We start from the raw sequence: 57,671 nt of genomic DNA on the forward strand, positions 1-57,671 counted from the left end.
CGTGGGCTGACTTGACTCCCAGGCTTCCAGCCGCCAACGTCCTCCCCATCGCCACAGCCCAAAGCGCCTCACCATGTCCTTGCCCACCTCGTTGTCCCAGCACATTGTCCGTCGCCCGCAGCGCATCGCGTTGCTGCAACATATTGCCGAACAGGGCTCGATCACCCGCGCCGCGAAAAGCGCGGGACTGAGTTACAAGGCGGCGTGGGACGCTATCGATGAGCTAAACAACCTAGCGCAAAAACCGCTCGTGGAGCGCAGCGTCGGCGGCAAGGGCGGTGGTGGCGCCAAGCTTTCAAGTGAAGGCCAGCGAGTGCTGCGCCTTTATCAAAAACTGCAAGCCTTGCAGGCTCAGGTGTTGGAAGCCGCCGAAGATGCCAGCGACCTGGACCTGCTCGGTCGGCTGATGCTCAGAACCAGCGCGCGCAATCAATTGCACGGCAAGGTCGTGGCGATCGACAACCAGGGGCACAACGATCGGGTCCGTCTTGAACTGGCCGAAGGCTTGACCCTCGATGCGCAGATCACGCACGACAGCACCTTGCGCCTGGAGCTGGAGACCGGCACCGAAGTCGTGGCCCTGATCAAGGCCGGTTGGCTGGAGTTACTGGGCATCGATCAACAAGCGACACCGGGTAGCAACTTTCTGAATGGCATCATCGAAGAAATACTCGACGCCCCAGACGGCCCCAGCGAAGTGCGCATCGGCCTGCCCAATGGCCAGACACTCTGCGCGCTGGCCGAGCCGCAGCACCTGAGGAGCCAGGGGCTTGCCACCGACAAACCGGTGCGGGTGCAGTTCGCGCCGTCCAACGTCTTGCTCGGCACACCGCTCTGAAACAAAAGTTTCATCATTGCTCTTTAAGGTGGCTGCAAAACCAGCAGGGAGCCTGATGTGAGCCTATTAGAAGAAAACCAGTCCACCGACCTCGAGAAAATGGTCGGCCTCAGCCGTCGCGGTTTCATCAGCGCCGGCGCCCTCTGCGGTGCGGCCATGTTCCTCGGTGGCAACCTGCTGAGCCGCAGCGTATTGGCCGCGAGTGTCAGCGCAGGCTCCAGCAAACTGTTGGGTTTTGACAGCATCCCCGCCGCCACCAGCGACGCAATCACCCTGCCGCCGGGCTACAAGTCTTCGGTACTGATCAGCTGGGGCCAGCCATTGCAAAAAAACGGTCCGGCATTTGACCCGAGCGGTAACGGCACCGCCGAGCAACAGGAAGTCCAGTTCGGTGACAACAACGACGGCATGAGCCTGTTCGAATTTCCCGGGGAAAAAGACCGGGCGCTGATGGCAATCAACAACGAATACACCAACTATCGCTACCTCTACCCGCACGGCGGCATGCCGCAATCGGCCGAAGAGGTGCGCAAGGCACTGGCCTGCGAAGGCGTGTCGGTGATCGAAGTGCAACGCAAGAACGGCCAATGGGCGTTCGTCCAGGGCTCGCGCTACAACCGACGCATTCACGGCAACGCACCGATCAGCCTCAGCGGCCCGGCTGCCGGCCACGCACTGGTGAAAACCAGCGCCGACCCGCAGGGCAAGCATGTCCTCGGCACCTTCCAGAACTGCGCCAACGGCATGACGCCGTGGGGCACATACCTGACCTGCGAAGAGAACTTCACCGATTGCTTCGGCAGCAGCAATGCCGAGCAGAAGTTCGATGCCGCGCAGAAGCGTTATGGCGCAGTGGCGGCCAGCAAAGAGATCAACTGGCATCAACACGATGAGCGGTTCGACCTGGCGAAAAATCCGAACGAGCTCAACCGTCACGGCTGGGTCGTGGAAATCGACCCGTTCGATCCGCAATCGACGCCGGTCAAACGAACTGCGCTGGGCCGCTTCAAACATGAAAACGCTGCGCTGGCTGAAACCCATGACGGTCACGCCGTGGTGTACATGGGCGACGACGAACGCGGCGAGTTCATCTACAAGTTCGTCAGCCGCGACAAAATCAACCACAAGAACCCCAAGGCCAACCGCGACCTGCTGGACCACGGCACCTTGTACGTGGCGCGCTTCGATGCGGGCGACAGCAACGCCGATCATCCGAAAGGCCAGGGCGAATGGATCGAACTGACCCACGGTAAAAACGGGATCGACGCCAGCAGCGGTTTTGCCGATCAGGCCGAAGTGCTGATTCACGCGCGCCTCGCGGCCAGCGTGGTGAAGGCCACGCGCATGGACCGTCCGGAATGGATCGTCGTCAGCCCCAAGGATGGCCAGGTCTATTGCACGTTGACCAACAACGCCAAGCGTGGCGAGGACGGCCAACCGGTAGGCGGGCCGAACCCGCGCGAGAAGAACGTCTACGGGCAGATTCTGCGCTGGCGCACTGATCGTGACGATCACGGCTCCAAAAGCTTTGCCTGGGACCTGTTTGTGGTCGCCGGCAACCCGGGCGTCCACGCTGGCACGCCGAAGGGCGGTTCGTCGAACATCACGCCACAGAACATGTTCAACAGCCCGGATGGCCTGGGCTTCGACAAGGCCGGGCGGTTGTGGATTCTCACCGATGGCGATTCGAGTAATGCAGGCGACTTCGCCGGCATGGGCAACAACCAGATGCTGTGTGCCGACCCGGTGACCGGGGAGATTCGTCGGTTCATGGTCGGGCCGGTTGGCTGCGAGGTCACGGGGATCAGCTTCTCGCCGGATCAGAAGACGTTGTTTGTCGGGATCCAGCACCCTGGAGAGAACGGGGGCTCGACGTTCCCGGAGCATCTGCCGAATGGCAAGCCGCGGTCTTCGGTGATGGCTATCACGCGTGAAGATGGCGGGATCGTCGGCGCCTGATCGGGCCCCATCGCTAGCAGGCTAGCTCCCACACGGGATCTGCGACACACCGCAAATCCCCTGTGGGAGCTAGCCTGCTAGCGATGGCAACACCACTCATCTCAAGCCTTAACACTAAAGACGCCCCGTCTGCGCTACCATGCTTGGCCGGACGCGGCAGCCTGCTGCGCGCAGGAGTCAGCATGGCCCACCCGTTTGCAACCCTCACCCCAGACCTCGTGCTCGATGCCGTCGAAAGCATCGGCTTTCTCAGCGACGCACGCATCCTGGCGCTCAACAGCTACGAAAACCGCGTCTATCAGGTCGGCATCGAAGACTCCGAGCCGCTGATCGCCAAGTTCTACCGCCCACAACGCTGGACCAACGAAGCGATTCTCGAAGAACACCAGTTCACTTTCGAACTCGCCGAGTGCGACGTGCCGGTGGTGGCGCCGATGATTCACAACGGCGTCAGCCTGCATGAACACGCCGGGTTTCGTTTCACCCTGTTCCCCCGCCGTGGTGGCCGTGCGCCGGAGCCGGGCAATCTTGATCAGCTGTATCGACTGGGTCAGTTGCTTGGCAGGTTGCACGCCGTCGGCGCCACCAAGCCGTTCGAACACCGTGAAGCGCTGGGCGTGAAGAACTTTGGTCACGATTCGCTGACCACCCTGCTCGAAGGCAATTTCGTCCCCAAGAGCCTGCTGCCGGCCTACGAGTCCGTGGCCCGCGACCTGCTCAAGCGCGTGGAAGAGGTCTACAAGGCCACCCCGCACAAGAACATCCGTATGCACGGCGATTGCCACCCCGGCAACATGATGTGCCGCGACGAAATGTTCCACATCGTCGACCTCGACGACTGTCGCATGGGCCCGGCGGTGCAGGACATCTGGATGATGCTGGCGGGGGATCGCCAGGAATGTCTCGTTCAACTGTCGGAACTGATGGACGGCTACAACGAATTCCACGACTTCGACCCACGGGAACTCGCGCTGATCGAACCGCTGCGCGCCTTGCGCCTGATGCACTACAGCGCCTGGCTCGCCCGCCGCTGGGACGACCCGGCGTTCCCGCACAGCTTTCCGTGGTTTGGCAGTGAACGGTATTGGGGTGATCAGGTGTTGGCGTTGCGCGAGCAATTATCTGCTCTCAACGAAGAACCGTTGAAGCTCTTCTGACAACCAGATCCCCTGTAGGAGCGAGGCTTGCCCGCGAAGAACGATATCGCGGTCTGCCTGAAATACCGCGATATCGTTCTTCGCGGGCAAGCCTCGCTCCTACAAAAAATACAACACATCTATACAATCCCCTCTTTGTTAGCTGCCTAAGCAAGGATTCTGCATGCAAGCTGCCAACCCGCGTCGCGGGTACATCCTGGGCCTGAGTGCCTACATCATCTGGGGCCTGTTCCCGATCTATTTCAAAGCCATCGCCAGCGTGCCGGCCGTGGAGATCATCATTCACCGTGTACTGTGGTCGGCGCTGTTCGGCGGCTTGTTGCTGATGGTCTGGAAACACCCGGGATGGTGGCAGGAACTGCGGGATAACCCGAAACGCCTGGCGGTCCTGGCCCTGAGCGGCACGCTGATTGCGGCCAACTGGCTGACCTACGTCTGGTCGGTGAACAACGGGCGCATGCTTGAGGCCAGTCTCGGTTACTACATCAACCCTCTGGTAAACGTGCTGCTGGGGATGTTGATCCTCGGTGAGCGGCTGCGGCGCATGCAGTGGATCGCGGTGGGGCTTGCGGCCATCGGCGTGGCGCAGCAGGTGTGGCAAGTCGGCAGCTTGCCGTGGGTGTCGCTGGTGTTGGCGCTGACGTTCGGCTTCTACGGTTTGATCCGCAAGCAGGCACCAGTGAAGGCGCTGCCCGGCCTGGTGGTGGAAACCTGGATGCTGGTGCCGATTGCCATTGCCTGGCTGCTGTTCAATCAGACGGCCACAAGCGCTCAGCCCGAGTTCTGGACCACATCCGAAGCCTGGTGGCTGGTGGCGGCCGGGCCAGTGACGCTGGTGCCGCTGGTGTGTTTCAACGCCGCCGCACGGCATCTGCCCTACACGACGCTGGGTTTCCTCCAGTACCTGGCGCCGACGCTGGTGCTGTTGCAAGCCGTGCTGTTGTTTGGCGAGCATTTGTCTTCCAGCACGCTGGTCGCGTTTATCTTTATCTGGGCAGGTCTGGCGGTTTACAGCGTCGATGCGGTGATCAGTCTTCGCCGCCGCAGCTGATCAAAAAACACACAAACCTCTGCGAGCCACGTCCTTCGTGGCCTGCAGTGATCCTTCCCAAGGTTATCCACAGCGTGATCCCCGCCGTTTGTGCGCAACTTGTTGAAACTGATGGTTTTTTGATCAGATCTGGAAGAAGCCCGGCCGGCGTGGGCTGGCGGGCTGTCTCTACAGGTTATCCACAGGCAGGTGCACGTTTAACTTGGATAACCCGGTCAGGGTTCACTGCGCAGCACCAATTCCACCATCAGATCGTCGGCCAGGGTTTCCAAGCGCGACTGCAAGACATCCAGCGATAAGGTCAGCGGCACCGCCAGGATCGCTTCGGCGTGAAACAACGGCTCGCTGCTCATCGGTGCCGGACGCACTTCGGTCACCAGACGCTCCAGGCTCACCCCTTGCTCACTCAGCAGGCGAGTGATGTCACGGACAATCCCCGGGCGGTCATTGCCCACCAACTCCATGGCAATCGGTTTCCAGGTGCAGGATTGCTCAATGCCGCTTTCGGCGATCAGCACGCGAATACCGTGGGCGGACAACGCCTTCAGGGCATCGACCAGCTCATCGTAAGCCTCGGCCGGCACGCCCACCCGAAGAATCCCGGCGAACTGCCCGGCCATGCGCGACATGCGGCTCTCCAGCCAGTTGCCGCCATGCTCGGCAATGCATTGGGCAATGCGCTCGACCTGCCCTGGCTTGTCCGGAGCGAAAACAGTGAGTACGAGGTGGTCCATGGCGCAGCCCTCTTTTGTTATAGAAAAAGAAGTATAGGCAAGGGTTGTTACTGCGTTGAATCGGCGAACGCCTTCGCGGGCAAGCCTCGCTCCTAGAAGGAGCCGCCCCCTGCAGGAGCGAGGCTTGCCCGCGAAAGGAGCGCCGCGAAGAACATCGCGAACAATAAATCGTGTACAAGTTTTTATATTTAACTGGAACAATCCAATAGTTTTTTGAGAACATCCCGTGCCCCGACGTGACTGCAATGCGTCATGGGGTCGCAGAACGACGTAATTAGTCTAATTTTCACAAGCGCAATTCATCATGTAGTATGCCGCAGCGCGCACTACATAACGTTGGATCGATGTCTGCCACAGGCACACTCGCAGCCCTGATAGCCCTGTCAGCAAGGCCTCAAAGCCGTTGATCGGTTCCATCCCAGCCGCCCGAAATGGCATGTACTGGTGGAAGGGGTTTGTGGTTTAAATAGCCAGAGGCTTCATTGTTAATTTGAAGAGCTGAAAAGCGAAATAGCTGAGCAGAGTGAGGCAAGCAATGACTGAACACGTTCAAGTCGGTGGCCTGCAGGTCGCCAAAGTCCTGTTCGACTTCGTGAACAACGAAGCCATTCCCGGTACCGGCCTCACCGCCGATAAGTTCTGGGCCGGTGCCGACAAGGTCATCCATGACCTGGCGCCGAAGAACAAAGCCCTACTCGCCAAACGCGATGATTTCCAGGCTCGTATCGATGGCTGGCACCAATCCCGTGCCGGTCAACCTCACGACGCTGTGGCCTATAAAGCCTTCTTGCAAGACATCGGTTATCTGCTGCCAGAAGCGGCTGATTTCCAGGCAACGACGCAAAACGTCGATGACGAAATCGCCCGCATGGCCGGTCCACAGCTTGTGGTTCCGGTGATGAATGCCCGTTTCGCGCTCAATGCCTCGAACGCCCGTTGGGGTTCGCTGTATGACGCGCTCTACGGCACCGATGCCATCAGCGAAGCTGACGGCGCGGAGAAAGGCAAAGGCTACAACAAGGTTCGCGGCGACAAGGTCATCGCCTTCGCCCGAGCCTTCCTCGACGAAGCCGCGCCCCTGGCGGCCGGCACTCACGTCGATTCCACCGGCTACAAGATCGTTGACGGCAAACTGGTCGTCGCCCTCAAAGGCGGCAGCAACACCGGCCTGCGCAACGATGCACAGCTGATCGGTTTCCACGGCGATACAGCCGCACCGACTGCAATCCTGCTGAAAAACAACGGCCTGCACTTCGAAATCCAGGTCGATGCCAGCACCCCGGTCGGCCAGACCGACGCTGCCGGTATCAAAGACATCCTGATGGAAGCTGCGCTGACCACCATCATGGACTGCGAAGACTCCGTCGCCGCTGTCGATGCCGATGACAAAGTGGTGATCTACCGCAACTGGCTCGGCCTGATGAAGGGCGACCTGTCGGAAGAAGTCTCCAAAAGCGGTCAGACCTTTACCCGCACCATGAACGCTGATCGCACCTACACCGGTGTCGACGGTAAGGAACTGAGCCTGCATGGTCGTTCGCTGTTGTTCGTGCGCAACGTCGGTCACCTGATGACCATCGATGCGATCCTCGACAAAGATGGCAACGAAGTGCCGGAAGGCATTCTCGACGGCTTGATCACCAGTCTGGCAGCGATCCACAGCCTCAACGGCAACAACTCGCGCAAGAACAGCCGCACCGGTTCGGTCTATATCGTGAAGCCGAAAATGCACGGCCCGGAAGAAGCCGCGTTCACCAACGAGCTGTTCGGTCGCATCGAAGAAGTCCTCGGTCTGCCGCGCAACACGCTGAAAGTCGGGATCATGGACGAGGAGCGCCGCACAACGGTCAACCTCAAGGCCTGCATCAAAGCTGCGAGCGAGCGCGTGGTGTTCATCAACACCGGTTTCCTCGACCGTACGGGCGACGAAATCCATACCTCCATGGAAGCCGGCCCGATGGTGCGCAAGGCGGACATGAAGGCCGAGAAGTGGATCGGCGCCTACGAAAACTGGAACGTCGATATCGGTTTGAGCACCGGCCTGCAAGGTCGCGCCCAGATCGGTAAAGGCATGTGGGCGATGCCCGACCTGATGGCGGCGATGCTCGAACAGAAAATCGCTCACCCGCTGGCCGGCGCCAACACCGCCTGGGTTCCATCGCCGACTGCCGCTGCGTTGCACGCGCTGCATTACCACAAGGTCGACGTGTTCGCCCGTCAGGCCGAACTGGCCAAACGTGCCCGCGCGTCGGTTGACGACATCCTGACCATCCCGCTGGCGGTGAACCCGCAGTGGACTGCGGAACAGATCAAGAACGAACTGGACAACAACGCCCAGGGCATTCTCGGTTACGTGGTGCGCTGGATCGATCAGGGCGTGGGTTGCTCGAAGGTGCCGGACATCAACGACATCGGCCTGATGGAAGACCGTGCGACGCTGCGGATTTCCAGCCAGCACATCGCCAACTGGCTGCGTCATGGCATCGTCACACATGACCAGGTCATGGAAAGCCTCAAGCGCATGGCGCCGGTGGTTGACCGCCAGAACGCCAACGACGCGCTGTATCGTCCGCTGGCACCGAACTTCGACAGCAACATCGCCTTCCAGGCGGCGGTCGAACTGGTGGTTGAAGGCACGAAGCAGCCAAACGGCTACACCGAGCCGGTCCTGCACCGTCGTCGCCGCGAGTTCAAGGCTGCCAATGGCCTGTAACTGAGCACTGACGCCGGACAAAAAAAGGCCCTGATCGAAAGATCAGGGCCTTTTTTTATCAAGTCGGTGTTTGCTCATCCATTATTCCCAACTCATGTTTGACCAGCTCCAACAACCTGCCGGTATCGACAGGTTTGAGCAGGAAGTCGACCACGCTCAGATGCATTGCGGCGATTGCGTCTTTCACGTCGGCGTCGCCGGAAACGATGATGAACGGCATCGCCGCCCGGACTGACTCTCGCACCTGGCGGATCAGGTCCAGGCCATCGATGTGCCCCATTCGCAAATCAGTGATCACCAGGCCAATCGTTGGTTTTTCGATCACCATTTTGAGTGCAGTTTCGCCACTGGCGGCGGTCATGCAACGAATACCGTCCAACGCAAGAATCTCCGACAACAGCTCACGCGAGTCTTTATCGTCGTCAACGATCAGCACCCGCTGCGCCGGTAAATCGGGTTCGAGCATGACGGCACTCAGCGCCTCGCGCTCGGCATCACTCAAAATATCGTGGTCGGACATGGCTTTCTCTACGTTTTCAATTCAATCCCCTAGCACTTTCGTCAGACATCGCTAAGTAGACCTTCAATGTGCACTTCGTCGGAAACTTTTCCTATAGCCAATGTAGGAGGTTTTTCCTGCATTTGCGTCAGACATTTCCTAACTTCCGAAGCCTGCACGCCCCGACCTAGACTTACGTCCAATGGGCACCCTGCATGTACGAGCCGACCATGGGGTAGTCATCCGACAACAATTCAAAAAAGACTGCGGTAATGGTTATGAGTAGAGAGGACGCCTTTACACAGGCAGGGAAAACCGCGGTGTTGCAGAACATTCAGGGCACTTTGCAATTCCTTCAGCGATTCCCGCCCTTCAATCAAATGGAACACGCGCACCTGGCGTACCTGGTTGAACAATGTCAGCTGCGTTTTTATGCGCCCGGCGAAAGCATCATCAAACCGGCCGACGGGCCGGTCGAGCATTTCTACATCGTCAAACAAGGACGGGTTGTGGGTGAGCGCCCGCATACGGCCAAGGGCGGCACCGAAACCACCTTCGAAATCACCACCGGCGAGTGTTTCCCCCTCGCCGCGCTGCTGGGCGAACGGGCGACCCGCACCGAACACCTGGCGGCCGAAGACACCTTTTGCCTTCAGCTCAACAAGCTGGCGTTCATCAAGTTGTTCGCCCTTTCCACCACGTTTCGCGACTTCGCCCTGCGCGGTGTCAGCAGCCTGCTGGATCAGGTCAATCAGCAAGTCCAGCAAAAAGCCGTGGAAACCCTCGGTACTCAATATTCGCTGAACACGCGACTGGGCGAATTGGCCATGCGCCATCCGGTGACTTGCAGCCCCGCCACGCCATTGCGTGAAGCCGTGACCCTGATGCATGAGCAACAGGTCGGCAGCATCGTGATTGTCGACGAGCGCAAAGCCCCACTGGGCATTTTTACCCTGCGCGACCTGCGCCATGTGGTGGCCGACGGCACTGACGACTTCAACGAAGCGATCGAACGCCACATGACCCAGGCGCCGTTTTTCCTGTCGCCGGACCACAGCGCCTTCGATGCGGCGATCGCCATGACCGAACGGCACATCGCCCACGTCTGCCTGGTGAAGGACCATCGTCTGTGCGGCGTGGTGTCCGAGCGCGACCTGTTTTCCCTGCAACGGGTGGACCTCGTCCATTTGGCGCGGACTATTCGCAGCGCCCAGAAAGTGGAAAACCTGGTGGCGCTGCGCGGCGAGATCGGCCAACTGGTCGAACGCATGCTGGCGCACGGTGCCTCCTCGACCCAGATCACCCACATCATCACCTTGCTCAACGATCACACCGTGTGCCGGGTGATCGAACTGACCCTCGCCGAAAAAGGCGACCCTGGGATTCCATTCAGCTGGCTGTGCTTCGGCAGCGAAGGCCGCCGCGAACAGACGCTGCACACCGATCAGGACAACGGCATTCTGTTCGAAGCCCGGGACGCGGCGCATGCCGCCGAAATTCGCGGAAAATTGCTGCCGATTGCCCAGCAGATCAACCAGAGCCTGGCACTCTGCGGCTTCACGCTGTGCAAGGGCAACATCATGGCCGGCAACCCTGAACTGTGTTTGTCCCGGGCCGAATGGGCGCGGCGTTTTGCGGCGTTTATTCGTGAGGCGACGCCGGAGAACCTGCTGGGTTCGAGCATCTATTTCGACCTGCGGGTGGTCTGGGGCGACGAACAAGGTTGCGAGCAGCTGCGTCGGGGGATTCTCGATCAGGTGAATGACAACCGGTTGTTCCAGCGGATGATGGCCGAGAACGCCTTGCGCAACCGCCCTCCGGTCGGGCGTTTCCGTGAGTTCGTGCTGGCGCGCAAGAATGGCGAGAAAGCCACGCTGGATCTGAAAGTCCAGGGGCTGACGCCTTTCGTCGATGGCGCCCGATTGCTGGCCCTGGCCCATGGCATCGAGTCCAACAATACCTTGGAGCGCTTTCGCGAACTGGTGGCCAAAGAGGTCATCGAACGGCTCGACGGCGCCGCGTATGAAGAGGCCTACCACTTCATCCAGCAAACCCGCATGCAGCAACATCAGCTACAGACTCGGGAGAACTTGCCCTACTCCAACCGGGTCGATCCGGACAGCCTCAATCATCTGGACCGACGGATCCTGCGTGAATCCCTGCGCCAGGCTCAACGCCTGCAAAGCAGCCTGGCCCTGCGGTATCAGCTATGAGCCTGTTTTCATGGCTGCGTCCGGCAGGCCCAAGCCTGACCGCTGAACTCCAGCTACGTCTGCAACGCTTACCCTCGGCGGCCGATCTGAGTGAATGCAGCCTGCGCGAGCAGCGCTGGGTGGTGCTCGACCTGGAAACCACCGGGCTGAACCTGAACAAGGACCGGGTGTTGTCCATCGGCGCGGTGGTGATCGAAGACGGAGCGATCGATTTCAGCCAGCAGTTCGAACGCACGCTGCAATGCGCCGATATGAAGGTAGGGCCCAGCGTATTGATTCATGGTCTGGGGCCTAGCGCGATTGCCGCTGGCAGCGATCCGGCTCAGGCACTGGTCGAATTTATGGAGTTCGTCAGAGACAGCCCGGTGCTGGCGTTTCATGCGCCGTTCGATCAACACATGCTGGGGCGTTCGCTGAAAGAGCATCTGGGCTACAAATTGCAGAATACGTTTCTGGATGTGGCGGACATCGCACCGTTGCTGTGTCCTCAGGCGCACATTCGCGATGCCGGGCTCGATGACTGGATCGACTGGTTCAAGCTGGAAGTCTTCGAACGCCACAACGCCAGCGCCGATGCGTTGGCCACGGCGGAGCTGGCGTTGATTCTGTTCAGCCGGGCGCGGCAGCAGCAGATTCATAGCCCGTTGAATTTGCAGCAGCGGGTGAGTCAGTGGAAACGCCGGCAGCGGGCGCCGTCCTTCTAAATCTGCGGCGCCGTTCTGACGCCTTCGCGGGCAAGCCTCGCTCCTACAGGTTTTGTGTTGATCTGTGGAACGACGACATCCTGTAGGAGCGAGGCTTGCCCGCGAAGCACGACAACGCGGTCCACCTGAAAACTCCCCATCAAAAACCACCTGACCAGTGGCCAATTGCTTACCTCCCCCGCCTCTGCCACAATCGCGAACAATTCTCGTTAGTTAACACTTCCCAATCGGTGATGCTGCGTGTCGTCAGTCCAAAGCCCCCAAAGTGAGCTCGTTGGTGCGTTGTATCGCGACCATCGCGGGTGGCTATTGGCTTGGCTGCGACGCAATGTGGCCTGCCCACAACGAGCCGAAGACCTGAGTCAGGACACCTTCATGCGCCTGCTCGGCCGTGATGAGCTGAAGGAGCCTCGTGAACCGCGGGCGTTTCTGGTGGCGATCGCCAAGGGCTTGCTGTTCGACTATTTCCGTCGCGCAGCGCTGGAACAGGCCTACCTCACCGAATTGATGCTGATCCCCGAAGGCGAACAACCGTCGGTGGAAGAACAGCAGCTGATCCTCGAAGACCTGAAAAACATCGACCGCCTGCTTGGCAAGCTTTCCAGCAAGGCCCGGGCGGCGTTTCTCTATAACCGCCTCGACGGCCTCGGCCATGCGCAAATCGCCGAGCGTCTGGGCGTGTCAGTGCCTCGGGTTCGCCAATACCTGGCCCAAGGCATTCGTCAGTGCTACATCGCGCTGTACGGTGAGCCGGTATGAGCCCGGCCAGTTCCAAACCGGTATCAGCGCAGGTGCTGGATGCCGCGATTGCCTGGCAATTGTCCCTGGATTCCGGCAGCCCGGTGGAGCGCGAAGAGTTCACCAAATGGCACGCCGCCCACGAGGAACACGCGCGGGCCTGGCGCCAACTGGGCATGCTCGACCAGCGTTTCAGCGTCGCCAGCGGCCCGGCGCGCACGGCGTTATTGCAATCGCGCGAAAGCATTCGCCGACGGGTGCGCAAGCTCGGCAGTGGCCTGGCCAGCGTCGTCGCAGTAATCGGCTTGGCGCTGTTCGTCGGTGATCGTCATTTGCCCATCGAGTATTGGCTGGCCGACCAGCGCACCGCCACCGGCGAGCAGCGCACCCTGCGCCTGAGCGACGGCACGCTGATCAACCTCAACACCCACAGCGCGGTGGACGTGCGTTTTGACGAGAAGCAGCGGCTGATCATCCTTCAGGAAGGGGAAATTCTCGTCGAAACCGGTCATGGCGACGCGCGGCCGTTTATCGTCGAAACCCGTGAAGGCAGCCTGCGCGCGCTGGGTACGCGGTTCCTGGTCAAGCGCGAGGACGACGGCACGCGACTGAGCGTGTTGCAGTCCGCGGTGGCCGCCCATCCGCAGTCGAGTCCTGAAGAGCAGATCCTGCGTGAAGGCCAGCAAGTGCTGATGCGCAGCAATGGCCTGGGCCCAATCGTCGCGCTGAACCTCGGCGCCGATGCCTGGACCCGCGGCATGCTGGTGGTGGACAACACACGACTGGAAGACCTGGTGCACGAACTCGGTCGATATCGACGGGGGCATTTGGGCGTTGCGCCGGAGGTGGCTGACCTGCGGATCACCGGTAGCTTCCCCCTGCACGACACCGACAAGGCGCTGAGCGCGCTGCTGCCGACCTTGCCCGTGCAGATCGAACAGCACACGCCGTGGTGGGTGACGGTGGCGAAGGCCGAAGCCAAGCCCTGAGGGGTGTTGCGTCTGATCGGCCGCCTTCGCGGGCAAGCCTCGCTCCTACAGGATGTCATCGCTCCACAGGTCGACACAAAACCCGTAGGAGCGAGGCTTGCCCGCGAAGAGGCCGTCAACAACAGCACACATCTAGACTCAGCCCCTCACTTACTGAATCGAAATTATTTTCATCCAGCCCTATCACTTTGGGATTCTCATTCGGCACCTAGGCAATTGAGAAATATTTCCATTCAGGAGCCGCTGTATGTCCCGTTCGCTAGACACCTTGTTGCGCCCCAGCTTGCTGGCCATCGCCATTGCCCTTTGCGCCCCGCTGGCCAGCAGTCAGCTGATTGCCGCTGAACAGGCGTCCAGCGTTCGCGCCTACAACCTGCCGGCCGCGCCACTGGCCAGCACGCTGAACCAGATCGCCAGCCAGGCGGGCCTCGCGCTGTCGTTGAACCCTTCGCTGGCCGCGGGCAAGACCTCCGCGCCGGTCAAGGGCCAGTACGACGCCGCCAGCGCCCTGCGTGAAGCCTTGCGCGGCACCGGTCTGCAACTGGAACAAAGCAACGCCGGCACCTACAGTCTGGCCGCCATCCCCGAGGGCACGCTGGCCCTGCCGGAAACCGCCGTCATCGGTGTGCAAAACACTGAAAGCGCCTGGGGCCCGGTGGAAGGCTACCTCGCCACGCGCACCGCCGCCGGCAGCAAGACCGACACCGCGCTGGTCGAAGCGCCGCGCTCGATATCGGTCGCCACTCGCCAGCAAATGGAAGATCGCAATGTGCAGAACCTCGATGACGCCGTGCGCTACATGCCCGGCATCGTCGCCAGCAGCTACGGCAGCGACACCCGTGCCGACTGGCTGCGGGTCCGGGGCTTTGAGCCGACCCAGTTCCTCGATGGCTTGCCTCTGCCGAAAGGCACCTACGCCAACCCGAAACAGGAAACCTGGAACCTCGATCGCCTCGCCCTGCTGCGCGGCCCGGCGTCGTCGGTGTACGGCCAGACCCCGCCGGGTGGCTTGCTGGACATGGTCAGCCGCCGTCCAAGCGCTGAAGACAGCCACGAGATCCAGCTGCAATACGGCAGCGACAACCAGCGCCAGATCAACTTCGCCAGCACCGGCAAAATTGATGACGAAGGCCAGTTCCTCTATAGCCTGAGCGGCGTGGTGCGCGACAGCGGCACGCAGATCGACCACGTCGACAACAAGCGCTACAACATCGCGCCAAGCCTGACCTGGAACATCGACGAAGACACCCGCTTCACCCTGCTCACGCAATTCACCCGCGACGATACCGGCATCACCAGCCAGTTCCTGCCGGTGCAGGGCACCAAGATCGACATGCCGTTCGGCAAGGTTTCCCATCATAAGAATCTCGGCGACCCGGACTGGGAATACTACGACCGCAACTACTACGCTCTGGGCTATGCGTTCGAACATCGCTTGAACGACGTCTGGCAGTTCAAGCAGAACCTGCGTTACACCAAATCCGATCTGTCGTTCCAGGGGCTCACTGTCGGCTCGTATCCGTTCACCCAAGTGGATAACGAAGGCAACGTCGGGCGCACCAGCACCATCGTCGATGAAGACATCAGCCAGTTCGCCGTGGATAACAATTTCCAGGCCGACTTCGCCACCGGCAATGTCCGTCACACCCTGCTGCTGGGTCTCGACCACCAGCGCAGCAACACCAACTACACCTCGATTTTCGGCGACGGGCTGACCACCAACGTCAACAACCCGATCTATGGCCAGCCCATCGTTCGTCCACCGCGCTCCACCGCGTTCTACGACTACAACCAGAAGACCTACCAGACCGGCCTGTACGTACAGGATCAAATGGCCCTCGACCAATGGCGCCTGACCGTCGGCGGACGTGAGGATTGGGTCCACACCAGCACCGAGTTTTTCAACAAGGGCGATGCCACCAACACCCAGCGCGACAAAGCCTTCAGCGGCAACGCGGCGATCAGCTATGTGTTTGACTCCGGCTTTGTGCCGTATCTGTCTTACGCCGAATCCTTCCAACCCACCACTGGCGCATCAGCCTCCAGCACCGAATCGTTCAAGCCGACCGAAGGCAAGCAGTGGGAGTTGGGCATCAAGTACCAGCCACCGGGCAGCAACACCCTGCTCAGCGCAGCGGTGTATGACCTGACCCAGAAAAACGTCTCGGTCACCACCACCGTCGGCGCCACACCGATCACCAGCCAGACTGGCGAAGTGAAGGTCAGGGGCCTGGAGCTGGAAGCGGTGTCCGACGTCACCGAAAACCTGAAAATCATCGCGGCCTACACCTTGGCCAAATCCGAAGTGCAGAAAGGCGACTACAAGGGCAACCGACTGCAACTGATGCCCAACCAACAAGCTTCGCTGTGGGCCGATTACACCTGGCACACCGGCGTGCTGGATGGCTTCGGCATTGGCGCCGGCGCTCGCTACACCGGCAACACCTACGGCGATCAGGGCAACACCTGGCTGGGCAAGGCCGATGCCTACACCGTGTTCGACGCGGCGGTCCATTACGACCTCGGCCGTCTGGACAACAGCCTGAAAGGCGCGTCGCTGGCACTGAACGCCACCAACCTGTTGGACAAGGACTACATCTCCACCTGTGACAGTTTCTACTGCTACTACGGCGACCAGCGCAGCGTCGTCGCCAGTGCAACTTACAAGTGGTAATTGCCTGAGCTGAACGCTCCAAGACCAAGCCGTCCTTCGGGGACGGCTTTGGTATTTCTGAAGGCCATCAAATGAAAAGTAAAACAATTCGCCGCTGGTCGTTCATCCACACCTGGACCAGCCTGATCTGCACCGTGTTCCTGCTGATGCTGGCGCTGACCGGCCTGCCGTTGATCTTCCACCACGAGATCGACCACCTGCTGGGCGATGCCGCCGAGTTGAAGCAAATGCCGGCGGACACCCCGCAGCTGAATTTGCAGCAGTTGGTGCAGGCGGCGGAAAAACATCGCCCCGGCGAAGTCATGCAGTATTTCGGCTTCGACGAAGAAGAGCCCAACGCCGCGATCGCCATCATGGCGGCCACCGCCGGTACCGAGCCCAATTCGTCGCACACCTTCATGCTCGACGCCCGCACCGGCGAAGCGCTGGAGATGCCGTCGGCCAACGGCGGTTTCATGATGGTGATGCTGCGCCTGCACGTGGACATGTTCGCCGGTCTGCCGGGCAAGTTGTTGCTGGCGTTCATGGGGCTGATGTTTGTCGTTGCCATCATTTCCGGGACGGTGCTGTACCTGCCGTTCATGCGCCGCTTGAAATTCGCCAGCGTGCGCCAGGACAAATCCACTCGCCTGCGCTGGCTCGACCTGCATAACCTGATCGGCGTGGTCACCCTGACCTGGGCACTGGTGGTCGGGGTGACCGGCGTGATCAGTGCCTGCGCCGACCTGCTGATCGCCGCCTGGCGCAACGACGCACTGAGCACGATGATCGCACCCTACCGCGACGCGCCACCGCTGACGCAATTGGCACCCGCGACCCGTTTGCTCGACATCGCCAAGGAAGTCGCGCCGGGCATGCAACCCGATTTCATCGCCTTCCCCGGCACACGGTTTTCCAGCGAACACCATTACGCCGTGTTCATGAAAGGCAGCACCCACCTGACTTCGCACCTGCTGACCCCGGTGTTGATTGACGCCAGTACCCTGCAAGTCACGGCGGTGGCGGAACGACCGTGGTACATGGACGCCATGGGCATGTCGCAACCCCTGCACTTTGGTGATTACGGTGGCATGCCGATGAAAATCCTCTGGGCGACTCTGGATGGGCTGACCATCGTCGTGCTGGGCAGCGGGGCTTATCTGTGGGTAGTGCGGCGCAAGGCGGCGAAACCTGCGCTCGAGCAAGCGGAGGCTCAAGCATGAGGCCACGACAGTCGAACTTCTGGAAGGTCTTCGCCACGCCCACCGTGATCGCGCTGCTCAGTGCCGCGGGGTTGTTCGCCGCGTTGCTGGGCGACGGCGTGTGGGATGCCTTGAGCTGGCTTGGCCTGGGCGTCCCTGCCGTCCTGGCCCTGCGCGGCCTGCTGCAACGCCGCTGATCCTTGTGGGAGCGAGCCTGCTCGCGATGGCGGCCTGACATTCAACAGGGTGCTGAATGTAAACGACCTCTTCGCGAGCCGGCTCGCCCCCACGATCTTGAGCAATCTCTTGAACGCGCTATGCTGCCCAGCACTGCCCAACTCCGAGACGCTGCCATGTCCGCCCCCAGCATGACCCTGTTCCACAATTCGTTATCGCCCTTCGTCCGCAAAGTCATGGTGCTGTTGCACGAAACCGGTCAGACCGACCGCGTGGCGCTGCAAGACTGCGTGCTCACACCGGTAAGCCCGGATCAGGCGCTCAACGAGGACAACCCGCTGGGCAAGATCCCGGCCCTGCGCCTGGCCGACGGCAACGTTATCCATGACAGCCGGGTGATCCTCGATTACCTCGATCATCAACACGTCGGCAACCCGCTGATCCCCCGCGACGGTTCGGCCCGCTGGCGCCGTTTGACCCTGGCCTCGCTGGCCGACGGGATCATGGACGCTTCGGTGGTGGTTCGTTATGAAGTGGTCCTGCGCGCCCCCGAAAAACAGTGGGACGAATGGCTCGATGGCCAGCGCGACAAGATTCGTCGCGCACTGGCGCTGTTGGAGAAGGACGCGATTGCCGAGCTGACCAGCCATTTCGATGTGGCGGCGATCAGTGTGGCGTGTGCGTTGGGTTACCTCGACCTGCGCCATCCGGATCTGCAATGGCGCGAGGCGAATCCCCAGCTGGCGGCCTGGTATTTCGAGGTGAGCCAGCGGCCGTCGATGGTGGCGACGATGCCGAAGGTTTGAATCTTCGCTGACGGGTGCGGCCTCATCGCGAGCAGGCTCGCTCCCACAGTTGATCGGTGGTGTGCACGAACCTTGTGTTCACTGCAGATCCCTTGTGGGACCGAGCCTGCTCACGATGGCACCACACCGGGTCAACAGGAAACAAACCGAATATCTGCTTCGCCAACTCTTCCCCCTCCCGCTGATCCTCGCGCAACCCCACCGACCGGCTCATTCCACCGCCCCCAGATCAAACGCCAACGGCTTGGCCGGCTTCTGCCCGATCCCGTACCAATCCAGCTTGCGGGTCAGCACCATGAACACGCCGAGCAAGCCGAACAGCAACAACGAGCCCATCAACAACGCGTAGTCCTCGGCACTCAACAAGCCGTAGAGCAAGCCATACAACGCCGCCAACCCCGCCGAAAAGCTCAAGCCGTGACGCGCGCTTCGCAACACATGGCAGACATAGAACCCGATCAGCAACACGCAGCCGCCGGCCGACAACAGATAAGCCAGGGCAAAACCGATGTGCTCCGACAGCGACAGCAGCAACAGGTAGAAGAATGCCAGCGCAACCCCCACCAATGCGTATTGCACCGGGTGCACCGCCAGGCTTTTCAGCACTTCGAAGAGGAAGAATCCGGCGAAGGTCAGCACGATGAACAGCAGTGCGTATTTGATCGCCCGATCGCTCTTGAGGTATTGGTCCACCGGATCAATGAAACTCACGCCAAAGCTGCGGCCGCTGTACGCCTCGCACCCACCGCCGGACACACAACTGCTCAGCGCTTCCTGCAGGTTCGTGGAGAAAAACGAGGTCTGCCAGTTGGCGGTAAACCCCTGATCAGTGACTTCACGCTGGGCCGGCAGGTAGTTGCCGATGAAGCTTGGGTGCGGCCAGTTGGCGCTCAGCGACACCTTGCTGGTCTTGCCCACGGGAAGGATCTGCAACTGACCGGTGCCTTGCAGCCGCAGGTCGAAACCGAAGGTCAATTCCGTGGCTTGCCTGGCATCCAGCGCTGGCAATGTCACGTGTACACCTTCGCCTAACCAGCCCACCTGGGTCCCCGGAACAAAGTCCAGCCGCTGGTCATTGAGTTCGAGTTTCAGGGCGTTTTCGATGCCGCGAATGTCGCTGATACCGACGGCCAGAAACGGCTGGTCGAACTGGTAATCGGCAAAATCTTCCTTGATGCCCAGTTGCGCCGGGACCGAGAAATGCCCGCTGATGCGGTTGTCGGCGTGGAACAGGCGCGCCTCGTAAATGCCTCGGGAGCGCAGTTCGGTCTGCACCTGGCCATCGAGTTCGAAGCGTTCCGGGAGGAAATACAGACGACCGCGCTCCTCACCGACTTCCTGATAACGCTGGTTGGTTTTTTCGTTGAGCTTCCAGGTGCGCACCACTTTGCGATACGGCACCACCATCAGCGGCCCGTTCAGTTGCTGGCTGTAGCTGGAGCTGCGGGCAATGTCTTCAAGCACACCGTCGCGCAATTGCTGGCGGTCCTGGATGACGCCGTTGATCATCAGCAACGGAATCAGCAATAGCAGAATCAGAAGGGCGATTGCCCCGAGTTTTAGGGTCAGGCTGCGGTTCATGGGACTCTCCCTGTTTGGATGGGGAGAGTCTGGAATCGGTGTGTGGGGGATTTATGAGGGGAATATGGAGATTGTGTGGAGTCTGGGCCGGCCCCATCGCGAGCAGGCTCGCTCCCACAGTTGATCTGCGGTCCCCCTGCAGGAGTGAGCCTGCTCGCGATGGGCCGCGACTCGGTCCTAAGCCAGGCGCAACCTGACTTCAACACCACCCTGGACATTGCCGATGCTCAATGCCCCACCATGCAGTTTCACCACTTCTTCCACAAAGTTAAGCCCCAACCCGGTGCTCTTGCGCCCACTGTCCGGGCGCGGCAGCGAGTAGAAACGCTCGCTCAAACGCGGTAACGCATAGTCGGGAATCGCCTCGGCCTGATTGAACAACCTGAACTCGATCTGCTCGCCGACCCTCTCGGCGCTGAACCGCAGCAGCCCCTGAGGGGGGGTGAAATCCAAAGCATTCTCCAGCAGATTCCCCAGCGCCTGCCGCAACAGAAACGGCTCGCCATGCAGGGTCATATCCGGCGCGATCCTCTGTTCCACGCGCAACTTTTTTCCTTCGATCCGCGCGGCCTGGGCGTTGAGCAACTCATCCACCAAACCCGCCAACGGCACCGCCACCCGCTCTTCCAGCCCTTGACGCTGCTCAACCTGGGCCAGGTTCAGCAACCGCTCAATCAACTGCTGCATCCGCACACTTTCACTGTCGATGTTGCTGACGAAACGCTGCTGCTGAGCCAACGGCATTTCACCTTGCAGCAACTCAGCTGCACCGCGAATCGCCGCCAATGGGCTTTTCAATTCATGGGTCAGGGTGTGCACATAACGCTCGACGTAGGCTTTGCCTTCCAGCTGGGTTCGCATCTGTTCCACCGCCGTCGCCAGTTGCTCCAACTCCCCGCCGCGATAATGCGGCACCTCGACGCGCCGGCCCTCACTCACCGCTTGGGCATAGGCGGTCAACCGCCGCAGCGCCGCGCTCAGCCACCATGACAACAGCGCGCCGAACAGCAGGCCCAGGCCGATCAACCCGGCGCCATAAGCGAGCAATCGACGTTCGGTGCGATCCACGTAAGGCTGCAACGAACTGTTGGGCTTGGCCACAGTGACCACGCCGATGATCCGGCCGTTGTCGCGAATCGGCGCGCCGACGTGCATCACCGAAGAGGTCGCATCGTTCGGATCGCTGCGGGTGGAACGTGCGCCGTATTCACCGCGCAACGTCAGGTACACGTCGTTCCATCGTGAATAGTCCTGCCCCACCGCTGCGCCACTGGAGTCCAGCACGACGATGCCTTTGGCGTCGGTGACGTAAATCCGGTGGTTGACCTGGTTCTTCGGCAAGCCCCAGATGCTTGCCTTCGGCTGCCGTTCGCCATAGGCCCTGAGCAGCTCGGGCCAGCGGTTGTGGTTGAGGGTGCCGGCCTTGAAATCGTCGCGCAGGATCTCGGCCATCAGGTTGGCGGTGTCGACCAGGGTTTCTTCCGTGGACTGGCGCACCCCTGGGCGGATTTCTTCCATCACGGTGTTGAGCACGAAGTAACCGGTCAGGCCGATAAACAGCACGTAGACCAGGAAAATCCGGATCCCCAACGGCATCAGCTGTGCCCCGGGCTGTAGCTGTAACCGAGGCCGCGATGGGTCTGGATCGGTTCGGCGTCAGCCTTCACCAGACGCAATTTGGCACGCACGCTTTTGATATGGCTGTCGATGCTGCGCTCGTAACCGGCATCGGCGGCCACGCCCAGCGCATCGAGCAATTGCTCGCGACTGAAGACGCGTTCGGGTTGTTCCAGCAGGCATTGCAGCAGACGGAATTCGTGCCGGGTGAGATTCAATGGTTGATTGCGATAGCTGATCTGCACGCGTTGGCAGTCGACCCGAAACAACGCCGATGAGACTTCGGCCACCGGTCGCGGCGCCATGCGCTTGAGAATCGCCCGGACCCGCGCCGCGACTTCCCGGGGGCTGAACGGCTTGACCACGTAGTCGTCGGCGCCGATTTCCAGGCCCACGACGCGGTCGATTTCCGCGTCACGGGCGCTGAGGAAGATTACCGGCACTTCGCTGAAACGCCGCAGTTGCTTGCAGGTCTCGAAGCCGCTGATGTCCGGCAGGCCGATGTCGAGAATGATCAGGTCGGCCGGGGTCTGGCGCTGATGCTCCAGCGCCGCCGCGCCGAGGCTCAACCAGGTCGTGGCGAACCCCTCGCCCTGCAACGCGAATATCAGGGTGTCGGCAATCGCCGCTTCGTCTTCGACAATCAGGATATGAGGCATGGCGTCCGAGCCCGGCAGTTAAGTGGGCGAACGGTGCCCCAAGCCTCTCGTTCCGTCAATCAGCAGTCGGGTTTGTCGGCCGTGAAACGCCGCGCCGGGTTGACCGCCGCACCGAATTCACGCAAGGCCTTGGCACCGATCAACAGCGGATAGTTGAAGCTGCTGCGGTCGGTAAGGTTGACCTCGACAGTGCGCTTGACGTTGCCCAGGCACAGTTCCAGATCGACCACCGGGCGCTTGGTCGGCTCGACGGCTTCCTTGTCATCGTCATCCTCTTCGGAGCGGGTCTTGATCTTGCTGATCCGCGCAACCTTATGCTCGTAGACCTTGTTGCTCGCGTCTTTGGTGGCGAGGCGGAAACGGACCCACTCGTCGCCGTCGCGGGTGAAGGTTTCGATGTCCTTGGCCGACAGCGAGGCCGTCAGGGCGCCGGTGTCCATTTTGGCCTTGAGGACTTCGCCGCCGATTTCCGGCAGCGCAATGTATTCGTAACGCCCGTACAGCGTCGGCTCGGCGGCCAGGACCGGCAGGGCCACGAGAGAAAGCAGTGCAAGGAGGGATTTCACGTAATGGGCATCCTTTGGGAATGGGGGCGCAGTGGCCAAATTCTAGACCGCAAACAACAAAGATAGTTGGACGGCCACCTAGCTTTGTGGCGAGGGAGCTTGCTCCCGTTGGGCGGCGAAGCCGCCGTAAATCCATTCAACTCGGTGTTCCTGACACGCCGCTTCACATTAGCTTTTGGGGCCGCTTCGCAGCCCGGCGGGAGCAAGCTCCCTCGCCACAGGTGATCTCATCAGGCGGCAAGCATAACGATGTAAAGGTGAAACATTCGTCACCGCCGATTTGGCCTGCGGCCCGAAGCTGAATATCATGACGCGCCCAAACGCTTTCAAGAGTTACTTATGCGCCGCCTGCTCACCGGCTGTTTCGTTACCCTGCTGCTGTTGCTCAACACCCTGGTCCTGATCGGGCCGCTGATGGTGTTTGCGCTGCTCAAACTGGTCTTGCCTGGTCGCTATCGCGACTACGCCTCATGGGCGGTGATGTGGGTCGCCGAAACCTGGGCCGAGATCGACAAGCTGATCTTCAAGTGGTGCATCCCGACCCAGTGGGACATTCGTGGTGGCGAGGGTCTGCGCGTCGATACCTCATACCTGGTGATCAGCAACCATCAATCCTGGGTCGATATCCCGGCGTTGATCCAGGCCCTGAACCGCCGCACGCCGTTCTTCAAGTTCTTCCTCAAGAAGGAACTGATCTGGGTGCCATTCCTGGGGCTGGCGTGGTGGGCCCTGGATTATCCGTTCATGAAGCGCTACACCAAGTCATTCTTGGCCAAGCACCCTGAGCTGGCCGGCAAGGATCTGGAAATCACTAAAGCGGCGTGCGAGTTGTACAAGCGTCAGCCGGTGACCGTGGTCAATTACCTGGAAGGCACCCGATACACCGCAGCGAAAAGCACTCAGCAGCAGTCACCCTTCACTCACCTGCTCAAGCCCAAGGCCGGCGGCGTGGCGTTTGTCCTGGCGGCAATGGGCGAACAGCTGGATGCCGTGCTTGATGTGACGGTGGTGTATCCGCAGCAGCAGATTCCGGGGTTTTGGGATTTGATCAGTGGCAACGTGCCGAGGGTCATCATCGACATCAAGACCCGAGAACTCGACCCGGCGCTGTGGCAAGGCGATTACGAAAACGATCCGGTGTTTCGCGAAACGGTCCAGAACTGGGTCAACCAGCTCTGGATCGAGAAGGATCAACGCATCGACGCGTTGTGCGCCGAGCGCCGTTGAATCAACTGCCGGTGCCGGCGCCCCAGATCCCGCCCAGGCTTTCCAGCAACGAGCCACCAACGCCCTGCTGACCGAGGTATTGCAACAGCACCGGGGCAAACTGGCCGATCATGCCGCTGTCCATGCCCAACGCGCTGAAAGCGTTGTTCAGATCGTTGGTGTTCTTCACGGCACCAAAGGCATTGTCCAGACCGGCCGCCTTGCCGGAAGACCCAAGCAGGCCGGCCAGCGCACCCAGCTCACCGCCGCCGGACAACTTGTCGATACCCGGAACGCTTTTGGCCAGTTCCGAGTAATCGGTCGAGTTCAACTGATTCTTCGCCAGCCCCAGCATCGCCCCAGTCCCGCCGACGGCCTGTTGAGGTGTCACGTTCAATTCGCTGAGCGCGCTCAACAATCCGGCCGTTTCTGACGTTGGCGCAGCCGCTGCGGCAGCATTACCCCCTGCATGCTCGAAGCGGCTTTGGTCACATCGTCCAGGCTGAAACCGGCGAAGACCGGGCTGGCCGCGAGGGTCATCAGCGAAGCCAGTGCTAAACCGCGTGAAATCTTCATCCAGACATCCTCTTGCGCCGTGAGAGCCGCCCGTGTGTGGGCGGGAAAACTGCCGATTTGACCGGGGTTTGGGGGGTGTTGTTCCTTGCTGGCGCAGGCATTTTTTGCCTTTGGAAGTGCATAGCATGAGATAGACCAGTTAATTGACTGCTATAAGAAACAACCTGACTACATCAAACCGGTATAAAAATCTGTCATATCTGACAGTTGCGACCGTTTCGCAGCACAAACTAAGCTGAGTTTGTAACAACAGCAATCGGGAGTGAGTTATTAAATAGCAGCTCGCACCTCTTCGTTTTCGATCTGGTAGGAAGCATTAATATGGCTGGCAGAGAAACAGGTATAGTTAAATGGTTTAACGATGAAAAGGGCTTTGGATTTATCACTCCAGATAGTGGAGGAGCGGAACTTTTCGTACACTTCAAAGCAATTGAATCAGACGGCTTTAAAACTTTGAAAGAGGGACAAGCAGTATCTTACGTTTCAGAAAAAGGGCAAAAAGGTCAACAGGCTGCGCAGGTACGCACCGAATAAATAAACAATGACCAAAGTCGTTGAAGACTCGACCAGGCCTGCTTCCACCTAGTCGTTAGGGCAGGCCATTCTTATCGGAGACACGGCGATGAGGCGAAAAACAGAAAAGTGCGATACTACAGTCGTTAACGAACCTACTTCGTCGCCATCGAAAAGTTTGGAACATATAGAACTGGAGACTCAGCCAATTATCTTTTGCATCAACCCGGGCGACCGTCATCCAAAGGTCGGCGATAAGGTGACGTATGACCTAGTCCAAGGCGATAACGGACAGTGGTACGCAAAGAACATCATAGTGGTAAGCGACAAAAAGCCTCATTAAATCTATTTGGCTTTGACCGTAAGTCCTGCTTCTCTTGTGCGTACATACCAACTGAAGCTATTGTTTTTCTTCACTTACGGCAATTAGCTGGCAATAGGTATCAACGCGAGTGTTTATTACGGACAAACAAACGGGGGTTAGACACCATGCAGACAAAGATTATTGCCAGCGTTTTAGCAATCCTGACCGTGAGTAACTATACCTACGCAGATACTTGCCCTGAACCCTCATCTATTTACAAAACAAAGAGTGGCTTTGAAGCCAAGGACAAATCCGGCCATATCTGGAAAGGAGAAGATCCGGGACAACCGGTCGATGTTAAGACTCTGGTTTTTGAAGATGCGGCGTATATCACTGAAGACGAAACCGAAAACGGGCCAGTGAAAGTCAGTCAGTTGAGTTGCCGCTACCAAAATCTGGCCTTGTTTCTAGACAATGTAGTCAACTGGAAAGCCGCGGCGCCTGCGAATTGGGACGAATCGAATCGCTGTTATTCTAAACCCAACAATGACTGCTCATTCTCTTTGAGCAATTAGGTGTCACCGGACAGCCATGAAAAAGGGCGACATCACTGTCGCCCTTCTCCCGTCTTGCGTAACGCTTACGCCGCGCTGAACAACTTATGCGGATCAATCACAAACTTCTTCGGCACGCCCGCATCGAACTCACCATAACCGCGTGGCGCGTCATCAAGGCTGATGACTTCCACGCCAACGATGTCGGCAATGTGAATGCGGTCCCACATGATCGCCTGCATCAGCTGGCGGTTGTACTTCATCACGGGCGTCTGGCCGGTGTGGAAGCTGTGGGATTTGGCCCAGCCCAGGCCGAAGCGGATGCTGAGGCTGCCCATTTTTGCGGCAGCATCGACGGCACCTGGATCTTCGGTCACGTACAGGCCCGGGATACCGATTTTGCCGGCAACCCGTACCACGCCCATCAGCGAGTTGAGCACGGTGGCCGGGGCCTCGTGTTTCACGCCGTCATGGCCGTGGCCGCGCGCTTCGAAGCCTACGGCGTCGACGGCGCAATCCACTTCTGGTTCGCCCAGCAGTGCAGCAATTTGTTCGTGCAGCGGGGTGTCCAGGGACAGGTCGGCGATTTCGAAACCCTGGGCCTTGGCGTGTGCCAGGCGGACGGTGTTGACGTCACCAACAATCACCACCGCCGCGCCCAGCAGGCGGGCGGACGCGGCAGCGGCCAGACCGACAGGGCCGGCGCCAGCAATGTACACGGTGCTGCCTGGGCCAACGCCGGCGGTGACTGCGCCGTGGTAACCGGTCGGCAGGATGTCGGAGAGGCAGGTCAGGTCGCGGATTTTTTCCATCGCGCGATCACGATCAGGCAGTTTCAGCAGGTTGAAGTCGGCATACGGCACCATCGCGTATTCAGCCTGGCCGCCGGTCCAGTCGCCCATGTCGACATAACCGTAAGCACCGCCCGGACGCGCCGGGTTAACGCTGAGGCAAACACCGGTATGCATTTCCTTGCAGGAACGGCAGCGCCCGCAAGCCACGTTGAACGGCACGGAGACCAGATCGCCGATCTGCAGGTTTTCGACGTCGCTGCCCTTCTCGATCACTTCGCCAGTGATTTCGTGGCCCAGCACCAGGCCGGTCTGAGCAGTGGTACGGCCGCGCACCATGTGCTGGTCGGAACCACAGATGTTGGTGGAAACCACACGCAGGATGACGGCGTGGTTAATCTTCCTGCCGCGCGGGTCCTGCATTTTCGGATAGTCGATTTTTTGCACCTCGACCTTGCCATTGCCGAGATACACCACACCACGATTGCCAGACATGCTTTCACCTCGCTGTTGTTTTTATGTAGCGGTCGCGTCGCCATGAAGCGGCGGCGCGTTGATTGCTCTGGTTGTTGCCTGTGTGTCTTGTGTTGCCTGATAGGGCCTCTTCGCGAGCAGGCTCGCTCCCACATTTGATCGGGGGTGTACACACGTCTGTGACCAACACAAAACCTGTGGGAGCGAGCCTGCTTGCGAAAGCGAACTAGAGAACGACCGTGCGATTGGCGTTGAGAAACACTCGTCGTTCAATGTGATACCCGACGGCCCGCGCCAGGGTCAGCCCTTCGATATCCCGACCTTTGGCGATCAAGTCTTCCGGGTAGTGACTGTGGTCCACGGCCTCTACGCCCTGGGCGATGATCGGGCCTTCGTCCAGGTCGTTGTTGATGTAGTGCGCTGTGGCGCCGACCAGTTTCACACCCTTGTTATAGGCCTGGTGATAAGGCTTGGCGCCCTTGAAACCCGGCAGCAACGAGTGATGGATGTTGATCGCCTTGCCGTCGAGTTTGCGGCACAGCTCGGGCGACAGGACTTGCATATAGCGGGCAAGAATCACCAGTTCAGCGCCGGATTCTTCGATCACCTGCCACACCTTACGCTCTTGCGACGGCTTGTCGTTCGGGTCCAGCGGGAAGTGGTAATACGGAATCTGATGCCAGTCGGCCAACGGTTTGAGGTCCGGGTGGTTGGACACCACGGCGGCCACGTCCATCGACAATTGGCCAATGCGTTGGCGGTAGAGCAAATCGTTGAGGCAGTGATCGGCCTTGGAGACCATGATCACCACTTTTGGCCGGTAGTTCGGCGGTGTCAGCTCGAAGACCATGCCGAAGGCTTTGCCACGCTCTTCCAGTCCGGCGCGGAAGGCTTGCTCGTCGAAGCCATCGGGCTGGCGGAATTCCACGCGAATGAAGAAACGGCCCGAGAGCCGGTCATCGAAGGAATGGTGCTCGGTGACGTAGCAGCCCTGCTCGAACAGAAAGCGGGTCACCGCGTCCACGGTGCCGAGGACGCTTGGGCAGTCGGCGGTCAGAATCCATGTGTCTGGGGCGCGGCTCATAGTGCGGTGACTCCTGAGAGTTCGGGGAACAAAACATTCTCCTTTGGGAGCGAGCCTGCTCGCGAAGAGGGCGTGTCAGTCGACATCAATGTCGCTGAGATACCGTCTTCGCGAGCAGGCTCGCTCCCACAGGTGATCGCCTCCTGATCAGGCCTGGACGCTCAGGCCGTATTCCGCCGCTGCATCCTGCAACCACAACCACCAGTAATCCGAGAAGCTGCGACGGATCAGCAGTTCCCAGGTGTCTTCGGCGGTGTGGCGGATCACCAGTTGCGACTTGGCAAACACGGTGCCGACAGCCTTGCCCACCGGGAAGCTGTTGGGGTGCACGTCGTAGCTGGTGGATTTCATCAGCACCTGGCGCACGTTCGGGCCGCTCAGTTCGAGGATCTGCTGGCCGCCGCTGACGTTGGTGATCGCGATGTGCAGGTCGCCCAGCGCTTCACGCAGTTTTTGCTCGGCCGCGAATTCTTCGCCGGTCGGCACGATCAGCAGCCATTCATCCGGCCCCATCCATTGCAGGCTGGTTTCGCCTTTGACGACGACGGTCAGCGCGGCCGGCAGTTCGATCCCGAGGGCCTTGTGCACGCCAGCGGCGAACGCCGCATCGTGGCCATCACCACGAATGGTCAGGTGGCCGAGGAGTTTTTTCTCACGCACGATCACGCCGGCGCTTTTACGGCCCTTGCCCACCAGGCTGGCGAGGCCGGCATGATGCAGCGACGACTCGGCCTTGGCCCCGGTGGTTGGGCGTTGTTGGTACACATTGGCTGCGGTCATAAAGCACCTTTCCTGAATTCTGTTGGTTCCTGTGGTGGCTGCACTGCCGTCATCGCCAGCAGGCTAGCTCCCACATTTGACCGCGATCTCCTGTGGGAGCGAGCCTGCTCGCGAAGGCGGTAGCAGGCACCCCACAGGACCCGAAGCCATTAGATGTTCTGGCGATCACCCTTTGGATCGAAGAACACCGAAGAAACGATTTCCGCCTCGATCACGCTGCCATCGGCCAGCGGTGCGAACACGCGCTCACCGATGCGCTTCAAACCGCCCTTCACCACGCCCATGGCAAACGAATAGCCCAGGGAGTTGTGCAGGTAGCTTGAAGTGACGTGACCGACCATCGTCATCGGGATCGTCTGCTTGGTGTTGAACACCAGTTGCGCACCTTCCGGCAGCCATTTGGTCGGGTCGATCGGCTTCAGGCCCACCAGCTGTTTGCGTTGATCACGCACGCAGTCTTCGCGGTTCATGCCACGCTGGCCAATCCACGAGAACGGTTTGGTGCGACCGACACACCAGCCCATGTTCAGGTCGTCCGGGGTCATCGAGCCGTCGGTGTCCTGACCGACGATGATGAAGCCCTTCTCGGCCCGCAGGATGTGCATGGTTTCGGTGCCATACGGGGTCAGGTTGTACTGCTTGCCAGCCTCGACGATTTTCTCGAGCACGCCCATCGCATAGTCGGCTTGCACGTTGACTTCGTACGACAGCTCACCGGTAAACGAAATCCGGAAAATCCGCGCCGGCACACCGCCGACCAACGCTTCTTTCCAGGTCATGAACGGGAAGGCTTCGTTGCTCAGATCGGCGTCGGTCACTTCGCTGAGCAGCTTGCGGCTGTTCGGCCCGGACAGGGTCATGGTTGCCCAGTGATCCGTCACGGACGTGAAGTACACCTTCAGGTCTGGCCATTCGGTCTGGTGGTAGATTTCCAGCCATTGCAGCACGCGAGCAGCGCCGCCGGTGGTGGTGGTCATCACGAAGTGGTTATCGGCCAGGCATGCGGTCACGCCGTCGTCGAACACCATGCCGTCTTCTTTGCACATCAGGCCGTAACGGGCCTTGCCCACGTCGAGCTTGGTCCAGGCGTTGGTGTAGATGCGGTTCAGGAACTCGCGGGTGTCCGGGCCCTGGATGTCGATCTTGCCCAGGGTCGAAGCGTCCAGCAGGCCGACGCTGTCGCGCACGGCTTTGCATTCGCGTTTAACGGCAGCGTGAATGTCTTCACCGTTTTTCGGGAAGTACCAAGGACGCTTCCACTGACCGACGTCTTCAAACTCGGCGCCGTTTTTCACGTGCCAGTGATGCAGCGCGGTGTGACGGACAGGTTCGAAGATGTGCCCACAGTGACGACCGGCCACGGCGCCGAAGGTAACCGGCGTGTAGTTCGGGCGGAACATGGTGGTGCCCATCTGCGGGATGGTCACGTTCAGCGAACGGGCGGCGATGGCCAGGCCGTTGACGTTGCCGAGCTTGCCCTGGTCAGTGCCGAAGCCCAGTGCGGTGTAGCGTTTGACGTGCTCGACCGACTCGAAGCCTTCGCGGGTCGCCAGTTCGATGGCGGCGGCGGTGACGTCGTTTTGCAGGTCGACGAATTGCTTCGGTCCGCGCGCGGTGCCTTTTTCGTGTGGCACCTGGAACAGCGCCAGGGTGGGCTCTTCGAGACGGCTCAGGGCTTTCGGCAACGTGCCTTCGACCACACTGAAACCGGCTTCGCTGGCTGCGCGAGCGCCGCCTTCAAAACCATCGGCCAACGAATCGCCGAGGCCGTAGACGCCGTTGATGCCACCAACGCACACGCGTTTCTGCGGTGCTTCGCCCGGTACGAAACCGAGGATGTCTTCACGCCAGATCGGTTTGCCACCCAGGTGCGAAGCCAAGTGAACCACCGGGCTGTAACCACCGGAGCTGGCGATCAAATCGCAATCAAGCCACTCGCCAGGGCTGGTCACGGCGTGTGCTTTGACATCGATCGCGGCAACGCGAGCGGCGGTCACGTGCTTGCTGCCACGGGCCTCGATCACGGCGCTGCCGGTCAGGATGCGAATGCCTTTGGCGCGCGCCTCTTCAACCAGTGCACCGCGCGGATTGCTGCGGGCGTCGGCGATGGCCACCACTTGCAGGCTGGCATCGAGCCAATCCAGGGCAACGCGGTAGGCGTGATCGTTGTTGGTCGACAGCACCAGTTTCTTGCCCGGTGCCACGCCGTAACGGCGAACGTAAGTCGAGACAGCGCCGGCCAGCATGTTGCCCGGCACGTCGTTGTTGCCGTAGACCAGTGGGCGCTCGTGAGCGCCGGTTGCCAGCACCACACGTTTGGCGCGAACCCGATGGATGCGCTGGCGCACCTGGCCAATCGGAGCGCGGTCGCCGAGGTGATCGGTCAGGCGCTCGTGAATGGTCAGGAAGTTATGGTCGTGGTAACCGTTGACCGTGGCGCGCGGCAACAGCAGCACGTCCGGGGTGTCTTTCAGTTCGGCGATGACGCTGGCGACCCACTCGGCCGCTGGCTTGCCGTCGAGGCTTTCGCGGGAGTCGAGCAGGCTGCCACCGAACTCTTCCTGTTCATCGGCGAGGATGACACGAGCACCGCTGCGCGCAGCCGCCAGTGCAGCGGCCAGACCTGCGGGGCCACCGCCGACGATCAGCACGTCGCAGTGCTGGTTCATGTAGTCGTAGGTGTCCGGATCGTTCTCGGTCGGCGAGCGGCCAAGGCCGGCGGCCTTACGGATGTACTTCTCGTAAGTCATCCAGAACGATTGCGGGTACATGAAGGTTTTGTAGTAGAAGCCCGGCGGCATCAGCTTGCCGCCGACCTTGCCGAGAATCCCCATCATGTCGTTGTTCACGCTTGGCCAGCCGTTGGTGCTGGTGGCGACCAGACCTTGATACAGCGCTTGTTGCGTGGCGCGCACGTTGGGGATCTGCGTGGCTTCGGTCGCGCCGATCTGCAGCACGGCGTTCGGCTCTTCAGCGCCGGCAGCGAAGATGCCGCGCGGACGGGAGTACTTGAAGCTGCGACCGATGATGTCGACACCGTTGGCCAGCAGGGCAGCGGCCAGCGAATCGCCTTCAAAGCCTTTGTAGACCTGACCGTTGAAGGTGAAGCTCAGCACTTTGTTGCGGTCGATCCGTCCGCCGTTGGACAGGCGATTGATCTGGCTCATACCTTCTCTCCCAGAGCCGTCGTGGCCGCTTTCGGGCTATCGGTCTTGTCGGTGAACTGCGGCTTGGCGCCGATCTTGTAGGTCTCGAGAATCTCGTAGGTCACGGTGTCGCGGGTCGCGTTGAAATACTGACGGCAACCGGCGACGTGATCCCACAGCTCGTGGTGCAGACCGCGAGGGTTATCGCGGAAGAACATGTAGTCGCCCCACTCCTCGTCGGTGCAGGTGTTCGGATCCAGTGGGCGCGGAATGTGCGCCTGGCCGGATGCGTGGAATTCCTCTTCGGAGCGCAACTCGCCGCAGTGAGGACAGAAGATATGCAACATGGGGATTTCTCCTGTTAGTGGGCAACCGCAGCAGCGCCGTGTTCATCGATCAACGCACCGTTGTGGAAACGGTCGATGGAGAAAGGTGCAGCCAATGGGTGCATTTCACCCTTGGCCAGACTCGCGGCAAACACGTTGCCCGAGCCAGGTGTGGCCTTGAAGCCGCCGGTGCCCCAACCGCAGTTGAAGAACATGTTCGGGACCGGGGTTTTCGAGATGATCGGGCAGGCATCCGGTGTGGTGTCGACGATGCCGCCCCACTGCCGGTTCATGCGCACGCGGGACAACACCGGGAACATCTCGACGATGGCCTGGATGGTGTGTTCGATCACCGGGTACGAACCACGCTGGCCGTAGCCGTTGTAGCCGTCGATACCGGCGCCGATCACCAGGTCGCCCTTGTCGGACTGGCTGATGTAACCGTGTACGGCGTTGGACATGATCACGCTGTCGATAATCGGCTTGATCGGCTCGGACACCAGCGCTTGCAGCGGATGGGATTCGATCGGCAGGCGGAAACCGGCCAGCTTGGCCATGTGCCCGGAGTTACCGGCGGTCACCACGCCGACGCGCTTGGCGCCGATGAAGCCTTTGTTGGTTTCAACGCCGATGCACACGCCATTTTCCTTGCGGAAGCCGATCACTTCGGTCTGCTGGATCAGGTCCACGCCCAGTGCGTCAGCGGCACGGGCAAAGCCCCAGGCCACGGCATCGTGACGAGCCACGCCGCCGCGACGCTGGACGGTCGCGCCCATCACCGGGTAGCGGGTGTTCTTGGAGCAGTCGAGGTACGGGATCTCGTCGGCCACTTGCTTGGCATCGAGCAGTTCGCCGTCGACGCCGTTGAGGCGGTTGGCGCTGACCCGACGCTCGGAATCACGGATGTCTTGCAGGGTGTGGCACAGGTTGTAAACGCCGCGCTGGGAGAACATGACGTTGTAGTTCAGATCCTGGGACAGGCCTTCCCACAATTTCATCGCGTGTTCGTACAGGTGCGCCGACTCGTCCCACAGGTAGTTGGAGCGAACGATGGTGGTGTTGCGCGCGGTGTTACCGCCGCCCAGCCAGCCCTTCTCGACCACGGCCACGTTGGTGATGCCGTGCTCTTTGGCCAGGTAGTAAGCCGTGGCGAGACCATGCCCGCCACCGCCGACGATGACCACGTCATAGACCTTTTTAGGGGTCGGCGTGCGCCACATTTTCTGCCAGTTTTCGTGATGGCTGAGGGAGTGTTTGAAGAGGCCGAAGCCCGAGTAGCGTTGCATAGTCATTTACTCCAAAACCGCGCTCAGCGATAAACCGGGAAGTCCGCGCACAGGGCCGACACTTGCTGGGCAACATTCGCTTCCACGTCGGCGTCGCCGAGGTTGTCGAGGATGTCGCAGATCCAGCCGGCCAGTTCCACGCACTGGGTCACCTTGAAGCCGCGCGTGGTCACCGCCGGGGTGCCGATGCGCAGGCCGGAGGTCACGAACGGCGACTGTGGATCGTTCGGGACAGCGTTCTTGTTGACGGTGATGTGGGCGCGACCGAGTGCTGCATCCGCCTCTTTGCCGGTGAGGCCCTGACGGATCAGGCTGACCAGGAACAGGTGGTTATCGGTGCCGCCGGACACTACATCGTAGCCGCGTTTGATAAACACGCCGGCCATGGCCTGGGCGTTGTCGATCACTTGTTGCTGGTAAACCTTGAAACCAGGCTCCAGCGCTTCCTTGAAGCACACGGCTTTACCGGCGATGACGTGCATCAGCGGGCCGCCCTGTGCGCCGGGGAATACCGCAGCGTTGAGCTTTTTCTCGATTTCTTCGTTGGACTTGCACAGGATCAGGCCGCCACGCGGACCGCGCAGGGTCTTGTGGGTGGTGGTGGTGACCACGTCGGCGTACGGCAGCGGATTCGGATACAGGCCAGCAGCGACCAGACCGGCCACGTGGGCCATGTCGACGAACAGCAGCGCACCGACCTTGTCGGCGATCTGACGGAAACGTGGGAAGTCGAGGGTCTTGGAGTAAGCCGAGAAGCCGGCAACGATCATCTTCGGTTTGCATTCGACCGCCAGGCGCTCGACTTCGTCGTAATCGATCAACCCGGTTTTGGTGTCGATGCCGTACTGCACGGCGTTGTACAGCTTGCCCGAGGACGACACTTTGGCGCCGTGGGTCAGGTGACCACCGTGGGCCAGGCTCATGCCGAGGATGGTGTCGCCCGGCTGGATCAGAGCCAGATACACAGCACTGTTGGCCGAAGAGCCAGAGTGCGGCTGGACGTTGGCGTAGTCGGCACCGAACAGTTGCTTGGCGCGTTCGATGGCCAGCGCTTCAACTTTATCGACGTGCTCGCAGCCACCGTAGTAGCGCTTGCCCGGATAGCCTTCGGCGTATTTGTTGGTCAGGCCGCTGCCTTGCGCTTCCATGACGCGTTTGCTGGTGTAGTTCTCTGACGCGATCAGCTCGATGTGATCTTCCTGGCGTTGCTCCTCGGCATTCATCGCCGCCAGCAGTGCATCGTCGTAACCCTGGATCTGGTCTTGCTTGCTGAACATCGCGTCTCTCCCAGCGGCATCTATACGCCATTCGTCTCGGTAAGGCACCGGTGTTTCGACAGTGCCCTTTGATGCGATGGTATGACCGGCGCAGACAGGCCAAATGCCTACGGACGCCACGCAAAGGTGCGTTTACGACATGGCGGGAAATGGCATGCCGAACACACTCCTCAAATCACCAAGGAACCCCTGTAGGAGTGAGCCTGCTCGCGATAGCGGTGGGTCAGGCAACATCAATGCTGGCTGTGACGGCCTCATCGCGAGCAGGCTCACTCCTACAGGGGTCAGGCGATTGCCTGGCGCATTGCGAGCAACAGCAGAAAATGCAGCGGATACAAGGCATACGCCCAACGCCGCATTGGCGGCGGCTGGAAATGCCGGGTATGTCGCAACAGGAACAACCCGAGCAATGGCGCAATCAGACAAGCGGCAATGCCGAGGAAGGCTGCACGGTTGCCGATCCGCGCGGAGTAAAACAGCACCTCCCATTGATTCGCCGCCAGGCACACCAACCCCGGCAACAGGCTGAAATACCAGGGCCGGCGGATCACCAGCAACGTCGCCAGCGGCAGCAGCACCCCGAAGAATCCAAACATCAGCCACTGCGGGAACAGCGCCGCCAGCGCCAGCGCGACCACCGCGAGCAGTCGTGATTGCAGGCGTTGATCCTGCCAGCCACGAGCCACCAGCAATCCCAGCGTCAGCGTAGGCAACACGTTCAAGGTGTCGGGATCGGGAATGTACATCCGGTAGGGAATTTCGCTCAGGGCGCTGAACAACAGTAACCAGCCCAGGTATCGCCACTGGCCGTCGGTCGTCGTGGCACCAGTGCGCGCAAGGTTGGCCGCCATCGCCAGGCAGAACCACGGAAACGCCAGCCGTCCCGGCACATACAGCAGATCGACGGAGTAACCGACATATCGCAGGTGATCGAGCACCATGCTCAATAGCGCCAGCCACTTGAGCAGATCCAGTGCCCCATCCCTTTGCGTCATGTGCATAATTGCCCGTCGTCTTTGTAGTGTTCTGTCAGACGCATCCCGTGTGCTCGCCGGATGATCTTCGGTAAAGTGCGCACCATCATTGACCACGAGGCGCTTCACCATAAGCGTCTCGACCACGGAAAGCAGGGCCATGACCGATAAGAGCCAACAATTCGCCAGCGACAACTATTCCGGTATCTGCCCTGAAGCCTGGGCTGCCATGGAACAGGCCAACCACGGCCACCAACGCGCTTACGGCGACGATGAATGGACCGCACGCGCGTCCGATGATTTCCGCAAACTGTTCGAAACCGACTGCGAAGTGTTTTTCGCCTTCAACGGCACCGCGGCCAACTCGCTGGCCCTGTCGTCGCTGTGCCAGAGTTACCACAGCGTGATCTGCTCGGAAACCGCCCACGTCGAAACCGACGAGTGCGGCGCGCCGGAATTCTTCTCCAACGGTTCCAAGTTGCTCATTGCCCGTACTGAAAACGGCAAGCTGACCCCGGAATCGATCCGCGAAGTCGCCCTCAAGCGCCAGGACATCCACTACCCGAAACCCCGCGTCGTGACCCTGACCCAGGCCACCGAAGTCGGCAGCGTCTACACCCCGGAAGAAATCCGCGCCATCAGCGCCACCTGCAAAGAGCTGGGCCTGAACCTGCACATGGACGGCGCGCGCTTCTCCAACGCCTGCGCATTCCTCGGCTGCTCCCCGGCCGACCTGACCTGGAAAGCCGGCGTCGATGTGTTGTGCTTCGGCGGCACGAAAAACGGCATGGCGGTGGGTGAAGCGATTCTGTTCTTCAACCACAAACTGGCCGAAGACTTCGACTACCGCTGCAAACAGGCGGGGCAACTGGCCTCGAAAATGCGTTTCCTGTCGGCACCGTGGGTCGGGATTCTGGAAAACGACGCCTGGCTCAAATACGCCCGCCACGCCAACCATTGCGCGCAGCTCCTGGCAGAACTGGTCAGCGATATTCCCGGCGTGGAACTGATGTTCCCGGTACAGGCCAACGGCGTGTTCCTGCAACTGTCGGAGCCGGCCATCGCTGCACTGACGGCCAAGGGCTGGCGTTTCTACACCTTCATCGGCAACGGCGGCGCACGCTTCATGTGCTCGTGGGATACCGAGGAAGAGCGCGTCCGTGAACTCGCGGCAGATATCCGTGAAGTCATGTCCCACTGATTCCTTCAAACAGCAACCCGATCCCCTGTGGCGAGGGAGCTTGCTCCCGCTCGGCGGCGCAGCCGTCGTAGAACCAGCCAATGCGGTCTGCCAGACAGACCGCATTCTCAGTATTCGGGGCCGCTTCGCAGCCCAGCGGGAGCAAGCTCCCTCGCCACAAAACCCCTTTCCCCCTCCCCTGATCACTCACCCTGAAACTCTTGGTCTACATTGATTGGCGAGCCGCTTCTATCCGCTCAGACAATAATAATCAGGAGCGTACGCATGTCCTTACAAGGCAAAACCCTGTTCATTACCGGTGCCAGCCGTGGGATTGGTCGTGAGATCGCGCTGCGAGCTGCGCGGGATGGGGCCAACATTGTGATTGCCGCCAAAAGCGCCGCCCCCACCCCAAACTGCCCGGCACGATTTTCAGCGTGGCCAAGGAAGTTGAAGACGCGGGCGGCAAGGCGCTGGCCTTGCAGGTGGATGTTCGCGATGAACTCGCGGTACGCGAGGCGCTGGCCCAGGCCCACGAACATTTCGGCGGTATCGATGCATTGATCAACAACGCCGGGGCGATCAAGCTGACCGGCGTTCAACACATCGAGCTCAAGCGCTTCGACCTGATGCACCAAATCAACACCCGCGCCGTGTTGCTGTGCAGCCAGGCTGCCCTGCCCTATCTGAAAAAAACCAAGGGTCACATTCTTAACCTGTCGCCACCGTTGAACCTGGCGACGAAATGGTTCGCCCAATACAGCCCCTACACGGTGACCAAATACGGCATGAGCATGCTGACCCTGGGCATGAGTGAGGAATTTGCCAGTTATGGCATCAGCGTCAATTCGTTGTGGCCGCAGACGATGATTGCGACGGCGGCCATCGAGTTTCAGCTTGGCTCGAGGGAATCCTTCAAACACGCACGAACGCCGGCGATCATGGCCGATGCTGCTTACGCAATTCTGGACAGCAGCAGTCGCAGCATTACCGGGCGGTTGCTGATTGATGAGGACATTCTGCGGGAGCACGGCGTGACCGAATTCGATCATTACCGTTTCGAGCCCGGCACCAACGACACGCTGATGCCAGATTTGTTTGTCGACTGAATACCAACACCTGTAGGAGCGAGCCTGCTCGCGATAGCGCCGGTACATTCACCACCGCTATCGCGAGCAGGCTCGCTCCTACAGGTTGCGCGGCGCGAATCAGAATTCGATGCGCACGTCACCCTTCGGCACGCTGCAGCACGACAGGATGTAGCCTTCGGCTTCGTCTTCCTCGGTAATCCCGCCGTTGTGGTCCATTTCGACCTCGCCGCCCAGCTTCAATACCTTGCACGTGCCGCAAATGCCCATGCCGCAGGCCTTCGGAATCAGCAAGCCCAGCTTGGCCGCCGCCGCATGCACGGTTTCACCCGGGGCCACGCGAATGCTCTTGCCGGAGGAGATAAATTCGACTTGATGCAGGTCCGCCAGATCAACTTCCGGCGCGTCGGCAGCAATTTCTGCCTGTTCCACCGCATCGGCGCGGGCTTCCGGCGGCGTGGCACCGAAGGATTCCTCGTGGTAACGCGACATGTCGAAACCGGCGGTCTCGAGCATGCGCTTGACCGCGTTCATGTATGGCGTCGGGCCGCAGCAGAACACTTCGCGCTCCATGAAGTCCGGGGCCATCAGTTCGAGCATCTTGTGGTTCAGGTAACCGCGATAACCCGCCCACGGCTCACCCAGACCATGCTTCTCGCAGATCAGGTGCAGGCTGAAGTTATCGATCCGCGACGCCATGTGTTCCAGCTCGCGGTGATAAATGATGTCTTTGGGCGAGCGGGCGCTGTGGATAAACACCATGTCGACGTTGCCGTTGGTGTCGTAGAACCAGCGCGCCATCGACATGACCGGCGTGATGCCGACGCCGCCGCTGAGGTACAACACCTTCGGCGCGGTGAAGTCCATGGCGTTGAACAGCCCGACCGGCCCGTGCACCGCCAGCTCCTGACCTTCATGCAGCGTGTCGTGCAACCAGTTCGAGACTTTGCCGCCCGGTACGCGCTTGATCGTCACCGAAAAGCTGTACGGCACCGATGGCGAGCTGGAAATGGTGTAGGAGCGCATGATCGGCACGCCTTCGATTTCCAGCTCCAGGGTGACGAACTGCCCCGGCTTGAAGAAGAACAGGATCGGCTGGTCGGCCATAAAGCAGAAGGTGCGCACATCCCAGGTTTCCTGGATGACTTTGACGCAACGGACGATGTGTCGACCGTTGGCCCAGGTCTGGGTGGTTACCGGATTCAGGAAGCTGTTGGACATGCTGTTCTCCACCGCCGATGGTCGGCCTTATGTTGGCGATTCTGCGTATAGCGCGAGCCACCCATTTACCTATCTGCGACATTCACATACTTATCGCGACCAGCCCCCAACTACCGGGGGTTGCGCGTCGGGAACAGATTGGGCCATGTCGCCCATGGATAAGGTTCTGCCCAGCGCCGGCCCCACACTCGCTCCATACCAAGACACAATCTTTACACCTTGCTTTACACCTTGCGTAGCAAACCTGATTAGCCACTTTCGCCGGCCACACAGAATGGCCTTGAGGATCAAATCGATGGACGTCACCGCAAAAATCAGCCTGGGCGATCCGCTGGAACCCGCACGCAAGGCCACCGCGCAGATGCTGCAAGAGCGCGAGCGCACTTTCTCGCTGCCGCAGCCGTTTTACTCTGACGAGCGGCTGTTTGATATCGACATGCAGGAAATCTTCCAGAAAGAGTGGTTGATCGCCGGCATGGCTTGCGAGATCCCGACCAAGGGCAACTACCTGACCCTGCAAGTCGGCAAGAATCCGATCATCGTGATTCGCGGCGCCGAAGGCGTGATCCATGCATTCCACAACGTCTGTCGTCACCGCGGCTCGCGTCTGTGCACCAGTGAAAAGGGCAAGGTTGCCAAACTGGTCTGCCATTACCACCAGTGGACTTACGAACTGGACGGTCGCCTGCTGTTCGCCGGCACCGAAATGGGCGCCGACTTCGACATGAAGCAGTACGGCCTCAAACCGGTGAACGTGAAGACCGCCGGCGGCTACATCTTCATCAGCCTGTCGGAAAACCCGCCAGCCATTGATGACTTCCTGTCGACGCTGAACCATTACATGGAACCGTATGACATGGAAAACACCAAGGTGGCGATTACCACCACCTTGATGGAAAAGGCCAACTGGAAGCTGGTGCTGGAAAACAACCGCGAGTGCTACCACTGCAACGCGTCGCACCCGGAACTGCTGAAAACCCTGCTGGAATGGGACGACGTCACCGACCCGCGTGCCGACCAGGCCTTCAAAGACCACGTCGCGGCCTCCGCCGCTGCCTGGGAAGCCGAGAAGATCCCTTACGCCCACGCCAGTTTCGGCCTGCGTAACCGCATCGTGCGCATGCCGCTGCTCAAGGGCACTGTGTCGATGACCCTGGACGGCAAACAGGGCTGCGCCAAACTCATGGGCCGCATCAAGAACCCGGACCTGGGCTCGATGCGCATCCTGCACCTGCCGCACTCCTGGAACCACTGCATGGGCGATCACATCATCGTCTTCACCGTGTGGCCGATCAGCGCTCAGGAAACCATGGTCACCACCAAGTGGATCGTCCACAAGGACGCGGTTGAAGGCGTGGACTACGACGTGGAGCGCATGCGCCAGGTCTGGGACGCCACCAACGACCAGGATCGCCGTCTGGCCGAAGAGAACCAGCGCGGGATCAACTCCACGGCGTACCAGCCAGGGCCTTACTCCAAGACCTATGAGTTTGGTGTGGTGAACTTTGTGGACTGGTACAGCGAGCGTCTGTTGAGCAACCTCGGGGCCGAGCCTGCGCCTTACCTCAAGGGCGTTCCGGTTCAGGGCTAACAGCAAAAGCATCGCGAGCAGGCTCGCTCCCACAGGGGATCTTTGGTGCGCTGAAGATCGAATGTGGGAGCGAGCCTGCTCGCGATGACGGCCTCACATTCACCCGATCAACTTGAAGACCACCTCACGCTGCCATCCTCCCCGATAAACGTCTCTTCGATGTGCTCCCCCACCAACCGCACCTTCACATACCCATTCAACACCCGATCCGGGTACGCCTCATCCCGCGCATTCTCGGTTTCCGACCACAACACCCGTGTATGCCCGTCCAGCTCGCTGGCATTGCCATACGGAATCGCCCCATGTCCGGCGCAACGCGCATGCAGTCCACCCTGGGCCGCATAGCAAATGCCATTGTGCAAATGCCCCCAATACCAGTAATCAGGCTCCCGCCCCAGCGCATCACAGACCGGCTGATACAATGCCGTCTTGTTGTGCCCGGAAATATCGAACCCCTGATGGTGACTGAGCACCATGATCTTCTTGCGCTGGGGCAGTTCTTTCATCCAGGCGATCTGCTCCTTGTTCAGCGTGCCGTCCATGTACAGATTGATGGCGTCTGACGCATAGGCCGTATCGAGCCCGACCACCAGCCAATCGTCGTTGTACAACGCGAAATAACTGGTGCCTTGCTGCGCCGGAAAACGCTTGGCCAGTTCCTTGAAATAACCATGGGCGCCGCTGTACATCTCGTGATTGGAATTGAGGGTGAACGAGCCGTGCTTGCCCATGGGCCAGCCGACCATGTCGACGTCTTCCTGGGAATGGGTGCCGGCGTAATACACATCCCCCAGGTGAATAGTGAAATCGGCCTGAGCCAGTTGCATCTGGTTGGCCACCGCCACTGCCGGGGCATGGCTGTCGAACGGACCGGTGCCCCAGTCGCCGGCGATCGCCAGCACCACGTCACTGTCCATCTTCATCAATGCCGGGTTAGTGGCGAACGGCGCGTGATGGCGCAGGTTTTCGATCCACTTGAGCAGCGCTTCGCTCCACAACAGATCCAGCAGTTCCCACTTGCGACAGCCCAGCAGACTGCCGTCCTTGAGCACCCGGGTCTGCAACTGGTCGACCGATTGCGGCAAAGGCGTGGCGTTGCCGATGTGCAGGATCGACAAACCGTGGGACAACTCCCACGGCACGCTCGGCTGATCGGCCGGCAGATCGCCGTGTTTGAGCACGTATTGCGCCTGATCGTGGCCACGCTGCAACAGGGCGACGATGGCCTGGAACTCCTCGGGCTCAAGCTCGCTGATGAGCTTTTTCCAGGACATTTCCAATCGCGTGAACAGCCCATGCACGCGAACTTTGACCTTGTCGTATTCATGTTCCCAATGAGTAACTAATGACATGTTGGCATTCCTCCATCCGTAGTGGGATCACAGGGTTTTCATGAACTCGATGAGCGCCCGTTTATCGATGTCCGACAGTTGCGTGCCGTACAGGTGGCCGCTGTTGTGGTTGCCCTCCAGGCGCGTGTCGTATTTGAAGTCCGCCGAGGCCTTGGCCTGCGCCCCGCTCGTGACGAAGCCGACCTTTTCCTGGTCGTACACATCGGAGCCGGTGTAGAACACCGACGGCCGCTGTTCCGGCGTCTGCAGCAGATCCCACAGCGTGGGCACCGAACCGTTATGCAGGTAGGGCGCCCGCAGCCAGACACCATCGGTCGGCGTGTTGCTGTAGCTCTGGGTCTTGCGATAGGCGTTGAAGTCGAATGGCGGTTTCTTGAAGGTGTGGAAGGCCTCCACCAACCCCGTGGTGAACGAGTTCAGGCGATGGGGATCGGTGCCCAGTTCGTCGATGTGGGTGGTGACCTGGCCGGTGTCGGTGCGACCGAAGTCGTGACAACCGGCGCAGTTCTGATCCCAGAGCGGTTTGCCCTGGGCGACCTTGGCCTGGTCCAGCGCGAACGGCCAGGCGGGCGGCTTGGTGCCGAGCAGCCAGTTGGTCACGCGGTTGAAGCTTTCCGGCAGCACAGATTCCGGCGTCGCACCCACGGCCATTGCCGCTGCGTAGTTGCGCTCGTGGATGTCGTTGTTGTTGCCGTCCCAGTGCAGGTACAGCGACTCCCGGGGTTTCTGGTTCCAGACTTGCGGCAGGTCGACGGTGCCGATGGTCGAGTCATCCGGGAAGCCGAACACCACCATTTTCGTCGGGTTGAAGGTGTCGGTGCGCCCCGGTCCCTGTTGCGGGCGCAGCTTCTGCCAGGCGTAGGCCTGTTTCTGTTTGAGCAACGCGCTCTTGGCCATCGGAATGATGAGGTAGCGGTTGTACAAGCGCTCGAAAAAACCGAGTTGGAACTTGCCGTTGATCGCAGTCATCACCGCGTCGGTGGTGAATGTCGGATCGCTGGCGCAATCGTAGGCGAACCACTGAAAGGCTTGCAGTTGCAGGGTATTGGCCGGGGCGGTGGCCACCGGGGTGGCAACGTCGCTGGCATTGGCCCGGTAGGAACCTGTGTGACACAGGGCGCAGTTTGGCTCAACGGTCGGGTAGCCGATCTGCCGCTTGGCCATGCCGATGGGCAGGTCCTTGCCGTTCTCAAAGAGGAAACCGAAGACTTCATAGCCGCCGGGTCTGGGCAGTTTCTCGGGACACATCTGCGGCAGCACGGCGAACAGGTAATACGGGATGCGCGCTTCAATGCCCAAGCCGATGGCGGCGTACTTGTAGTGGTCTTCGTCGGAGGCGTACTTCTCGGCTGGCACCACCCGCAGCATCTGGTACCAAGTCTCGTAACCGATAAATCCCAGCACCAGGACCACGATCAGCGTGCCGACCTTGAAACTGTGCCGCTGCCAGCGCAGCGCCCAGCCGGCACGCCATTCCCGCCAGCCATCACAGAGCAACGCCAACGGACGATTGGCCGGCGTGCTGCCCAGGTACAGCAGGATGCCGAGGATCAGGAACATGCTCAGATCGCCCATCAGCATCGGCACGAACACTGATGCCTGGCTGCTGGTGTTGATCAGGTAGATCCAGAACGCCACGGCGATCAGTCGCGACAATACACATAACCAGGAATGCACCACAAACCGCGATGCATTGAAGCCCGACGGCATGTAGAACACGCTGATACCCACCAGCAGCATGCCGGCGTTTTCAAGCCATGGATCGGAGAGTTGCGGTGGCATGCCGAGCATCGAGGTCAGCAGCGCCGGAGCGAAAAGCGCCGGGATCGCGAAGACCATGTTCATCACGATGCCTAGCCAGATGAAGCGTTGGAACCAGCGGATGTAACTGTCCATATCATCCATTTCCTTCTAATCCTGAACACCGTCCACTGTGGGAGCGAGCCTGCTCGCGAAAGCGTTGTATCAGGCAACGTCAATGTTGACTGTGCCGCCGCTTTCGCGAGCAGGCTCGCTCCCACAGGTTGTGCGACAAATCTCCAGCCACCGGCGGTATTAGCCGAGGGCGGTTTTCTCGAGGTGTTGCAGGATGATCGGGTACACATCGACCACCGCGTCCTTGCCGAACATGCAATCGATATGACCGTACCCCGGCACCACATGCCGGCTGTAACGCTCCGGCCCATGGACCTTGCACACGCGGTCATAAGTCTTGAGCGTGCTTTCCGGCAGGTAGCACTGGTTGTCCGCGCCGCTGATAAAGCAGATCGGCATGCTCAGCCGGTCGAAGTGCGGCATGTAGACGTCGTCACCCTTGAAGTCCACCAGATGGCCTTTGCGCACGATCAGCGCCAGGTGCTCGAAGGTGTGCATGTTCGACTCGCCAAACAATTCGTGCAGGTTGTCGTGCAGGGTTTCGTTGAGGGTGTCGTGGCGATACAACGACGCGTACATGAAGGTGATGCGATGGCACACCGGGTTGGTGCAGTAGCCTTGGGCCTCGATCCGGGCGTAGCCGTTGAGCGCCTTGTCGTAGAGCTTGTTGAACCAGTTCTCCTTGTTGTCGGCATACGCCGTGAGGGATTTGATGCCGATGGCGTCGAGCATGCCCGGCAGGTGCAAACCGGCCTTGAGCCCGGTTGCCGTGGCGACCACCGTATCCGCCGCGATCTGCGAGCAGATCACCGAGCGCACGCCCTGAAGCCCGGCCAGCAACGACATGAAGAAGGTCGTCGCGCCGTAGCAATGCACCACGCACTGCACGTCCGCCGCCTCGGTTGCCTGGCGGATCTGCGCGATGGCCGCCTTGAAGTCGTACTGGGCGATCTGGTCGCCGTTCCATTCCTTCTTGCTCGCCGGCAGCAGTATGCTCACCCGCAAATCCAGGAGCCAGACGTCGTACTCGTGCTTGCACAAGTACTCCAGCAGGTTGGTCTGGATGGTGTCGGTGGAGAAAATATTCGAGCCTACGCCCAACCCGTGCACCAGCATCACCGGCCCTTTGCTGCCGCCCTGATAACGGGTCAGGCGCAATTCGACGTTGTCTTCGGTCTGGAAGAAATGCACCACCGGCGACGGCGCATCCAGGGGTCGTCTGAGCCGTGGCGGTGCGTCGGGATTGAAGTAGATGTCGCCGGCGAACACGCCGCCATAGCTCTCCCAGAGAATCCCGGCGAAGAACTTGCCGAACCGCGCCAGGCCTTCGATGCGTTCGCGTTCGTTGCGGGCGTTGAGCACCTTCATGGTGGTCATTTGCTTGGCAAAGTCGGTCGGATGGATGTGCATCACCCCGCTGCCGATCACCTCGCCGGTCTTGTCCAGCCCGCGATACAGCGTCACGTAGAGGGTGCTGGTGTCGTGCCAGATGTTCAGCACGCCGTTGTCCTCGGGCACGGTTTTGAAGGCGCTGAAGTAAAAGTCGCTGCCGTCCTCGGCGGTCAGTTTCATGTCGTACTTCATGTGGCGTACGCCGACCTGCTGCTGATACTGCTCGAACAGGTTGAACATGCCGTTGCTGGCGGTCAGCGGCTGCGGCGACAGGCTCGGGGCGTTGACCGTACCGACCAGCGTCGCGGCATGCTCCGGCTCCTTGATCATGCGATTGAGGTCGGCGGCGGTGATGGTCAGGGTGAAATCGATGGGCGAGTTATCTGCCTCGCCGCGTTTGGCCGCCGCATCGTAGACCTTCAGGTCAGTACTTTGGGCTGCGGTGAAGGCCCGGGAAAAGTAGCCTTTCATGGTTTCGGTGAATTGCACGCCGAGCGTTGGCGGCGCCACTTGTTTGCGTGGGGCCGAAGGCAGCGTGTAGTCGATCTGCCAGCCGCGATCGGCGGCCAGCAGGCCCATGTTGCGTTCGCTCACCGCGGAAATCGTCAGCAACGGATTGACCGCCAGGGACGTCGGAATTACCGCGCCGTCGGTCACGTACAAACCGGCATACACGTCAGTCCCGCTGGCGCCGCTGAACACCTGGCCCTTGTGGTTGACCACGCCCTGCCCCGCGTCCTCGCCCATGACGCAACCGCCCAGGGGGTGTACCGAGACGATGCTGTGCTTGAGCAATTTGGTCCAGATCGGGTTCTCGACCCAAATGCCGCCCAGCGCCTTGGTGCTCAGGTGCAGCCGTTCATTGCCGATCTTGACGTTTTCCTGCTCGCCAACGCCCGGCCAATCGATGCGCAGCTGATCCTTGCTGTCCAGCACCATCCGGCCCTTGCCGTCGTCGTGGCTCATGATCAGGTACGTCTGCATGTTGTGCAGCGCGCCGTAATACGGGCCACGGAGGAAGCTTTCGGCTTCGCGTTCCTTGTACTTCAACTTGCCGGTAAAACTGTCGTCGGTGGGCTGACCGATCAGCTCGGCGAACCCGGCCATGCTCGGCACCATCGGCCGACCGAGGGCACCGGGGATCGATCCTTCTTCGATGACCATGCGGCTACGCCAGTCGCCTTCGGTGCGCATGTCGATGACCGAGGTGATGCACGGGCCGACTGGCTGCAATTCCTTCGCCGGATGCGCGCCGAAACCGATGCCATTGATCGGTTGTGCGCAATTGTGACCGAAGCCGAGGATGTCGCCGTTGCCGCTCATGTTCTCGCCGAGCTGGCCGGACATCGACAGGCCTTTGTCCCGGGAGCGCAGGAGGATTTCGGTGGAACCGAGGGTGCCGGCAGACACCACGACGATGTCGGCTTTGACGAACAGCGTCGGCGCCGAGAACTTCTCGCGGCCACTGTCCAGATACTGGAAGTGCACGATCCAGCCATCGCCGTCGCGTTCCAGATGCCGCACTTGCGCCTGGCAGAAAATCTCCGCGCCGTGGTTCCAGGCGTCCGGCAGATAATTCATCAGCGTGGTGTTCTTGGCCTTGTTGTTACAGCCCGAGACGCAGTCGCCGCAATGGTTGCAAGGCAGTTGCTCAACACCGACATGGTTGAGGTTGTTCGGCAGTTTGTCGAAGGTCACGTTGATCGGCGGCCGGTAAAAATGCGCGCCTTGCTTGAGGTAGTCCGCCGACTTCTTGTTGGCTTCGAGTTTCGGCAACACCGGTGAAGTGCTGGGATACGGATTGGGCTTGAGCATTTCCCGCGCCCGGGCGTAACCGTCCTTGAGCAAGGTGTCGCGATGTTCGCGCACCGCCAATGGCCAACGCGGATCGTCGAACACACCGGGCTCCGGTTCGAGGGCGACGTTGGCGTTGATCAGCGACGTACCGCCCAGGCCGCAACCGACCACCACGTTCTGCTGGGCGTTGACGTGCAGATCGAACAACCCGGTGCGCGAACCGATGTGGCCGTCCGGGTCGTGCACCTGCAATTCCTCGGTGGCTGCCAGCATCGTGTTCGGGTATTCGCCGGGTTGTATCTCCCGCCCCCGTTCCAGCAGGCAGACCCGCTTGCCGGCGCGGGACAGGCGCGACGCCGCGATCCCGCCGCCGTAACCCGAGCCGATGACGATCACGTCGTAATGTTCCTTGATGTCGCTGATGGGCGTTGCGATCCGTGTCATGGGACTTTCCTCTATCAGGCAGATAGGGCAACTCTGCGGTTGCCTGCAATCGATGGGCGAACGAGTACCTGGCCACTGAGTGAACTCAACGGCAGCACGCGGGTGTCACTACGAAAGGTCGGGCGCTATAGGCGAGCGCGCTGATTGGCGGCGCGGCGGTGAATGCGTTTGCGCAACAAGACCGCCGGGAGGGGCACGCACGTTGCGAAGAAAATGGGGGCGGGCTGGCTATCCATCACGCGTTCTCCCTGAACCAGATGTGGATAAATGACGGCGGTCCTTGTGACCTGTGAGTGAAGACAGGCGACCGATCGAAGTCAAGCCAAGGGCTTAGAACTGTATGAAATCTGATCTATTCCATTCAAGCCTATGCGGGACGTGGCTTTCAGGGTTTGGCGAACAAGTTATCCACACCTCCACCCACAGCTAATGGGGACAAGTGTGGATAGGCGGGAATCTTTCTCCACAGAAACCGAAGAAAAACCGTGACTTATCCAGAAGGCCGGTTTTCTACAGCGATTGGTTGTTTTTTGATCTAAAGCTTGCAGGTCACGTTATACGTGGCTTGCAGCGGATGGCGAACACCTTATCCACAGAAGCGCCAACAGACTTTGGGGGCAACTTCCGCCGATCTGTGGAAAACCTCTGAAAACCGCAATATATCGGGCTCTGCGGGTGATTAGTCGCGCAAAACCGCTGATTTGATCGTTTTTTAACCATCTACCTGACAAGCCAATTTTATAAGGCCTGTAGCGGACAGCGAACATCTTATCCACAGATGCGCTAACAGAGATTGGGGGCAAGTATTGGCTAGCGGACAAACTTATCCTCTGGAAAAAGCCTGTAAAAACCGCAAGTTAGCCTGGTTGTTTTTTGTACGAAGGTTTGCAGGGCTTGTTTTGTATGGTGTGTAGCGAAGGGCGAACATGTTATCCACAGAAGCGCTAACAGGGATTGTGGGTAACCATGGGTTTTCTGTATGGGATGGAAACGCCAACCTGATTCTGGCGCAACATCGGGTTAATGTTCATGGCCGATACATCAGGTAGGCCTCCCCCGTGACCCGAATCATCGGATGGGGCGTGATCTGGCAGGTGTCGACGATGCGGAAACCATGACGCTCATAGAACCGACGCGCGCCAGTGTTGGCGGCGTAGTCGATCAGGCTCAAGCCGTTGAGCCCGAGCCGGTTGGCACGGTCGTAGGCGTAGGCAAGGAATTGCTTGCCCAGGCCCAGGTTGCGCCAGCCTTCATGCAACGCCAGGCTGGAGATGTAGAGGGTGTCGGGGATTTCCATCTTCGCGTAGGGCGCCAGGACCGGATCGGTCGTCGGCTCTGCCAGCGGATCGTGACGCATCACGTAACTGTGCAGCATGCCGATGACCCGGCCCTCCGACTCTGCGATAAGGCAGTTCTGCCAGGAGAAATCCACATCGTCGCGGGCGTAACGAATGGCGCCGACGTCCAGCAGATCCTGACCGGGCTGGGCGAGTTGGCTCCAAATGTAATCGGCAGCCCCCTCCGATGTGATTTGAAACAGACGCGCAATCTCACGCGCATCGGCGCGCACTGCCGAACGAAATTCTACTGCCATTGTTTCCCCATAAATGTCGGTGACACGGACACCCTGTGGGAGTGAGCCTGCTCGCGAAAGCGGTTGATCAGTCGCAAGGATGTTGAATGACCCACCGCTTTCGCGAGCAGGCTCGCTCCCACATGGGTTCTGTGCTGATTTTCGGTTAGCGGACGACGCCTTCTTCGATCAGCAACTTGAGAATCGCCTCAGCCCCGGCCTGCGCGGTCACGCCTTTGAGCACTTGCCCACCGCCGCCACTGGCCTTGGCCGTCGCAGCTTTCATCCGGTCCGCGCCGCTCTTGGCCTTGATCACCTTCAGACGTTTTGGGCGTGGCTTGGCCGGTTGCAGCGTGGCGACGGCCAACAATTCATCGTCGATCACTTCGACTTCATCGGCCTGCAACACCCCGCGTCGGGCCGGGCCGTAGGCGCTCTGCCGAGGTTTCGGTGCAGCGTTATCCACAGTTGCGAGAAACGGCAGCCGCACTTTCAATCGACGGCGTTGACCGCGAGGCAAGGCTTGCAGCACCAGCGCTGAATTACCGTCGATGGACTCCACTTGAGCCAGCCCCACCACCAGCGGCCAGCCGAGGCTTTCCGCCAGCAGGAACGGGAGCATGCCCGAGCCTTCGCCGGTTTCCGCCTGGCTGCCGGTCAGCACCACTTGCGCCCCGGCGACGCGCAGGTACGCAGTCAATGCCGGCAGTGCATCGGCGCCTTGCGGTTGTTCGAGCACATGCAGTTGTTCCAGGCCCATGCCCAGATAAGCGCGCAGCGCCGGCTCTGCGACATCGCCGGCATGCAGCACGTGCAAGTTATCCCCAGCCAGTTGCAGACCCAGTTCCACCGCCCGCGCATCCTGCTCCGCGCGACGTGGCCGGCCGGAGGTCGGGTGGGCGCCGATGGACACCAGGCTGATGATTTTCGTGCTCATAACCCTTTCCTTTCCTTAAGCCGCATCGCGCTTGGCTTCGTTGCGGTAAGCCTCTACCGCCGCGATCAAGGCTTGAAGAATTTCGGCGCTCTCACCGATCACCGACAGGTCGGCTCGTTTGATCATGTCGCAGCCAGGGTCGAGGTTGATCGCCACCACCTTGTCGCAGGCACCAATGCCTTGCAGGTGCTGGATCGCCCCGGAAATCCCCACCGCCACGTAAACCCGCGCGGTGACCCAGGTACCGGACGCGCCGACTTGGCGATCGCGCGCCATGAAGCCATCGTCCACCGCCACCCGCGACGCGCCTTCGGTGGCGCCAAGGGCTTCAGCGGTCCTGTGGAAAAGTCCCCAGTCCTTGACTCCGTTGCCGCCGGAGAAGATGAATTCGGCTTCGGCCATCGGAATCGCCGCCGGATCCACCGCCACCGCGCCCAAATCTTCAATGCGCGACAAGCTGCGTGCGACGGCTGTGGATAACTCCACGGGCAACGCTTCGTGACGGGTTTCGCTGACCGGTTCTGCGCACTCGGCAGCGGCCAGAATCAAGCGTGCGACCGGACGCGCAAGGTCCTGCAAACCGGCACCGGCGCGGCCGATGCATTCCTGATCCTTGACCTGCCAGACCCGCGTGGCCGGGCGTTCGCCCAGTGCGGCGGCAAAGCGCCGACCGAGTTCACCGCCACCGCTGCGGCTGTCCGGCAGCAGCCAGTGACGCGGACTGAACTGGTTATCCACAGCCCGCAGGCCCTGGACCCGTTGCTCCGGTGCATAACCGCTGAATTCATCGCCATCCAATACCAGCAAGCGATCGACGCCTGCGGTAGTGAAGGCGTTTTCTTTGTGTTCGCCGAAAACCACGGCCAACACCGCGCCTTCCTTGCCGGCCAGTTGATGAGCCAGACCGAGCAAGTCGCGGTCGTGGCTGCTCAAGCGGCCGCCGACCATGTCCGGCACCACACTGATGTAAAACGCAGGTGCAGGCACTTGATGCAGTGGCAATTGCACTTCCACGGCCGCCGAGCGTTTGGTCGCGCCGCCCTGCTGAGCGCCGCTGCGGTCAATGCGCTTGATGCCGTTGGGACCGATAAAACCGATGCCGTGCAGGTTCTTGCGGATGACGCCGTTAGGGCCCATCCAGCTGTGTTGCGCCGGTTGTATGGCCGCGTGCAGCGGGTGCAGGCGGTTACGGGCAATCCATTCGGCGCGGGGGTCGCGGCGGATAATGTCGCTCATCAGTGGGCCTCCGCAGGTTCACGTTGGGCCGGTTTGGTCGGCTTGCTCGGCGCCGCGTCTTCGAGCAACGCGTCCGCCACCAATTCGGCGATGTCCTTGATCAGAGGACGCGGTTCGACCACGCCTTCGAGCATCGCGGTGCATTGAGGGCAACCCACGGCCACCAGTTCGGCGCCGGTTTCGCGGATGTCGTCCATGCGCATGTCAGGGATCCGTTGCTTGCCCGGAATGTCGGTGATCGGCGCCCCGCCACCGCCGCCGCAGCAGCGCGAGCGGAAACCGGAGCGTTGCATCTCTTTGACTTCAATGCCGAGGGCGCGCAGCACTTCACGCGGCGCCTCGTATTCGCCGTTGTAGCGGCCGAGGTAACACGGGTCGTGATACGTCACGCTGCTGCCTTTGTGCTGGCCAAGGTTCAGGGCGCCTTCGCCAATGATCTCCGCCATGTAAGTGCTGTGGTGCTGTACGAGGTAGTTGCCGTCGAAGGCGCCGTACTCGTTTTTCAGCACGTGGAAACTGTGCGGGTCGCAGGTGACGATGCGGTTGAAGCTGTACTTGGCCAGGGTCTGGATGTTGCGTTTGGCCAACAACTGGAAGGTTGCTTCGTCGCCCAGGCGTCGGGCCACGTCACCGCTGTCGCGCTCTTCGAGCCCCAGCACTGCGAAGTCGACCTTGGCCGCTTTCAGCACTTTGACGAAGGCGCGCAGGGTGCGCTGGTTGCGCATGTCGAAGGCGCCGTCGCCAACCCAGAACAGCACGTCGACGGATTTCTTCTCGCTCATCAGGTTGAGGTTCAAATCCGCCGCCCAGTTCATTCGCCCGCCCGGCGCGAAACCGCCCGGGTTATCGGTGGCGATCAGGTTTTCCAGGACTTCGGCGCCCTTGTTCGGAGTGGCGCCTTTTTCCAGGGTCAGATGGCGGCGCATGTCGACGATGGCGTCGACGTGCTCGATCATCATCGGGCATTCCTCGACACAAGCCCGGCACGTGGTGCAGGACCACAGGGTCTCGGCGTCCACCAAACCGTTGATGATCGGTTGATGCGGGTTGCCGGCGTGCTCGCCGATGGCCTTGCCCGGATACGGGCTGCCAGCGAACTTGGCGTCGGTGCCACCGGCCAGGCCGACGACCATGTCCTGAATCAGTTTTTTCGGGTTCAGCGGCTGGCCAGCGGCGAATGCGGGGCACGCGGCTTCGCATTTACCGCACTGCACGCAGGCGTCGAAGCCGAGCAGTTGGTTCCAGGTGAAATCCTTGGGTTTTTCCACGCCCAACGGTGCGCTCGGGTCGTTCAGGTCGAGCGGTTTCAAACCGGTGGAACGGCCGCCGCCAAAGCGTTCGGCGCGACGGTGCCAAGCCAGGTGCAGGGCCCCGGCAAAGGCGTGCTTCATCGGCCCGCCCCAGGTCATGCCGAAGAACAGTTCACTCACACCCCACAAAACACCGAGGCCGAGGATCGCCGCCACCACCCAACCGCCGAAGTTTTCCGGGAGGATGCCGGCCACCGGCAGGGTCAACAGGAAGAAGCTCGCCGAGAACGCCAACAGGCTTTTCGGCAGGCGCATCCACGGCCCTTTGGACAGGCGCGCCGGTGGGTTGCGACGACGCAGGTACACGAAGATCGCACCGACGAACATCACCACCGTCATCAACAGCAGCGCGTAGCCGAGAATGCGGTTATGCAGGCCGAAACCGTGCACCAGAATCGCCAGCACGATGGACGCCACCGCACCACCGGCCGTGGCCACGTGGGTGTTGGCGATGTATTTGTCCCGCGCCACGACGTGGTGCAAATCGACCATGTAGCGCTTGGGCATGGCGAACAGGCCGCCGATCAGGTCGACCTTGGAGGCACGGCCCCGGCGCCACATAGCCACCCGCCGCAACGCGCCGAGGACGGCAAGGCCCAGGGCAGCGAACAACAGGATTGGAAGAAGGGTGTTCAACATCAGAGTCACCTCTGGCGAGGTGCAAGCTACAAGCTACAAGCTGCAAGAAAAAGCGGCGGTGAGGATGAGCTTTTACTTGTAGCTTGCAGCTTAAGGCTTGCAGCTAAGCCGTCAAAAATCCTTACAGAGCCGGAGTGCGTCATAAATGGCGGCGTGTGTATTGCGCTGCGCCACGCAGTCGCCGATGCGGAACAGCAAGTAGCCGTCGCCCGCCTGGCTCAGCGAAGGTTGCGGCTTGATCGCGAACAGGGCTTCGATGTCCATCTGGCCTTTGTTGCGCGAGCCTTCCTTCATGGCGTAGTAGATCTCTTCGTCCGGACGCACGCCGTTTTCAACGACGACCTGGTCCACCACCCGCTCCTCTTTGGCGCCGGTGTATTCGTTTTCCAGCACCGCCACTAGCTTGTCGCCCTCGCGGTAGACCTTCTCCAGCATCATGTCGCCGGTCATGATCACTTCTTTGGGGTACATGCTGCGGTAGTACGTCGGGAACGACGTACCGCCAATCGCCACGCCCGGCTTGATGTCGTCAGTAACGATCTCGACCTGGCTGCCTTTGTCAGCGAGGAAGTCGGCGGTCGACATGCCGGTGAATTCGCAAATGGTGTCGTAGACCAACACGTTCTTGCCCGGCGCGACCTTGCCGTCGAGGATGTCCCAGCTGCTGACCACCATGCCTTCAGCCGCGCCCCAGTGTTCGTTTTGTTCCAGGAACGGATGACCGCCAACGGCGAGCACCACCACGTCCGGACGCAGGTCGAGAATGGTTGCCGCATCGGCCGCTACGCCCAGGCGCAGGTCGACTTTCAGACGCGCCAATTCCAGCTGGAACCAGCGAGTGATACCGGCGATCTGGTCCCGTTGCGGGGCTTTCGAAGCGGTAGTGATCTGCCCGCCAATGAATTCTTTCTTCTCGAACAGGGTCACGTCGTGGCCACGTTCGGCCGACACACGCGCCGCTTCCATCCCGGCAGGACCGGCACCGACCACCACAACCTTGCGCTTCACACCGGTCGATTTCTCGATGATGTGCGGCACGCCCATGTATTCACGGGAAGTCGCGGCGTTCTGGATGCACAACACGTCCAGGCCCTGATACTGACGGTCGATGCAGTAGTTGGCGCCGACGCATTGCTTGATCTGGTCAACCTGACCCATTTTGATCTTGGCGATCAGGTGCGGGTCGGCGATGTGGGCGCGGGTCATGCCGACCATGTCCACGTAGCCGCCTTCCAGAATACGGGTCGCCTGGTTCGGGTCCTTGATGTTCTGCGCGTGCAGGACCGGGGCCTTGACCACTTCCTTGATACCGGCCGCCAGATGCAGGAACGGCTCCGGTGGATAACTCATGTTGGGGATAACGTTGGCCAGGGTGTTGTGGGTGTCGCAACCCGAACCCACCACGCCAATGAAGTCGATCATGCCGGTGTCGTCGTAGTACTTGGCGATCTGCTTCATGTCTTCGTGGGACAAGCCGTCCGGGTGGAACTCATCACCGCATAGACGGATGCCGACGCAGAAATCCGGGCCGACTTCAGCCCGCACAGCCTTGATCACTTCCAGGCCGAAACGCATGCGGTTCTCGAAGCTGCCGCCCCATTCGTCGGTACGCTTGTTGACCCGCGGGCTCCAGAACTGGTCGATCATGTGCTGGTGCACGGCGGACAGCTCGACGCCATCCAGGCCACCGGCCTTGGCCCGTGCCGCAGCGCTGGCGTAGTTGCCGATCACCCGCCAGATTTCTTCCGGCTCGATGGTTTTGCAAGTCGCACGGTGCACCGGCTCGCGGATGCCCGACGGCGACAGCAGAGTTGGCCAATGCTCGCCATCCCAGCGGGAACGACGGCCCATGTGGGTAATCTGGATCATGATCTTGGCGCCATGCTTGTGCATGGCATCGGCCAGGTTCTGGAAGTGCGGAATGATCCGGTCGTCGGCCAGGTTGACCGACTTCCACCAGCCTTGCGGGCTGTCGATGGCCACGCTGGAGGAACCGCCGCAAATCGCCAGGCCGATCCCGCCCTTGGCTTTCTCTTCGTAATACTTGACGTACCGGTCGGTGGTCATGCCGCCGTCGGTCGCGTAGACCTCGGCGTGCGCGGTACTGAGCACGCGGTTGCGGATGGTCAGTTTGCCGATCTGGATCGGCTGGAACATTGCTTCGAAAGCCATGGCGGGTTCCTCGACTTACAACGGCTTGACGGTGAACAAACCGTCGTCGTGGCCTTCTTCGGAGCCACCGTAAACCTGTTCGGCGACAGTGCGGATCTTGCTGCCACGGGCTTGCAGAATCTGGTCCATGGCCCCGGCAAACCAACCGGTGAACATGTAGTCGACCTTGCGCCCGACCTTGCCGTACACGTAGACGAACGCCGAGTGTTCGAGCTTGACGCTGGCGGTGCCCTTGTCGAGGTCGATGTCCTGGATCTTGAACAGGCCCCAGCCGCGCTGCGACAGGCGCTTCATGTAGTGCTCGAACACCGCGACGCCTTCCAGGCCGTGGCATTCGGCTTCTTTTTCACACCAGTGCCAGGCGGATTTGTAGCCGGCCTTGTAGAGGATTTCGGCGTAGGCGTCGGCGCCCAGTACTTCCTCGATGCCCATGTGGTTATTCACGAAGAAGTGACGCGGCACATACAGCATTGGCAGGGCGTCGGAGGTCCAGACACCGGTTTCGCTGTCGACTTCGATTGGCAATTGCGGGGCGATCTTGGCCATGGAAACTTAACTCCAGAAAATTTTGGGTGTTGCCCCCGGCGCGGACGGCCGGGGGAAAGAGTTCTTCAGATGCGGCGGCTTATTCGCCCCAAACGTCTTTCAAGACGTTGACCCAGTTCTCGCCCATGATCTTGCGCACCACACGCTCGGAGTGGCCGCGCTTGAGCAGGGTTTCGGTCAGGTTCGGGAACTCGCCGACGGTGCGGATGCCCAGCGGGTTGATGATCTTGCCGAAGCTGGTCAGGCGGCGGGCGTAGCCCTTGTCATGGGTCAGGTACTCGAAGAAGTCCTGGCCATGGCCCTGGGTGAAGTCGGTGCCGATACCGATGGCGTCTTCACCAACGATGTTCATGGTGTATTCGATGGCCTCGGCGTAGTCGTCGATGGTCGAATCGATGCCCTTGGCCAGGAACGGCGCGAACATGGTCACGCCGACAAAACCGCCGTGATCGGCGATGAACTTCAGTTCTTCATCGGACTTGTTGCGCGGATGGACTTTCAGGCCCGACGGCAGGCAGTGGGAGTAGCACACCGGTTTCTTCGATTCGAGAATGACTTCTTCAGACGTCTTGGAGCCGACGTGGGACAGGTCGCACATGACCCCGACGCGGTTCATCTCGGCAACGATTTCACGACCGAATCCCGACAGGCCGCCATCGCGCTCGTAGCAGCCAGTCCCTACCAGGTTCTGGGTGTTGTAGCACATCTGCACGATACCGACGCCGAGCTGCTTGAAGACCTCGACGTAGCCGATCTGGTCTTCAAACGCGTGAGCATTCTGGAAGCCGAACAGGATGCCGGTCTTGCCCTGCTCCTTCGCTTTACGGATGTCGGCGGTAGTGCGAACCGGAATCACCAGGTCGCTGTTCTCGCGGATCAGCTTCTGGCTGGCGGCGATGTTGTTGACGGTGGCCTGGAAGCCCTCCCACACCGACACGGTGCAGTTGGCCGCGGTCAGACCGCCCTTGCGCATGTCTTCGAACAGCTCACGGTTCCACTTGGCAATAATCAGCCCGTCGATAACGATGCTGTCGGCGTGCAATTCGGCTGGGCTCATCAGGCTGTCCCCTATTAGCGATTCATGCGCCGAATCGTGTGCCGGCGCTTTGGGGCCAGCATATGCCTGAGGACCGGGGCAGCCGGGTGCAAAAACGACAGGGGGTTTGCCGAA

43 protein-coding genes and 2 pseudogenes are annotated in these 57,671 nt (G+C 60.5%); 19 read left to right on the plus strand and 26 right to left on the minus strand.

The features are described 5' to 3' along the window. Window positions 1-73 precede the first annotated feature (73 nt). From HP062_RS18280 to rarD, 4 genes are all read left to right on the plus strand, one after another. Window positions 74-838, plus strand: coding sequence for a TOBE domain-containing protein (locus HP062_RS18280; protein ID WP_172791837.1), 765 nt, complete (start codon window positions 74-76; stop codon window positions 836-838). A 57-nt stretch (window positions 839-895) separates the two neighbouring features. Then, the gene (locus tag HP062_RS18285; RefSeq protein ID WP_077747292.1) at window positions 896-2,797 is read left to right on the plus strand and encodes a PhoX family phosphatase; all 1,902 of its coding nucleotides are present in this window, start codon (window positions 896-898) and stop codon (window positions 2,795-2,797) included. 182 nt (window positions 2,798-2,979) lie between these two features. Further along, complete coding sequence (locus HP062_RS18290; RefSeq protein WP_077747291.1) at window positions 2,980-3,954, plus strand: serine/threonine protein kinase; 975 nt, start codon at window positions 2,980-2,982, stop codon at window positions 3,952-3,954. Between the two features lie 163 nt (window positions 3,955-4,117). Then, the gene (gene rarD, locus HP062_RS18295) at window positions 4,118-5,005 is read left to right on the plus strand and encodes an EamA family transporter RarD (RefSeq protein WP_010467094.1); all 888 of its coding nucleotides are present in this window, start codon (window positions 4,118-4,120) and stop codon (window positions 5,003-5,005) included. Window positions 5,006-5,220: 215 nt separating this feature from the next. Here the strand turns inward: rarD and HP062_RS18300 are convergent, their stop codons facing one another. Next, on the minus strand, window positions 5,221-5,739 hold the full coding sequence (locus tag HP062_RS18300; RefSeq protein WP_010467092.1) for a glycine cleavage system protein R: 519 nt from the start codon (window positions 5,737-5,739) through the stop codon (window positions 5,221-5,223). A gap of 535 nt (window positions 5,740-6,274) precedes the next feature. Between HP062_RS18300 and HP062_RS18305 the strand changes: the two genes are divergently transcribed. After that, a complete protein-coding gene (locus HP062_RS18305) occupies window positions 6,275-8,452 on the plus strand; it encodes a malate synthase G (protein ID WP_172791838.1) in 2,178 nt (725 codons plus the stop codon). A 58-nt stretch (window positions 8,453-8,510) separates the two neighbouring features. Here the strand turns inward: HP062_RS18305 and HP062_RS18310 are convergent, their stop codons facing one another. After that, window positions 8,511-8,972 (minus strand): response regulator, encoded by a 462-nt coding sequence (locus HP062_RS18310; protein WP_102593750.1) that lies wholly within the window; start codon window positions 8,970-8,972, stop codon window positions 8,511-8,513. Between the two features lie 251 nt (window positions 8,973-9,223). Here HP062_RS18310 and HP062_RS18315 point away from each other — a divergent pair, with 251 nt between their 5' ends. From HP062_RS18315 to HP062_RS18350, 8 genes are all read left to right on the plus strand, one after another. After that, window positions 9,224-11,164 (plus strand): putative nucleotidyltransferase substrate binding domain-containing protein, encoded by a 1,941-nt coding sequence (locus HP062_RS18315; protein ID WP_042932509.1) that lies wholly within the window; start codon window positions 9,224-9,226, stop codon window positions 11,162-11,164. Then, window positions 11,161-11,868: a PolC-type DNA polymerase III gene (locus HP062_RS18320; RefSeq protein WP_010467084.1), complete on the plus strand. Its 708-nt coding sequence runs from the start codon at window positions 11,161-11,163 to the stop codon at window positions 11,866-11,868. The genes HP062_RS18315 and HP062_RS18320 overlap by 4 nt, the downstream gene beginning before the upstream one ends. A gap of 240 nt (window positions 11,869-12,108) precedes the next feature. After that, the gene (locus tag HP062_RS18325) at window positions 12,109-12,627 is read left to right on the plus strand and encodes an RNA polymerase sigma factor (protein WP_010467082.1); all 519 of its coding nucleotides are present in this window, start codon (window positions 12,109-12,111) and stop codon (window positions 12,625-12,627) included. After that, complete coding sequence (locus HP062_RS18330; RefSeq protein ID WP_172791839.1) at window positions 12,624-13,595, plus strand: FecR domain-containing protein; 972 nt, start codon at window positions 12,624-12,626, stop codon at window positions 13,593-13,595. Before HP062_RS18325 ends, HP062_RS18330 begins: the two co-directional genes overlap by 4 nt. Window positions 13,596-13,842: 247 nt before the next feature. Next, window positions 13,843-16,269 carry a TonB-dependent siderophore receptor gene (locus HP062_RS18335; RefSeq protein WP_172791840.1) on the plus strand — a complete coding sequence of 809 codons (2,427 nt, stop codon included), beginning with the start codon at window positions 13,843-13,845 and terminating at the stop codon, window positions 16,267-16,269. A 71-nt stretch (window positions 16,270-16,340) separates the two neighbouring features. Beyond that, the gene (locus tag HP062_RS18340; protein ID WP_010467074.1) at window positions 16,341-17,471 is read left to right on the plus strand and encodes a PepSY domain-containing protein; all 1,131 of its coding nucleotides are present in this window, start codon (window positions 16,341-16,343) and stop codon (window positions 17,469-17,471) included. Then, window positions 17,468-17,647, plus strand: a complete 180-nt coding sequence (locus HP062_RS18345; RefSeq protein ID WP_010467072.1) for a hypothetical protein — start codon at window positions 17,468-17,470, stop codon at window positions 17,645-17,647. The genes HP062_RS18340 and HP062_RS18345 overlap by 4 nt, the downstream gene beginning before the upstream one ends. 156 nt (window positions 17,648-17,803) lie before the next feature. Further along, a complete protein-coding gene (locus HP062_RS18350) occupies window positions 17,804-18,433 on the plus strand; it encodes a glutathione S-transferase (protein WP_077747449.1) in 630 nt (209 codons plus the stop codon). Between the two features lie 210 nt (window positions 18,434-18,643). Here HP062_RS18350 and creD read toward each other — a convergent pair whose 3' ends face one another. From creD to HP062_RS18370, 4 genes are all read right to left on the minus strand, one after another. After that, complete coding sequence (gene creD / locus HP062_RS18355) at window positions 18,644-20,014, minus strand: cell envelope integrity protein CreD (protein ID WP_172791841.1); 1,371 nt, start codon at window positions 20,012-20,014, stop codon at window positions 18,644-18,646. Between the two features lie 177 nt (window positions 20,015-20,191). Continuing rightward, window positions 20,192-21,610: a two-component system sensor histidine kinase CreC gene (gene creC / locus HP062_RS18360; protein WP_172791842.1), complete on the minus strand. Its 1,419-nt coding sequence runs from the start codon at window positions 21,608-21,610 to the stop codon at window positions 20,192-20,194. Next, complete coding sequence (gene creB / locus HP062_RS18365) at window positions 21,610-22,290, minus strand: two-component system response regulator CreB (protein WP_172791843.1); 681 nt, start codon at window positions 22,288-22,290, stop codon at window positions 21,610-21,612. The genes creC and creB overlap by 1 nt, the downstream gene beginning before the upstream one ends. Window positions 22,291-22,349: 59 nt before the next feature. Then, window positions 22,350-22,856: an ATP-dependent zinc protease gene (locus HP062_RS18370; protein ID WP_010467060.1), complete on the minus strand. Its 507-nt coding sequence runs from the start codon at window positions 22,854-22,856 to the stop codon at window positions 22,350-22,352. Between the two features lie 339 nt (window positions 22,857-23,195). On the opposite strand from HP062_RS18370, the gene HP062_RS18375 reads away from it, so the two are divergent. Continuing rightward, window positions 23,196-24,083, plus strand: a complete 888-nt coding sequence (locus tag HP062_RS18375; protein ID WP_172791844.1) for an acyltransferase — start codon at window positions 23,196-23,198, stop codon at window positions 24,081-24,083. Between the two features lies 1 nt (window position 24,084). Here the strand turns inward: HP062_RS18375 and HP062_RS18380 are convergent. Further along, window positions 24,085-24,638 (minus strand): annotated as a pseudogene (locus HP062_RS18380) (DUF2780 domain-containing protein). Window positions 24,639-24,959: 321 nt separating this feature from the next. On the opposite strand from HP062_RS18380, the gene HP062_RS18385 reads away from it, so the two are divergent. Both HP062_RS18385 and HP062_RS18390 read left to right on the plus strand, forming a co-directional pair. Next, window positions 24,960-25,172, plus strand: a complete 213-nt coding sequence (locus HP062_RS18385) for a cold-shock protein (protein ID WP_010467055.1) — start codon at window positions 24,960-24,962, stop codon at window positions 25,170-25,172. A 468-nt stretch (window positions 25,173-25,640) separates the two neighbouring features. Beyond that, complete coding sequence (locus tag HP062_RS18390) at window positions 25,641-26,030, plus strand: DUF3757 domain-containing protein (RefSeq protein ID WP_083375609.1); 390 nt, start codon at window positions 25,641-25,643, stop codon at window positions 26,028-26,030. A gap of 65 nt (window positions 26,031-26,095) precedes the next feature. On the opposite strand, the gene fdhA is transcribed toward HP062_RS18390, so the two are convergent. The 8 genes from fdhA to HP062_RS18430 form a co-directional block, all read right to left on the minus strand. After that, window positions 26,096-27,295: a formaldehyde dehydrogenase, glutathione-independent gene (gene fdhA / locus HP062_RS18395; protein ID WP_077747277.1), complete on the minus strand. Its 1,200-nt coding sequence runs from the start codon at window positions 27,293-27,295 to the stop codon at window positions 26,096-26,098. Between the two features lie 205 nt (window positions 27,296-27,500). Then, complete coding sequence (gene purU, locus HP062_RS18400) at window positions 27,501-28,358, minus strand: formyltetrahydrofolate deformylase (protein WP_172791845.1); 858 nt, start codon at window positions 28,356-28,358, stop codon at window positions 27,501-27,503. 147 nt (window positions 28,359-28,505) lie between these two features. Then, on the minus strand, window positions 28,506-29,138 hold the full coding sequence (locus tag HP062_RS18405; protein ID WP_077747276.1) for a sarcosine oxidase subunit gamma: 633 nt from the start codon (window positions 29,136-29,138) through the stop codon (window positions 28,506-28,508). 149 nt (window positions 29,139-29,287) lie between these two features. Further along, window positions 29,288-32,305, minus strand: coding sequence for a sarcosine oxidase subunit alpha (locus HP062_RS18410; RefSeq protein WP_172791846.1), 3,018 nt, complete (start codon window positions 32,303-32,305; stop codon window positions 29,288-29,290). Continuing rightward, window positions 32,302-32,631, minus strand: coding sequence for a sarcosine oxidase subunit delta (locus tag HP062_RS18415; RefSeq protein ID WP_010467039.1), 330 nt, complete (start codon window positions 32,629-32,631; stop codon window positions 32,302-32,304). Before HP062_RS18415 ends, HP062_RS18410 begins: the two co-directional genes overlap by 4 nt. A 14-nt stretch (window positions 32,632-32,645) precedes the next feature. Beyond that, window positions 32,646-33,896: a sarcosine oxidase subunit beta gene (locus HP062_RS18420; protein WP_007947735.1), complete on the minus strand. Its 1,251-nt coding sequence runs from the start codon at window positions 33,894-33,896 to the stop codon at window positions 32,646-32,648. A 23-nt stretch (window positions 33,897-33,919) separates the two neighbouring features. Continuing rightward, on the minus strand, window positions 33,920-35,173 hold the full coding sequence (gene glyA / locus HP062_RS18425; RefSeq protein WP_010467035.1) for a serine hydroxymethyltransferase: 1,254 nt from the start codon (window positions 35,171-35,173) through the stop codon (window positions 33,920-33,922). A gap of 284 nt (window positions 35,174-35,457) precedes the next feature. Then, complete coding sequence (locus HP062_RS18430; RefSeq protein ID WP_172791847.1) at window positions 35,458-36,174, minus strand: TraX family protein; 717 nt, start codon at window positions 36,172-36,174, stop codon at window positions 35,458-35,460. A 133-nt stretch (window positions 36,175-36,307) separates the two neighbouring features. Here HP062_RS18430 and HP062_RS18435 point away from each other — a divergent pair, with 133 nt between their 5' ends. Both HP062_RS18435 and HP062_RS18440 read left to right on the plus strand, forming a co-directional pair. Continuing rightward, entirely contained in the window at window positions 36,308-37,348 is a 1,041-nt protein-coding gene (locus HP062_RS18435; protein WP_010467030.1) for a low specificity L-threonine aldolase, read from the plus strand. Between the two features lie 264 nt (window positions 37,349-37,612). Next, window positions 37,613-38,436: pseudogene (locus tag HP062_RS18440) on the plus strand (SDR family oxidoreductase). A 99-nt stretch (window positions 38,437-38,535) separates the two neighbouring features. On the opposite strand, the gene gbcB reads toward HP062_RS18440, so the two are convergent. Continuing rightward, a complete protein-coding gene (gene gbcB / locus HP062_RS18445) occupies window positions 38,536-39,636 on the minus strand; it encodes a glycine-betaine demethylase subunit GbcB (RefSeq protein ID WP_010467027.1) in 1,101 nt (366 codons plus the stop codon). A gap of 295 nt (window positions 39,637-39,931) precedes the next feature. Between gbcB and gbcA the strand changes: the two genes are divergently transcribed. Continuing rightward, window positions 39,932-41,227 carry a glycine-betaine demethylase subunit GbcA gene (gbcA, locus tag HP062_RS18450; RefSeq protein WP_010467026.1) on the plus strand — a complete coding sequence of 432 codons (1,296 nt, stop codon included), beginning with the start codon at window positions 39,932-39,934 and terminating at the stop codon, window positions 41,225-41,227. A 107-nt stretch (window positions 41,228-41,334) separates the two neighbouring features. Here gbcA and HP062_RS18455 read toward each other — a convergent pair whose 3' ends face one another. The 10 genes from HP062_RS18455 to HP062_RS18500 form a co-directional block, all read right to left on the minus strand. Beyond that, window positions 41,335-42,579, minus strand: a complete 1,245-nt coding sequence (locus HP062_RS18455; RefSeq protein ID WP_172791848.1) for a metallophosphoesterase — start codon at window positions 42,577-42,579, stop codon at window positions 41,335-41,337. Window positions 42,580-42,606: 27 nt separating this feature from the next. Then, complete coding sequence (locus tag HP062_RS18460) at window positions 42,607-44,475, minus strand: hypothetical protein (protein WP_172791849.1); 1,869 nt, start codon at window positions 44,473-44,475, stop codon at window positions 42,607-42,609. Window positions 44,476-44,634: 159 nt separating this feature from the next. Continuing rightward, entirely contained in the window at window positions 44,635-48,087 is a 3,453-nt protein-coding gene (locus tag HP062_RS18465; protein WP_172791850.1) for a GMC family oxidoreductase N-terminal domain-containing protein, read from the minus strand. Between the two features lie 1,027 nt (window positions 48,088-49,114). Next, the gene (locus tag HP062_RS18470) at window positions 49,115-49,681 is read right to left on the minus strand and encodes a GNAT family N-acetyltransferase (protein WP_010467022.1); all 567 of its coding nucleotides are present in this window, start codon (window positions 49,679-49,681) and stop codon (window positions 49,115-49,117) included. Between the two features lie 145 nt (window positions 49,682-49,826). Continuing rightward, window positions 49,827-50,597 carry an electron transfer flavoprotein subunit beta gene (locus HP062_RS18475; protein WP_172791851.1) on the minus strand — a complete coding sequence of 257 codons (771 nt, stop codon included), beginning with the start codon at window positions 50,595-50,597 and terminating at the stop codon, window positions 49,827-49,829. A 15-nt stretch (window positions 50,598-50,612) separates the two neighbouring features. Further along, window positions 50,613-51,833 (minus strand): electron transfer flavoprotein subunit alpha/FixB family protein, encoded by a 1,221-nt coding sequence (locus HP062_RS18480; protein WP_172791852.1) that lies wholly within the window; start codon window positions 51,831-51,833, stop codon window positions 50,613-50,615. Then, window positions 51,833-53,782: a dimethylglycine demethylation protein DgcB gene (dgcB, locus tag HP062_RS18485; protein WP_172791853.1), complete on the minus strand. Its 1,950-nt coding sequence runs from the start codon at window positions 53,780-53,782 to the stop codon at window positions 51,833-51,835. Before dgcB ends, HP062_RS18480 begins: the two co-directional genes overlap by 1 nt. A 111-nt stretch (window positions 53,783-53,893) precedes the next feature. Continuing rightward, entirely contained in the window at window positions 53,894-55,954 is a 2,061-nt protein-coding gene (dgcA, locus tag HP062_RS18490; RefSeq protein ID WP_172791854.1) for a dimethylglycine demethylation protein DgcA, read from the minus strand. A 15-nt stretch (window positions 55,955-55,969) separates the two neighbouring features. Then, the gene (locus HP062_RS18495) at window positions 55,970-56,500 is read right to left on the minus strand and encodes a DUF5943 domain-containing protein (RefSeq protein ID WP_008033249.1); all 531 of its coding nucleotides are present in this window, start codon (window positions 56,498-56,500) and stop codon (window positions 55,970-55,972) included. Between the two features lie 79 nt (window positions 56,501-56,579). Continuing rightward, the gene (locus HP062_RS18500) at window positions 56,580-57,557 is read right to left on the minus strand and encodes a dipeptidase (protein ID WP_007907542.1); all 978 of its coding nucleotides are present in this window, start codon (window positions 57,555-57,557) and stop codon (window positions 56,580-56,582) included. Between the last annotated feature and the right edge of the window lie 114 nt (window positions 57,558-57,671).

Origin of the sequence: Pseudomonas sp. B14-6 (genome assembly GCF_013260315.1) — a bacterium.
Taxonomy (GTDB): domain Bacteria; phylum Pseudomonadota; class Gammaproteobacteria; order Pseudomonadales; family Pseudomonadaceae; genus Aquipseudomonas; species Aquipseudomonas mandelii.

Coding starts and splice junctions, on each gene's coding strand:
- HP062_RS18350 (WP_077747449.1), top strand. CDS start 17,804: ATGTCCGCCCCCAGCATGACCCTGTTCCACAATTCGTTATCGCCCTTC.
- HP062_RS18460 (WP_172791849.1), bottom strand. CDS start 44,475: ATGGACAGTTACATCCGCTGGTTCCAACGCTTCATCTGGCTAGGCATC.
- HP062_RS18420 (WP_007947735.1), bottom strand. CDS start 33,896: ATGCAACGCTACTCGGGCTTCGGCCTCTTCAAACACTCCCTCAGCCAT.
- creD (WP_172791841.1), bottom strand. CDS start 20,014: ATGAACCGCAGCCTGACCCTAAAACTCGGGGCAATCGCCCTTCTGATT.
- HP062_RS18480 (WP_172791852.1), bottom strand. CDS start 51,833: ATGAGCGACATTATCCGCCGCGACCCCCGCGCCGAATGGATTGCCCGT.
- gbcB (WP_010467027.1), bottom strand. CDS start 39,636: ATGTCCAACAGCTTCCTGAATCCGGTAACCACCCAGACCTGGGCCAAC.
- HP062_RS18300 (WP_010467092.1), bottom strand. CDS start 5,739: ATGGACCACCTCGTACTCACTGTTTTCGCTCCGGACAAGCCAGGGCAG.
- HP062_RS18470 (WP_010467022.1), bottom strand. CDS start 49,681: ATGGCAGTAGAATTTCGTTCGGCAGTGCGCGCCGATGCGCGTGAGATT.
- dgcB (WP_172791853.1), bottom strand. CDS start 53,782: ATGTTGAACACCCTTCTTCCAATCCTGTTGTTCGCTGCCCTGGGCCTT.
- HP062_RS18335 (WP_172791840.1), top strand. CDS start 13,843: ATGTCCCGTTCGCTAGACACCTTGTTGCGCCCCAGCTTGCTGGCCATC.
- HP062_RS18320 (WP_010467084.1), top strand. CDS start 11,161: ATGAGCCTGTTTTCATGGCTGCGTCCGGCAGGCCCAAGCCTGACCGCT.
- HP062_RS18495 (WP_008033249.1), bottom strand. CDS start 56,500: ATGGCCAAGATCGCCCCGCAATTGCCAATCGAAGTCGACAGCGAAACC.
- fdhA (WP_077747277.1), bottom strand. CDS start 27,295: ATGTCTGGCAATCGTGGTGTGGTGTATCTCGGCAATGGCAAGGTCGAG.
- purU (WP_172791845.1), bottom strand. CDS start 28,358: ATGAGCCGCGCCCCAGACACATGGATTCTGACCGCCGACTGCCCAAGC.
- HP062_RS18435 (WP_010467030.1), top strand. CDS start 36,308: ATGACCGATAAGAGCCAACAATTCGCCAGCGACAACTATTCCGGTATC.
- HP062_RS18455 (WP_172791848.1), bottom strand. CDS start 42,579: ATGTCATTAGTTACTCATTGGGAACATGAATACGACAAGGTCAAAGTT.
- HP062_RS18330 (WP_172791839.1), top strand. CDS start 12,624: ATGAGCCCGGCCAGTTCCAAACCGGTATCAGCGCAGGTGCTGGATGCC.
- HP062_RS18375 (WP_172791844.1), top strand. CDS start 23,196: ATGCGCCGCCTGCTCACCGGCTGTTTCGTTACCCTGCTGCTGTTGCTC.
- dgcA (WP_172791854.1), bottom strand. CDS start 55,954: ATGGCTTTCGAAGCAATGTTCCAGCCGATCCAGATCGGCAAACTGACC.
- HP062_RS18340 (WP_010467074.1), top strand. CDS start 16,341: ATGAAAAGTAAAACAATTCGCCGCTGGTCGTTCATCCACACCTGGACC.
- HP062_RS18345 (WP_010467072.1), top strand. CDS start 17,468: ATGAGGCCACGACAGTCGAACTTCTGGAAGGTCTTCGCCACGCCCACC.
- HP062_RS18500 (WP_007907542.1), bottom strand. CDS start 57,557: ATGAGCCCAGCCGAATTGCACGCCGACAGCATCGTTATCGACGGGCTG.
- creB (WP_172791843.1), bottom strand. CDS start 22,290: ATGCCTCATATCCTGATTGTCGAAGACGAAGCGGCGATTGCCGACACC.
- HP062_RS18305 (WP_172791838.1), top strand. CDS start 6,275: ATGACTGAACACGTTCAAGTCGGTGGCCTGCAGGTCGCCAAAGTCCTG.
- glyA (WP_010467035.1), bottom strand. CDS start 35,173: ATGTTCAGCAAGCAAGACCAGATCCAGGGTTACGACGATGCACTGCTG.
- HP062_RS18465 (WP_172791850.1), bottom strand. CDS start 48,087: ATGACACGGATCGCAACGCCCATCAGCGACATCAAGGAACATTACGAC.
- creC (WP_172791842.1), bottom strand. CDS start 21,610: ATGCCGTTGGGGATCCGGATTTTCCTGGTCTACGTGCTGTTTATCGGC.
- gbcA (WP_010467026.1), top strand. CDS start 39,932: ATGGACGTCACCGCAAAAATCAGCCTGGGCGATCCGCTGGAACCCGCA.
- HP062_RS18430 (WP_172791847.1), bottom strand. CDS start 36,174: ATGCACATGACGCAAAGGGATGGGGCACTGGATCTGCTCAAGTGGCTG.
- HP062_RS18385 (WP_010467055.1), top strand. CDS start 24,960: ATGGCTGGCAGAGAAACAGGTATAGTTAAATGGTTTAACGATGAAAAG.
- HP062_RS18290 (WP_077747291.1), top strand. CDS start 2,980: ATGGCCCACCCGTTTGCAACCCTCACCCCAGACCTCGTGCTCGATGCC.
- HP062_RS18315 (WP_042932509.1), top strand. CDS start 9,224: ATGGTTATGAGTAGAGAGGACGCCTTTACACAGGCAGGGAAAACCGCG.
- HP062_RS18280 (WP_172791837.1), top strand. CDS start 74: ATGTCCTTGCCCACCTCGTTGTCCCAGCACATTGTCCGTCGCCCGCAG.
- HP062_RS18310 (WP_102593750.1), bottom strand. CDS start 8,972: ATGTCCGACCACGATATTTTGAGTGATGCCGAGCGCGAGGCGCTGAGT.
- HP062_RS18390 (WP_083375609.1), top strand. CDS start 25,641: ATGCAGACAAAGATTATTGCCAGCGTTTTAGCAATCCTGACCGTGAGT.
- HP062_RS18410 (WP_172791846.1), bottom strand. CDS start 32,305: ATGAGCCAGATCAATCGCCTGTCCAACGGCGGACGGATCGACCGCAAC.
- HP062_RS18415 (WP_010467039.1), bottom strand. CDS start 32,631: ATGTTGCATATCTTCTGTCCTCACTGCGGCGAGTTGCGCTCCGAAGAG.
- HP062_RS18475 (WP_172791851.1), bottom strand. CDS start 50,597: ATGAGCACGAAAATCATCAGCCTGGTGTCCATCGGCGCCCACCCGACC.
- HP062_RS18405 (WP_077747276.1), bottom strand. CDS start 29,138: ATGACCGCAGCCAATGTGTACCAACAACGCCCAACCACCGGGGCCAAG.
- rarD (WP_010467094.1), top strand. CDS start 4,118: ATGCAAGCTGCCAACCCGCGTCGCGGGTACATCCTGGGCCTGAGTGCC.